This is a genomic window from Micromonospora sp. WMMD998 (assembly GCF_029581235.1).
Classification (GTDB): Bacteria; Actinomycetota; Actinomycetes; order Mycobacteriales; family Micromonosporaceae; genus Micromonospora.
Map to the genome: position 1 here is coordinate 3038506 of NZ_CP120740.1, position 56750 is coordinate 3095255.

Annotated in this window: 52 protein-coding genes (2 of these 52 only partly in view); 26 read left to right on the top strand and 26 right to left on the bottom strand. The window is 73.3% G+C overall.

From position 1 onward, the window contains the following. Positions 1-753: the 3' portion of a glycosyltransferase family 4 protein gene (locus tag O7619_RS14135; RefSeq protein ID WP_282288250.1), read on the top strand. The gene continues 450 nt to the left of window position 1, outside the view; 753 of the gene's 1203 nt are visible here — the last part of the coding sequence; its start codon lies off the left edge, out of view; its stop codon occupies positions 751-753. Positions 754-758: 5 nt separating this feature from the next. Beyond that, a complete protein-coding gene (locus O7619_RS14140) occupies positions 759-2024 on the top strand; it encodes a glycosyltransferase (RefSeq protein WP_282288251.1) in 1266 nt (421 codons plus the stop codon). Between the two features lie 60 nt (positions 2025-2084). Here the strand turns inward: O7619_RS14140 and O7619_RS14145 are convergent, their stop codons facing one another. Genes O7619_RS14145 through O7619_RS14155 form a run of 3 tightly spaced genes read right to left on the bottom strand, consistent with a single transcriptional unit; the run spans position 2085 to position 5630 of the window. Further along, on the bottom strand, positions 2085-3533 hold the full coding sequence (locus O7619_RS14145; RefSeq protein WP_282288253.1) for an O-antigen ligase family protein: 1449 nt from the start codon (positions 3531-3533) through the stop codon (positions 2085-2087). 55 nt (positions 3534-3588) lie between these two features. Further along, complete coding sequence (locus O7619_RS14150; protein WP_282288255.1) at positions 3589-4590, bottom strand: SDR family oxidoreductase; 1002 nt, start codon at positions 4588-4590, stop codon at positions 3589-3591. Next, the gene (locus O7619_RS14155; RefSeq protein WP_282288256.1) at positions 4587-5630 is read right to left on the bottom strand and encodes a polysaccharide biosynthesis protein; all 1044 of its coding nucleotides are present in this window, start codon (positions 5628-5630) and stop codon (positions 4587-4589) included. Before O7619_RS14155 ends, O7619_RS14150 begins: the two co-directional genes overlap by 4 nt. 199 nt (positions 5631-5829) lie before the next feature. Between O7619_RS14155 and O7619_RS14160 the strand changes: the two genes are divergently transcribed. The 3 genes from O7619_RS14160 to O7619_RS14170 are packed head-to-tail and all read left to right on the top strand — an operon-like array spanning position 5830 to position 8755. Further along, complete coding sequence (locus O7619_RS14160) at positions 5830-6567, top strand: sugar transferase (protein ID WP_282288257.1); 738 nt, start codon at positions 5830-5832, stop codon at positions 6565-6567. Continuing rightward, positions 6564-7490, top strand: coding sequence for an NAD-dependent epimerase/dehydratase family protein (locus O7619_RS14165; protein WP_282288829.1), 927 nt, complete (start codon positions 6564-6566; stop codon positions 7488-7490). Before O7619_RS14160 ends, O7619_RS14165 begins: the two co-directional genes overlap by 4 nt. Positions 7491-7495: 5 nt before the next feature. After that, complete coding sequence (locus O7619_RS14170) at positions 7496-8755, top strand: glycosyltransferase family 4 protein (RefSeq protein ID WP_282288258.1); 1260 nt, start codon at positions 7496-7498, stop codon at positions 8753-8755. On the opposite strand, the gene O7619_RS14175 is transcribed toward O7619_RS14170, so the two are convergent. Both O7619_RS14175 and O7619_RS14180 read right to left on the bottom strand, forming a co-directional pair. Beyond that, on the bottom strand, positions 8730-9164 hold the full coding sequence (locus O7619_RS14175; protein ID WP_282288260.1) for a hypothetical protein: 435 nt from the start codon (positions 9162-9164) through the stop codon (positions 8730-8732). The genes O7619_RS14170 and O7619_RS14175 overlap by 26 nt on opposite strands. A 57-nt stretch (positions 9165-9221) precedes the next feature. Continuing rightward, complete coding sequence (locus O7619_RS14180) at positions 9222-11633, bottom strand: Tex family protein (RefSeq protein WP_282288262.1); 2412 nt, start codon at positions 11631-11633, stop codon at positions 9222-9224. 154 nt (positions 11634-11787) lie between these two features. Here O7619_RS14180 and O7619_RS14185 point away from each other — a divergent pair, with 154 nt between their 5' ends. Both O7619_RS14185 and dgt read left to right on the top strand, forming a co-directional pair. Continuing rightward, a complete protein-coding gene (locus tag O7619_RS14185; RefSeq protein ID WP_348774380.1) occupies positions 11788-13065 on the top strand; it encodes a nucleotide sugar dehydrogenase in 1278 nt (425 codons plus the stop codon). Positions 13066-13110: 45 nt separating this feature from the next. Further along, positions 13111-14622, top strand: coding sequence for a dGTP triphosphohydrolase (dgt, locus tag O7619_RS14190; RefSeq protein WP_282288267.1), 1512 nt, complete (start codon positions 13111-13113; stop codon positions 14620-14622). Between the two features lie 24 nt (positions 14623-14646). Here the strand turns inward: dgt and O7619_RS14195 are convergent, their stop codons facing one another. The 6 genes from O7619_RS14195 to O7619_RS14220 all read right to left on the bottom strand — a co-directional run bounded on the left by O7619_RS14195 (position 14647) and on the right by O7619_RS14220 (position 22017). Next, complete coding sequence (locus O7619_RS14195; RefSeq protein ID WP_282288268.1) at positions 14647-15792, bottom strand: MBL fold metallo-hydrolase; 1146 nt, start codon at positions 15790-15792, stop codon at positions 14647-14649. A 108-nt stretch (positions 15793-15900) separates the two neighbouring features. Further along, positions 15901-16878, bottom strand: a complete 978-nt coding sequence (locus tag O7619_RS14200) for an SDR family NAD(P)-dependent oxidoreductase (RefSeq protein ID WP_282288269.1) — start codon at positions 16876-16878, stop codon at positions 15901-15903. Next, positions 16875-18059 (bottom strand): zinc-dependent alcohol dehydrogenase, encoded by a 1185-nt coding sequence (locus O7619_RS14205; RefSeq protein ID WP_282288271.1) that lies wholly within the window; start codon positions 18057-18059, stop codon positions 16875-16877. The genes O7619_RS14200 and O7619_RS14205 overlap by 4 nt, the downstream gene beginning before the upstream one ends. 532 nt (positions 18060-18591) lie before the next feature. After that, positions 18592-19353, bottom strand: coding sequence for a succinate dehydrogenase/fumarate reductase iron-sulfur subunit (locus O7619_RS14210; protein ID WP_282288273.1), 762 nt, complete (start codon positions 19351-19353; stop codon positions 18592-18594). Next, positions 19350-21284: a fumarate reductase/succinate dehydrogenase flavoprotein subunit gene (locus tag O7619_RS14215; protein WP_282288276.1), complete on the bottom strand. Its 1935-nt coding sequence runs from the start codon at positions 21282-21284 to the stop codon at positions 19350-19352. Before O7619_RS14215 ends, O7619_RS14210 begins: the two co-directional genes overlap by 4 nt. A 1-nt stretch (position 21285) precedes the next feature. Further along, positions 21286-22017 carry a succinate dehydrogenase cytochrome b subunit gene (locus tag O7619_RS14220; RefSeq protein WP_282288278.1) on the bottom strand — a complete coding sequence of 244 codons (732 nt, stop codon included), beginning with the start codon at positions 22015-22017 and terminating at the stop codon, positions 21286-21288. 35 nt (positions 22018-22052) lie between these two features. Here O7619_RS14220 and O7619_RS14225 point away from each other — a divergent pair, with 35 nt between their 5' ends. Both O7619_RS14225 and O7619_RS14230 read left to right on the top strand, forming a co-directional pair. Next, a complete protein-coding gene (locus tag O7619_RS14225; RefSeq protein WP_282288281.1) occupies positions 22053-22985 on the top strand; it encodes a LysR family transcriptional regulator in 933 nt (310 codons plus the stop codon). Positions 22986-23108: 123 nt separating this feature from the next. Then, complete coding sequence (locus tag O7619_RS14230; RefSeq protein WP_282288282.1) at positions 23109-24122, top strand: potassium channel family protein; 1014 nt, start codon at positions 23109-23111, stop codon at positions 24120-24122. A gap of 19 nt (positions 24123-24141) precedes the next feature. Here O7619_RS14230 and hrpA read toward each other — a convergent pair whose 3' ends face one another. Further along, entirely contained in the window at positions 24142-28137 is a 3996-nt protein-coding gene (gene hrpA, locus O7619_RS14235; protein WP_282288283.1) for an ATP-dependent RNA helicase HrpA, read from the bottom strand. Between the two features lie 132 nt (positions 28138-28269). On the opposite strand from hrpA, the gene O7619_RS14240 reads away from it, so the two are divergent. Further along, positions 28270-28737, top strand: a complete 468-nt coding sequence (locus tag O7619_RS14240; protein ID WP_282288285.1) for a cytidine deaminase — start codon at positions 28270-28272, stop codon at positions 28735-28737. A gap of 35 nt (positions 28738-28772) precedes the next feature. On the opposite strand, the gene O7619_RS14245 is transcribed toward O7619_RS14240, so the two are convergent. Further along, positions 28773-29705, bottom strand: coding sequence for a MerR family transcriptional regulator (locus O7619_RS14245; RefSeq protein ID WP_282288286.1), 933 nt, complete (start codon positions 29703-29705; stop codon positions 28773-28775). A gap of 116 nt (positions 29706-29821) precedes the next feature. Here O7619_RS14245 and O7619_RS14250 point away from each other — a divergent pair, with 116 nt between their 5' ends. From O7619_RS14250 to O7619_RS14265, 4 genes are all read left to right on the top strand, one after another. Next, entirely contained in the window at positions 29822-30868 is a 1047-nt protein-coding gene (locus O7619_RS14250; protein WP_282288288.1) for an iron ABC transporter permease, read from the top strand. 113 nt (positions 30869-30981) lie between these two features. Beyond that, a complete protein-coding gene (locus O7619_RS14255; RefSeq protein WP_282288290.1) occupies positions 30982-32010 on the top strand; it encodes an iron ABC transporter permease in 1029 nt (342 codons plus the stop codon). After that, a complete protein-coding gene (locus O7619_RS14260; protein ID WP_282288292.1) occupies positions 32007-32879 on the top strand; it encodes an ABC transporter ATP-binding protein in 873 nt (290 codons plus the stop codon). Before O7619_RS14255 ends, O7619_RS14260 begins: the two co-directional genes overlap by 4 nt. Positions 32880-32923: 44 nt before the next feature. Beyond that, a complete protein-coding gene (locus O7619_RS14265) occupies positions 32924-33868 on the top strand; it encodes an iron-siderophore ABC transporter substrate-binding protein (RefSeq protein WP_282288294.1) in 945 nt (314 codons plus the stop codon). 264 nt (positions 33869-34132) lie between these two features. On the opposite strand, the gene O7619_RS14270 is transcribed toward O7619_RS14265, so the two are convergent. The 4 genes from O7619_RS14270 to trmB all read right to left on the bottom strand — a co-directional run bounded on the left by O7619_RS14270 (position 34133) and on the right by trmB (position 39142). Beyond that, positions 34133-35032, bottom strand: a complete 900-nt coding sequence (locus O7619_RS14270) for a hypothetical protein (protein WP_282288296.1) — start codon at positions 35030-35032, stop codon at positions 34133-34135. A 130-nt stretch (positions 35033-35162) separates the two neighbouring features. Continuing rightward, entirely contained in the window at positions 35163-35810 is a 648-nt protein-coding gene (locus O7619_RS14275) for a hypothetical protein (RefSeq protein WP_282288298.1), read from the bottom strand. 119 nt (positions 35811-35929) lie between these two features. Then, a complete protein-coding gene (locus O7619_RS14280; RefSeq protein WP_282288300.1) occupies positions 35930-38434 on the bottom strand; it encodes a DEAD/DEAH box helicase in 2505 nt (834 codons plus the stop codon). Positions 38435-38515: 81 nt separating this feature from the next. Next, a complete protein-coding gene (gene trmB / locus O7619_RS14285; protein WP_282288830.1) occupies positions 38516-39142 on the bottom strand; it encodes a tRNA (guanosine(46)-N7)-methyltransferase TrmB in 627 nt (208 codons plus the stop codon). Positions 39143-39291: 149 nt separating this feature from the next. Here trmB and O7619_RS14290 point away from each other — a divergent pair, with 149 nt between their 5' ends. Both O7619_RS14290 and O7619_RS14295 read left to right on the top strand, forming a co-directional pair. After that, a complete protein-coding gene (locus O7619_RS14290; protein WP_282288302.1) occupies positions 39292-39879 on the top strand; it encodes a hypothetical protein in 588 nt (195 codons plus the stop codon). Between the two features lie 605 nt (positions 39880-40484). Continuing rightward, a complete protein-coding gene (locus O7619_RS14295) occupies positions 40485-41090 on the top strand; it encodes a class F sortase (RefSeq protein ID WP_282288303.1) in 606 nt (201 codons plus the stop codon). A 177-nt stretch (positions 41091-41267) separates the two neighbouring features. Here O7619_RS14295 and O7619_RS14300 read toward each other — a convergent pair whose 3' ends face one another. From O7619_RS14300 to O7619_RS14310, 3 genes are read right to left on the bottom strand one after another with little or no spacing between them, the layout of a single operon-like run. Then, positions 41268-41579, bottom strand: a complete 312-nt coding sequence (locus O7619_RS14300; RefSeq protein WP_282288304.1) for an antibiotic biosynthesis monooxygenase — start codon at positions 41577-41579, stop codon at positions 41268-41270. A gap of 20 nt (positions 41580-41599) precedes the next feature. Next, positions 41600-42397 carry an exodeoxyribonuclease III gene (locus O7619_RS14305; protein WP_282288306.1) on the bottom strand — a complete coding sequence of 266 codons (798 nt, stop codon included), beginning with the start codon at positions 42395-42397 and terminating at the stop codon, positions 41600-41602. A 44-nt stretch (positions 42398-42441) separates the two neighbouring features. After that, positions 42442-43362, bottom strand: a complete 921-nt coding sequence (locus tag O7619_RS14310; protein ID WP_282288307.1) for a PAC2 family protein — start codon at positions 43360-43362, stop codon at positions 42442-42444. Between the two features lie 548 nt (positions 43363-43910). Here O7619_RS14310 and O7619_RS14315 point away from each other — a divergent pair. The 3 genes from O7619_RS14315 (at position 43911) to O7619_RS14325 (ending at position 45648) form a co-directional block, all read left to right on the top strand. Beyond that, entirely contained in the window at positions 43911-44630 is a 720-nt protein-coding gene (locus O7619_RS14315) for a peptidase M23 (RefSeq protein ID WP_282288831.1), read from the top strand. A 93-nt stretch (positions 44631-44723) separates the two neighbouring features. Beyond that, complete coding sequence (locus O7619_RS14320) at positions 44724-44873, top strand: hypothetical protein (RefSeq protein ID WP_282288309.1); 150 nt, start codon at positions 44724-44726, stop codon at positions 44871-44873. 34 nt (positions 44874-44907) lie between these two features. Then, positions 44908-45648: an EcsC family protein gene (locus O7619_RS14325; RefSeq protein WP_282288311.1), complete on the top strand. Its 741-nt coding sequence runs from the start codon at positions 44908-44910 to the stop codon at positions 45646-45648. 6 nt (positions 45649-45654) lie between these two features. On the opposite strand, the gene O7619_RS14330 is transcribed toward O7619_RS14325, so the two are convergent. Further along, positions 45655-46500, bottom strand: a complete 846-nt coding sequence (locus O7619_RS14330; RefSeq protein ID WP_282288314.1) for a GDSL-type esterase/lipase family protein — start codon at positions 46498-46500, stop codon at positions 45655-45657. Between the two features lie 185 nt (positions 46501-46685). Here O7619_RS14330 and O7619_RS14335 point away from each other — a divergent pair, with 185 nt between their 5' ends. The 5 genes from O7619_RS14335 to O7619_RS14355 all read left to right on the top strand — a co-directional run bounded on the left by O7619_RS14335 (position 46686) and on the right by O7619_RS14355 (position 51305). Next, positions 46686-46949 (top strand): DUF6343 family protein, encoded by a 264-nt coding sequence (locus O7619_RS14335; RefSeq protein ID WP_282288316.1) that lies wholly within the window; start codon positions 46686-46688, stop codon positions 46947-46949. Positions 46950-46961: 12 nt separating this feature from the next. Further along, entirely contained in the window at positions 46962-48374 is a 1413-nt protein-coding gene (locus O7619_RS14340; RefSeq protein ID WP_282288317.1) for an NADP-dependent succinic semialdehyde dehydrogenase, read from the top strand. Positions 48375-48467: 93 nt separating this feature from the next. Further along, the gene (locus O7619_RS14345; RefSeq protein ID WP_282288318.1) at positions 48468-49433 is read left to right on the top strand and encodes a TIGR03885 family FMN-dependent LLM class oxidoreductase; all 966 of its coding nucleotides are present in this window, start codon (positions 48468-48470) and stop codon (positions 49431-49433) included. Between the two features lie 37 nt (positions 49434-49470). After that, the gene (locus O7619_RS14350; protein WP_282288319.1) at positions 49471-51051 is read left to right on the top strand and encodes a Na+/H+ antiporter; all 1581 of its coding nucleotides are present in this window, start codon (positions 49471-49473) and stop codon (positions 51049-51051) included. Then, entirely contained in the window at positions 51048-51305 is a 258-nt protein-coding gene (locus O7619_RS14355; RefSeq protein ID WP_282288320.1) for a UBP-type zinc finger domain-containing protein, read from the top strand. Before O7619_RS14350 ends, O7619_RS14355 begins: the two co-directional genes overlap by 4 nt. A 12-nt stretch (positions 51306-51317) precedes the next feature. Here O7619_RS14355 and O7619_RS14360 read toward each other — a convergent pair whose 3' ends face one another. From O7619_RS14360 to O7619_RS14370, 3 genes are all read right to left on the bottom strand, one after another. After that, complete coding sequence (locus O7619_RS14360; RefSeq protein ID WP_282288322.1) at positions 51318-51851, bottom strand: GNAT family N-acetyltransferase; 534 nt, start codon at positions 51849-51851, stop codon at positions 51318-51320. A 108-nt stretch (positions 51852-51959) separates the two neighbouring features. Beyond that, positions 51960-52106, bottom strand: a complete 147-nt coding sequence (locus O7619_RS14365) for a hypothetical protein (protein WP_282288324.1) — start codon at positions 52104-52106, stop codon at positions 51960-51962. Between the two features lie 402 nt (positions 52107-52508). After that, on the bottom strand, positions 52509-53111 hold the full coding sequence (locus O7619_RS14370) for an HAD family phosphatase (RefSeq protein WP_282288325.1): 603 nt from the start codon (positions 53109-53111) through the stop codon (positions 52509-52511). Between the two features lie 61 nt (positions 53112-53172). Here O7619_RS14370 and O7619_RS14375 point away from each other — a divergent pair, with 61 nt between their 5' ends. Then, positions 53173-53685, top strand: a complete 513-nt coding sequence (locus O7619_RS14375) for a GNAT family N-acetyltransferase (protein ID WP_282288327.1) — start codon at positions 53173-53175, stop codon at positions 53683-53685. Positions 53686-53925: 240 nt separating this feature from the next. Beyond that, positions 53926-54453 (top strand): DinB family protein, encoded by a 528-nt coding sequence (locus O7619_RS14380; RefSeq protein WP_282288329.1) that lies wholly within the window; start codon positions 53926-53928, stop codon positions 54451-54453. Here O7619_RS14380 and O7619_RS14385 read toward each other — a convergent pair. Then, positions 54431-54751 carry a multidrug efflux SMR transporter gene (locus O7619_RS14385; RefSeq protein ID WP_282288331.1) on the bottom strand — a complete coding sequence of 107 codons (321 nt, stop codon included), beginning with the start codon at positions 54749-54751 and terminating at the stop codon, positions 54431-54433. The genes O7619_RS14380 and O7619_RS14385 overlap by 23 nt on opposite strands. 73 nt (positions 54752-54824) lie before the next feature. Further along, on the bottom strand, positions 54825-56750 hold the 3' portion of the coding sequence (locus tag O7619_RS14390; protein ID WP_282288332.1) for a glycoside hydrolase family 9 protein. The gene runs 684 nt beyond the window's last position; only the last 1926 of its 2610 coding nucleotides appear in the window; its start codon lies beyond the right edge, outside the window; the stop codon is at positions 54825-54827.

Sequence of the window (56750 nt, forward strand, 5' to 3'; positions counted from 1 at the left end):
GTCTCGCCCAGCTCGTTGACGTTCGGCTTCCACCCGGGCTGGCGCGACGACCCCCGCTGCCAGGTGGTGCTCAACGGACTCGACCTCGACCGGCTCCACCGGCCCAGCCCTGACGACCTGCGGGCGCTGATCGGCGCGTCGGCGGCGGACCTGGTCTGCGTCACCGTCGGGCGGGCCTCGCCGGAGAAGCGCCGCTGGCTCCTGCCACCGATCCTGGCCGCGCTCCGGGACCGGGGCGTGTCGGCGCACGCCGTGCTCGTCGGCCCGGGCGACCGGGCGGACGACGAGCGCGTCCGGGCGGCGGCGGCTGCCGCCGGTGTCGGCGACCGGGTGCACCTGCTGGGCCCGCGCGAGGACGTGGGCGGGCTGCTGCGGCAGGCCGACGTCGTCGTCCACCCGTCCTGCCTGGAGGGGCTGCCCGGGGGAGTGCTGGAACCCGTCGCGTTGGGCGTCGGCACCGTGGCCGCTGACCTGCCGGGCGTGCGCTTCATCGGTGAGCGGCTCCCCGGGGTGACCATCGTCGACGTTGACGCCGCGCCGCAGGTGTGGGCGCGGGCGGTGGACGAGGCGGCGGCGCACACCGCGTCGACCACCGCCGGGGTGGCCGCGGCGCGTTTCGCGGACAGCGTCTTCGCCATCGACCGGGCCGCCGCCATCCACCTGGAGATCTACCGACGGTCGGCGTCGGCCCGTCCGGGGTGGGGCCCGGTGTCACGAGAGAGCAGCCGGCCACCGGTCGGCTCGGGACGGTGAGTGAGATGACCGATCAGACCATTGTCGTCGGCCGGGAGCCGGGCCGGAAGCCGCGGCCGGACGGCGGATCGACCGGGCGGCCCGATCGACCCCGTCCGCTGCTCGTCGGCGCGTACGCCTTCCCGCACGGGGACGCCACCTCCAACCGCCTGCTGCAACTCGCCCGGTCCGCCGCCGCCGAGGGCAGCCGCACGCTTGTCGTCAACGACTGGCCCTGCGAGGTCGCCTTCCCGGCCCGGACACCCGGCGCGGCCGGCATCGACCTGGTCACCTTGCGGATCCGCGGTCGGCACCGGCTCGCCCGGATGTCGGCCCGGCTGGCCCGCCCGGTCCGGGTGCTGCGGGCCGTCCGCCGGCGGGGGATACGCCGTGGCGACGTGAGCGTGGTGCTGCTGCCGATGGCGTTGATGACCCTCGGCAACTGGACGGTGCTGCGCCTCGCGCTGCGCTGCCCGGTGGTGGTGGACGCCAGCGAGCGCCACGACCGGCGGCAGTTCCGGCGCGGCTGGCTCACCCCGTACTTCGTCCGGCACCGATGGTCGACCTTTCTGGCCACCCGGCTCGTCGGTCGCGCCACGGCGGTCTCCACCACGCTTGCCGGTTATCTCGCGGCGCACGGGTTGGACGTGCTCGTGGTGCCGCCGCAGGTGGACTGCGACGACTTCCGGGCCGCGCAGCCGCCCGCGCTCTCCACCGGGCTGCGCCTGCTGTACGCCGGCACCCCCGGTCGCAAGGACATGCTGGACGTGATCGTGCGCGGGATCAGCCGGCTCAGCCCGGACCAGCAGCGACGGGTCAGCCTCACCATCGCCGGGGTCACCCGGGAGGACGCCGACGCCCACTCGGATCTGGACGTCTCGGTGCTCGACGGGCTCCGCGCCGACGTGCGGTTCCTCGGTCGGGTCCCCCGCGCCACCGTGCTGACGCTGCTCTCGGAGTCGCACTTCTCGATGCTGGTCCGCCCCACCGGCGGGTACGCCGCGAACGGCTTCCCGTCCAAGGTGCCGGAGAGTCTCGCCGCCGGCTGCCCGGTGCTGCTCAACCACACCAGCGACCTGGCCGCCCATGTGCACGACGGCGTCGAGGGGCTGGTGCTCGACGGCAACGGGCCGGACGACGTGCGGGCGGCGATCGAGCGTGCGCTGCGGTTGCGCGACGAGGAGTGGGCGGCGATGAGCCGGGCCGCCCGGTCGAGGGCACGGGAGTCGTTCGACCACCGGGCCTGGCGGGACCGGGTCAGCGCCTTCGTGGCGGCCGACGACCGGCGCTGAGCCGGACACGATCACCAGGCGGTGGGCGTCCCGACCGGGACGCCCACCCGTGGGATGACCTCAGGGCAGCACCGGCGCCGGCCGGCGCGGCCCGGCGCCCACCGGGCCGTGCACCCGTGGCGGGTGTGCGGCCGAGGGGGACGGCGCGGCCCGGTCCGGGTCGGCCCGGTGGCCGGGCAGGTGCCGCAGCACACCGGCGGTCACGAGCCAGAACACGTACGGGTAGGTCTGCCCGGTGCCGAAGATGGCCGACTCGGTGATCTGGATCAGCAGGCCGGTGACGACGAGCCAGACCAGACCCGAATCGGCGCGGCGCACCGGTGCCCGCAGCGCGACCCGCCCGACGGCCAGCAGCAGCAGCGCCAGCGGCGCCACGGCGGCGAGCCCCAACTCCAGCAGCAGTTGCAGATAGCTGTTGTGCACCACGCTCACCCCGGTCCCCAGGGACTCGTCGATGCTGGCGAGGGTGATCAGGTGGGTCCGGGACGCGTATCCGAAGCCCAGGGCGGGGCGGTTCTGCCACCACAGGTCGATCGTCGCCTGCCACATCTCGGTGCGGCCGTTGGACAGGTCACCGCCGGTGGGGTCGGTGAAGCGCAGCTCGAGCTGCCGCATCCAGGGGTTCGCGAAGAGGACCGGCAGCAGGTTGACCAGGTAGGCGACCAGCAGCCCGGCGGCCAGCCCGGCGGTGAGCCGGACCACCCGGCTCAGCCCCTGACGCAGCACGACCCAGAGGGCGCCGACGAGCAGGGCGATCAGCCCGGTGCGGGACTGGGAGAGCAGCAGGCACACGGCGGCCGGCGCCATGCCGAGCAGTTCCACCCACCGCCGGGACCGCCGGTAGAACGTCCAGCCCAACGGGATGGTCAGGGCGCAGACGATGCTGAGCATGTTGGGGTTGTTGTAGAGGCCCTCGAACCGGGCGTACGACAGCGCGGCGACGAGCGTGCCGTCGGCGAGCCCGATGCCGAGGCTGATCAGGGCGGATCCACTGAGGACCAGGTAGACCACGCGCAGGTCGGCCAGCACCGTGGCCCGGTCCGACCACCGGAATCGGATCAGGACGTGCACCAGCGCGGCCAGCAGGAGCAGCGCGACACCGCGTTGGAGGGTCTCCAACGGCACCACCGACCAGGTGAAGCTCAGCGTGGCGAGACCACCCATCGCCCAGAGCGCGCCGAGGAGCAGGCGGGTCCACGGGTCGATCCGGGTCACCGTCCGCTCCGGTGTGTGCAGGGCCCAGACGATCAGGGCGGCGACCGCGGCGTACCGGGGATAGAAGCTGGCCTCGGTCAGGGCCGGCAGCTTGGACGAGGCGCCGACCAGGAGCGCCATGGTCAGGGCCAGCAGCCACCGCCAGCCCTCCATCCGCTGCGCGAACAGCGCGAGCAGCAGCAACGCCACCGCGCCGACCGCGACCAGCGGGACGTTGATGCTGGCGACGGTGGTGGCCACGACGACAACAACCGCCCCGACGATCAGGCACAGTTGACCCACTCGGTTCCCCACGTGATGTCCTTTGACTCCGGCAGGCCGGCCGTACCGGCGGTGGTCGTTTGTTCCGTCAGAGCGGCGCGCCCGCCAGGCCCGGCCGGGCCCGGTCGAGCGCCCAGCGGGCCCGGGCGGCGTGCATCGCCGCGATCATGTCCGGCCAACTCGGCGGACGGTAGCCGGTGACCTGGGCGAGGGCGTCCGCGCGCATCGACCGGTCGCAGGCGAACTCGTCGTCCGGCACCAGTTCACCGGACCAGCCGTACACCTCGGCGATCAGTCGGAGCAGCTCGTACTTCGAGATCGGCGCGGCGGCGACGTGGTACAGGCCGGTCAGCTCGGCCCGGGGCAGCACCGTCGTGCGCAACAGCCGGGCGAACTCCACGGTCGTCACCCCGCTGTAGACGGCCCTGGTGAAGCCGCGTACCCGGCCCCGTTGGGAGAGGAACCAGTCCGCCAGGGAACGGTTCGTGGTCAGCTCGTGCCCGACGATCGAGGTACGCAGGGTGAGCGCCGAGCCCTTCGTCGCCTCGCCCAGCAGCTTCGACCGACCGTAGAGGTCGGGCGGGTCGGGCAGGTCGTCCTCGAGGTAGCCGCCCCGGCGGCCGGAGAACACGCAGTCGGTGCTGACGTGCACGAGCCGACTGCCGACCTGCGCGCAGGCGTCGGCCAGCAGGTGGGGGAAGAGGGCGTTGAGGGTGACGGTGAGCACCGCGTCCTGCACGTCCGGCCGCTGCTTGATGACGCCGACGCAGTTGACGACGACGTCCGGCCGCAGCTCTTCCACGAGTTGCCGGACGTGGTCGAACCGGGTCACGTCGACGGCCGGGACGATGCGGGCGAGCAGGTGCGGGGGGAACAACCCGGCGCGGCCGTCGAGGTCGCGGGCCAGCCCGTGGACGTCGAGATCGGGATCGCCGCCGAGTTCGCGCAGCACGGCGTGGCCGAGCATGCCGGTGACGCCGACGACGAGAACCCGCCGTGCCGGGCGTCGGTCCCCCCGGGGTTCGGCCCGCGCGTCGCTGCGCCGCCGGGGCACCCGGTCGGTCCGGTCGACGTCGGTGGCCGTGCTCATGTCGTCTCCACGGCCACCGTGGCGGCCTGGACCTGCGCGCGTACCTCGGGCAGCGTCATCAGCAACGATTCGATCTCCGGTACGGACAGCCGGCGGGCGTTGTGCGAGTGGAAGTCGGCGAGGCCGCCGTGTTCGACGTCGCCCTCCTCGAAGTAGAGGGAGTAGTTCAGGTCACGACTGTCCACCGGCACCCGGAGGAATTCGCCGAGGTCCTCGGCGAACGCCAGTTCCTCCCGGCTGGCCAGGGTCTCGTAGAGCTTCTCCCCGTGCCGGATGCCGAGGACGTTGAACTTCGCCGGCACCCCGAACAGGTTGCACAGCGCCGTGGCCAGGTCGCCGATGGTGCAGGCGTCGGCCTTGCGGATGAAGACGTCCCCCGGCTGGCCGAACGCGAACGCGTGTTCCACCAGTTCCACCGACTCCGGCAGTGACATCAGGAAACGGGTCATCGTCGGATCGGTGACCGTCGGCAGACCGCCGCGGAGAATTTGGTCGATGAACAGTGGAATGACCGAGCCGCGGGAGTACATCACATTGCCGTAGCGCACACAGCAGACCCGGGTCCGGGCCGCCGGGTTGTTGCGGGAGTGCGCCTGCGCCACCTTTTCCATCAGCGCCTTGGTCATGCCCATCGCGTTGACCGGATAGACGGCCTTGTCGGTGCTCAGCAGGACCAGCGTCTCCACCCCGACCCGCTCGCAGACGTCCACCACGTTCGCGCTGCCGAGCACATTGGTGCGGACCGCCTCGAGCGGGAAGAACTCGCAGGACGGCACCTGTTTGAGGGCCGCGGCGTGGAAGACGAACTCCATGCCCCGGGCGGCCTTGAGCACGCTGTCGTAGTCCCGGACGTCGCCGACGTAGTAGCGAACCCGGTCATTGCCGAGGCGGTGCCGCATCGCGTCCTGTTTCGACTCGTCACGACTGAGGACACGCACCTCGGCGGCACCGGCGTCGAGCAGTCGGGAGACCATTGTCTGACCGAACGACCCGGTGCCCCCGGTGATGAGGAAGCGCCTGTCCGAAAGCGAGGAAAGCATATCTCCTCCTGCCTGTTTCCCGGCGGACCATCCTCGGGAATAGCGATCTCGTCAACGGCGACCATACTGTCGCGATAACACGACCGGGCACGCTTCCGGAAAAGGGAGGAACGCTCATCTCTCATGTTCGTGTTCCGCAGGATCCGGCGGCGAACGTGAAAGCGCGAAACGGCCGCCGCAAAGGTGGTAGGTCTGTTTCATGCCCAAAGTTGCTGTCCATTCGGCGCAGCCGCGCGCCGGCTCCGGCCCGGCGGCCGGACGGGGAGCCGCCCCGGCGACCCGGCGACCGTACGACCGCTGGAAGCGGGTTCTCGACGTGCTCGGCGCGCTTGTCGTCCTGACCGTCGGCGCGCCCCTGCTGGCCCTCGTCGCCCTGGTGGTGCTGGTGACGCACGGGCGGCCGGTGCTGTTCCGCCACACCCGGCCCGGCCGGCACGGCGAGTTGTTCGAGGTGGTGAAGTTCCGCACCATGCGCCACCCCGATCCGGCGCGGGGGCTGGTGACCGACGCCCAGCGCCTCACCCGGGCGGGACGCTGGCTGCGGGCGAGCAGCCTCGACGAGCTGCCGGAGTTCTGGAACGTGCTGCGCGGCGAGATGAGCGTGGTCGGCCCCCGCCCGCACCTGGTGCGGTACCTCGACCTCTACAACGCCGAGCAGGCCCGCCGGCACGAGGTGCGGCCGGGCATCACCGGGCTCGCCCAGGTGCGTGGCCGCAACGAGTTGAGCTGGGACGCGAAGTTCCGCTACGACGTGGAGTACGTCGACCGGCGGTCCTTCCGGCTGGACCTGAGGATCCTCCTGGACACCGTCCGGGTGGTGCTCAGCCGGCAGGGGATCTCCGCCCCCGGCGCGGCCACCTGGCACGAGTTCACCGGCAACGACGAGCCGCCCGAGCCGTCACCAGCCGGCGGCCAGGGGGCCGCGTGCCGCCGATGAAGCGGGTGCTGCTGCTGGGCGGCGGCGGCTTCCTGGGCCGCCACATCGGCGCCGCGTTGGCCGGGCACACCGCCCTGCGGTCACCCGGCCGCGCGCAGTGCGACCTGGTCCGGGCGGAGTTGCCCGAGGTGACCGCGCTGATCGCCCGGGAACGACCGGACGTGGTGGTGAGCGCGGCGGGCCGGATCGTCGGTTCCGGGTACGACTTCGTGCGCGCGCACGTCGTCACGACCGCGAAACTGATCGAGGCGATGGCGGTCGCCGCACCCGGGGCACGGCTGATCCGGATCGGCTCGGCGGCGGAGTACGGCGTCGTGCCGCACGGCCTCGCCGTCGGCGAGGACCACCCGGGCGCGCCCGTGAGCGAGTACGGGCTCAGCCACCTGGCCGCGACCCGCCTGGCGGAGTTGGCGGGCGACGCCGGCCGCCTCGACACGATCGTGTTGCGGGTCTTCAACCCGGTCGGGCCGGGGATGCCGGCGGGCAACATGCTGTCCCGGGTGACCGCGATGGTCGGCGCGGCCATCGCCGGCGGGGCGGGTGACATCGCCCTGGGCCTGCACGACACCTACCGGGATCTCGTCGACGTGCGGGACGTGGCGGCGGCGGTGCTGGCCGCGACGCGGTGCGCGCCGGGCGCGGAGCGGGTGGTCAACGTGGGCAGCGGGCGCGCGGTGGCGACCCGGGACGTCGTCCGGCTGCTCGCCGACGTGGCCGGTTTCCACGGTGCGATCCGGCACGGCACCTTCCCGCCCGACGCCACCCGCTCGGCCGCGGTGCCCTGGATGTGCGCCGACATCGACCGCGCCCGCCGGGTGCTCGGCTGGGCCCCGGCCCACGACCTGAGCGAATCGCTGCGCACTCTGTGGCGGGCCGACGGCGCACGCCCCGCCCGCCCGGTGGCCGGCGTGGCGGCGGGGTGAGGGCGATGCGGATCGGCCTGCTCACCCAGTGGTTCGACCCGGAACCGGGCCCGGCGGCCCTGCCCGGGATGCTGGCCCGGGCCCTCGCCGACCGGGGGCACGACGTCCAGGTGCTCACCGGCTTCCCGAACTACCCGACCGGCCGGCTGGCGCCCGGCTACCGGCTGGCCCGCCGCCTCGACGAGACCGACGGGTCGGTCCGGATCCGCCGGGTGGCCCTCTATCCCAGCCACGACCGTTCCGCGCCGCGTCGGGTGGCGAACTACGGGTCCTTCGCCGTCTCCGCGCTTGTCTCCGGCACCGCGGCACTGCGGGGCCTGGACGCCCTCTGGGTCGGCAACTCACCGATAAGCGTCGCCCTGCCGATGTGGTTCACCAGGTACGTGCACCGGGTCCCGGTGCTGCTGCACGTGCTGGACCTGTGGCCGGACAGCGTGCTGGCGAGCGGCTTCCTCGGCACGGGGCGGATGTCGCGGACGGTCGAGCGGGGGATGGCCGCCTGGTGCGGCGCGATGTACCGCAGCGCGGCCCGGGTCGCGCACGTCTCACCCGGCGCCGCGGACCTCCTCGCCGACCGGGGGGTGCCCGCGGAGAAGCTCGTGCACATCCCGGTGTGGGCGGACGAGAGGCTGGACGGACGCGCCGGCGACCTGCGTGCCGAGTTCGGTCTCCGGGCGGACCAGGTGGTGCTCGTCTACGCCGGCGCGCTCGGCGAGGCCCAGGGCCTCGACTCGCTCATCGACGCCTGCGCCCGTACCGGTGATCCCCGGTTGGTCTGTCTGATCGCCGGCTCCGGCACCACGGAGGAGCGGCTGCGCCGTCGGGCCGGGGCGGTGGGAGCGACGAACGTGCGCTTCCTCGGGCAGGTGCCCCGGGACCGGATGCCCGCGCTGATGGCCACCGGGGACGTGCACTACGTCAGCCTGCGCCGGGGCGGCATGTCCGCGTACACGATGCCGAGCAAGGTGCAGGCGACGCTGGCCGCCGGGCGCGCGCTGCTCGTCGCCGCGGAGGGGGACGCCGCCGCCGTGGCGCGGGACAGCGGCGCGGGGATCACCGCCCGGCCCGGCGACCCGGACTCGATCGCGGACGCCCTGCGGGAGGTCTGCGAACTGGGCCGGGAGAAGCTGGAACTGCTCGGTCGGGCCGGCCGGGCGCACTACGACCGGGTCTTCTCCGTCGCCGCCGGCGCCGACCGGGTCGAGCGCACCCTGCACGAGATGGTGGCCGGTGGTCGGGTCAGGGCCAGTCGTCGCCCGCGTTGAGCCGGCGGCGCAACAGCGCCTCCAGCGGTAGCGACTCGCCGTCGCGACCACCACGGCCGACCACCAGCGGTGGCGGGGACGGCTCGGGCGTGGCGCCGAACAGCAGCGCGCGCAGGCTGGCCGGCACGGTCAGCAGGTGGAACCGCCCCGCCACGTCGACCGCCCGGTGCCGGGCCCGGTCGACGTACCAACCGCGCAGCCCGGTCCGGTACCGGTGCCGCCCGTCGTGGGACACGGCGACGAGGCGGGTGGTGGCGAGACCCCGCTGTCGTGCCTCGGCGACGAACACGGCGACCAGCTTCGCCGCCTCCGCCTGTTCCGCCGCACGCCGCCGCTCGTCGGCGGCGGCGTGCGCCCGCACCGCGTGCCGTCGCGTCTCACGCCAGTCCGCGCCGTCGTCCGTGACCATCACCCGACCGTACGCCGGCCGCCACCGCCACCGCCGTTGCGGGCCACGCCGGCCGGATCAGAGCAGGCCGGCCCGCCGGAGGGCGTCGGCCATCGCGCTGTCGGCGGGCGGCCTCGCGCCGTCGCGCCCCTGGCGTCCCTGCCCGCCGCGTCCCTGCCCGGGCTGGCCCTGCCCGCGTCGACCGTCCTGGCCCTGGCCGCCCCGGCCCTGGCCGGTTCGAGCGCGGTCGCCGCGGTGCTGCCGGTCGGCGTCGGCCCGGCCGCCGCCCCGCCCGGCTCCGGGCTCCGCCTCGTCGTCCAACCGCAGGGTCAACGAGATCCGCTTGCGCGGCACGTCCACGTCGAGCACCCGCACCTTCACCACGTCGCCGGACTTCACCACGTCGCGCGGGTCCTTGACGAACGTGTACGACATCGCCGAGACGTGCACCAGCCCGTCCTGGTGCACCCCGACGTCGACGAACGCGCCGAACGCGGCCACGTTGGTGACCACGCCCTCCAGCACCATCCCGGGGGTGAGGTCGCTGATCTTCTCGACGCCCTCGACGAACGTCGCGGTGCGGAACTCCGGTCGCGGGTCCCGACCGGGCTTCTCCAACTCGGCCAGGATGTCGGTGACCGTGGGCAGGCCGAACGTGCCGTCGACGAAGTCGGTGGCCCGCAGGCCGCGCAGGATCGCGGATTTCCCGATCAGCGCGCGCAGGTCCTGCCCGGTGCTGGCGAGGATGCGCCGGACCACCGGGTACGCCTCGGGGTGCACGCTGGAGGAGTCGAGCGGGTCGTCGCCGCCGGGGATGCGCAGGAAGCCGGCGCACTGCTCGAACGCCTTCGGCCCGAGCCGCGCCACCTTCTTCAGCTCGCCCCGGGTGCGGAACGGCCCGTTGGCGTCCCGGTGCAGGACGATGTTCTCCGCCAGGCCGGCGCCGATGCCGGAGACCCGGGTCAGCAGGGGAGCGGAGGCGGTGTTGACGTCGACGCCGACGGCGTTGACGCAGTCCTCGACCACGGCGTCGAGGGAGCGGGACAGCTTCACCTCGGACAGGTCGTGCTGATACTGCCCGACGCCGATCGAGCGCGGGTCGATCTTCACCAGCTCGGCGAGCGGATCCTGGAGGCGGCGGGCGATCGAGACCGCGCCGCGCAGCGACACGTCAAGCGTGGGCAGCTCCTGCGAGGCGTACGCGGAGGCCGAGTAGACCGACGCGCCGGCCTCGGAGACCATCACCTTCGTCAGGCCGAGCTGCGGATGCCGCGTGATCAGTTCACCGGCGAGCTTGTCGGTCTCCCGGCTGGCGGTGCCGTTGCCGATCGCGACCAGCTCGACGCCGTGCGCCGCGGCCAGCGTCGCGAGCGTGTGCAGCGAGGCGTCCCACTGCCGGCGCGGCTCGTGCGGATAGATCGTGTCGGTGGCGACCACCTTGCCGGTGGCGTCCACCACCGCCACCTTCACCCCGGTCCGCAGGCCCGGGTCGAGACCCATGGTGGCGCGGCTGCCGGCGGGGGCGGCGAGCAGCAGGTCGCGCAGGTTGGTGGCGAAGACCCGGACGGCCTCCTCCTCGGCCGCCTGCCACAACCGCATCCGCAGGTCCGCGCCGAGGTGGATGAGGATCCGGGTACGCCAGGCCCAGCGCACCGTGTCGGCCAGCCACCGGTCGGCGGGCCGCTGTCGGTCGGTGATGCCGAACCGGCCGGCCACGGCGGCCTCGTACCGGCTGGGCCCGGTGGCCGCGTCGGCGTCGTCGTCGGCCTCCGGGGCCATGGTCAGCTCCAGCACGCCTTCCTTCTCGCCCCGGAACATGGCGAGGATCCGGTGCGAGGGAAGCTTCGGGTACGGCTCGGCGAAGTCGAAGTAGTCGGCGAACTTCGCGCCGGCGGACTCCTGGCCCTCGCGTACCCGGGAGACCAGGCGGCCCCGCGACCACATCTGCTCGCGCAGCGTGCCGATCAGGTCGGCGTCCTCGGCGAAGCGCTCGATCAGGATGGCCCGGGCCCCGTCCAGCGCGGCGGTCGCGTCGGCCACCCCCCGGTCCGCGTCGACGAAGCCGGCGGCGACCGTCTTCGGGTCCTGGGCCGGGTCGGCGAGCAGCGTGTCGGCGAGCGGCTCCAGCCCGGCCTCGCGGGCGATCTGCGCCCGGGTCCGCCGCTTCGGCTTGTAGGGCAGGTAGATGTCCTCCAGCCGGGACTTCGAGTCCGCGGCGAGGATCTGCGCCTCCAACGCCTCGTCGAGCTTGCCCTGGCCGCGGATCGACTCCAGCACCGCGGCGCGTCGCTCGTCCAGCTCGCGCAGGTAGCGCAGCCGCTCCTCGAGCGTGCGCAGTTGCGCGTCGTCGAGCAGGCCGGTGGCCTCCTTGCGGTAGCGGGCGATGAACGGCACGGTGGCGCCGCCGTCGAGCAGCTCGACGGCCGCCCGCACCTGGCGCTCGGCGACGCCGAGTTCCTCGGCGATCCGCTGGTGCACAGACTGAGTCACGATCCTGATCCGCCTTCTCGGGTGGGTTCGTCGAGCATTCTGCCCGCTCGGGTCGGACGCCGCGCACCGCGGCGCTCCCGCCGGCGACCGATATCCCGAAAACGGACTTCCGGTCTCAGAAACCCCTCTAGCCTCCAACCAGGTGTTTTCCTACGTGTCGGGAGTCCGGGTGAACGCTGAGAAGGTAGTCGTCATCGGCCAGGGGTACGTCGGCCTTCCGCTGGCCATGCGGGCCGTCGAGGCCGGCTTCGAGGTGGTCGGCCTGGACGTCGACGCCGACCGGGTCAAGCGGCTCGCCTCCGGCGAGTCGTTCGTGGAGGACATCCCCACCGACCGCCTCGGCCGCGCGCTCAGCAGCGGTCGCTACCGCCCGACCACGGAGTACGCCGACGCCGAGGGCTTCGACGTCTGTGTGATCACGGTGCCGACGCCGCTGCGCGACGGCACCCCGGACCTGAGCTACGTGGAGCAGGCCGGCATCCACGTCGGCCCGTACGTGCGACCGGGCGCCACGGTGGTGCTGGAGTCGACGACCTACCCGGGCACGACCGAGGAACTGCTCCGTCCGCTCCTGGAGACGGCCAGCGGGTTGCGCGCCCCGGGCGACTTCCACCTCGGCTACAGCCCCGAACGCATCGACCCCGGCAACCCGACCTGGCGGCTGGAGAACACGCCGAAGGTGGTCTCCGGCGTGGACGCCGACGCGCTGGAGCGGGTGGACGGGTTCTACCGCCGGATCGTGGCCCGGACCGTGCCGGTGTCCTCCACCCGGGTCGCGGAGCTGACCAAGCTGATCGAGAACACGTTCCGCCAGGTGAACCTGGGCCTGATCAACGAACTCACCATGCTCTCCCACGGCCTGGGCATCGACGTCTGGCAGGCGATCGACGCGGCCGAGACGAAACCGTTCGGGTTCATGCCGTTCCGGCCCGGCCCCGGCGTCGGGGGCCACTGCCTGCCGATCGACCCGTGCTATCTGTCCTGGCAGGTCAAGCGGCGGCTGGGCCGGCAGTTCCGGTTCATCGAGCTGGCGAACGACGTCAACCACGAGATGCCCGAGCACGTCACGCGACGGATCATGGCCGGGCTCAACCGCAGCGGTCGCGCCATCAGCGGCGCCCGGCTGCTGCTGCTCGGCCTCGCGTACAAGAAGAACACCGGCGACATGCGCGACTCGCCCGCCGCGGACGTCGCCCGGCGGCTGTGCGCCCTCGGCGCGGACGTCCGGGCCGCCGAGCCGTACGCGGAGGAGCACCACATCCCGGCCGGCGTGCTCGTCGTGCCGCTCACCGAGCGGGAGGTCGACGCCGCCGACGCGGTGGTCGTCACGACCGACCACGACGTCTTCGACTACGACATGGTGTCCCGCCGGGCCCGCTACGTCTTCGACGCCCGTAACCGGTGCGCCGGCCCGGCCGTCGAGCGTCTCTAGGAGCACCCTGCCCCGGCCGTCGCCACCTGCGCTAGCGTGGCGATCATGGAGGCACCTGCGGACCCCCGGGCCCGGCGGCTCTTCGGGGGCAGCGCCCGGGCGCTCGGCGACCTGGCCGCGAGCCCGTTCCGGGCCGACCGGGACCGGATCGTCTCGTCGCCGTTCTTCGCCCGGCTCAACGGCGTCACCCAGGTGATCAGTCCCGGCGGCTCCGGACTGCTGGTGCACAACCGGCTCACCCACAGCCTGAAGGTGGCCCAGGTGGCCCGCGCGATCGCCGAGCGGCTGACCGCCGACCCGGCCCACCGGGACCTGCTGGAGAAGCTGGGCGGGTGCGACCCGGAGGTGGTGGAGGCCGCCGCGCTCGCCCACGACCTCGGGCACCCGCCGTTCGGGCACCTGGGGGAGCGGGTCCTGGACCGGCTGGCCCGGCAGCGGCTCGGGCTGACCGACGGTTTCGAGGGCAACGCCCAGTCGTACCGGATCGTCACCAGCACCGAGATCCGCGGCGCGGCGACCACCGGGCTGGACCTCACCGCCGCGGTCCGGGCGGCGATGCTCAAATATCCGTGGACCCGGCTGGACCACCCCGACCCGCACCCGCGGCACCTCGACCCGGCGCCCCGGGGGGCCGCGCCGCCCCCGGACGACCCGGAGAGCGGGTCGCTGAAGTTCGGCGCGTACCGGACCGAGCTGGACGACCTGCGGGCGGCCCGGGAGCCGTTCGCCGGGCGCATCCCGGACTGGCAGCAGACCCCGGAGGCGTCCGTGATGGACACCGCCGACGACATCGCGTACGCCATCCACGACGTGGAGGACTTCTATCGCGTCGGGGTGCTCCAGCAGGGCGCGGTGGCCGCCGAGCTGATGGCCTGGCAGCGCGAGTGCGGGCACCTGCGGTCGATCACCGCCTCGGCGCTCGACACCGCCGGCCGGCGACCCGGCGCGGCGATCGAGCGGCTCCGCCGCCACCTGCACCGCAAGGACGGCTGGATCGCCGACGACGAGGCGTTCGCCGCGGCGGTCGAGCACGTCCGCGAGGAGCTGGTGGAGGGGTTGCTGGCGCTGCCCTTCGACGGCTCGATCGAGGCGGAGCAGTACGTCGCCCGGTTCTCCGCCCGCTGGTCCACCCGCTTCGTGGACGCCATCACGGTCACCGCCGAGCCGGACGTCCGGTCCGGGTACGTGCTGCTCGGCAGGGCGCAGTGGCACGAGGTGCAGGTGCTCAAGTTCGTCCACCACCGGTTCGTGCTGGCCCGGCCCGACCTGGCCCTGCACCAGCGCGGCCAGGCGCGGCTGCTGGACACGCTCGTCGAGGCGCTCTGGGAGTGGCTGCTCGACCCGGAGGAGGAGTCCCGGCTGCCCCGCCGGCTGCACGACCTGGTGGAGCTGGCCGAGGCGGAGCTGCACCCGCGTACCCCGGACCGGATCGGCCGGGCCCGGGGCCGGGCCATCGTCGACTTCGTCGCGCAGCTCACCGACGGCCAGGCCGTCGCGATGCTCGACGCCCTGTCCGGCCGGTCCGGCGCGCTGTGGACCGACGCCTTCGTGCTCTGAGCCGCCCCGGGCGGCCACGCCCGGTCAGGCGACCGCCTGCCACCAGCCGTCCACCGCCGGCGGCTCGTCGACCACCACCCGCTCGCCGGGGCGCGGCACGGCCAGCCGGACGTCCCGGGCCTTCGACTCGGCCCAGAGCCGGTCCACCGGCTCCGACCAGTCGTGCAGGGCCAGGTTGAACGTGCCCCAGTGCACCGGCACCAGCAGCTCGCCGCGCACGTCGAGGTGGGCGGCGACCGCCTCCTCCGGGAACATGTGGATGTTCGGCCAGGCCCGGTCGTACGCGCCGATCTGCATCAGCGTCACGTCGAACGGGCCGTGCTCGGCGCCGATGCCGGCGTAGCCGTCGAAGTAGCCGGAGTCGCCGGTGTAGAAGACCTTCCGCTGTGCGCCGGCCACCACCCAGGAACTCCAGAGCGTGCCGTCGCGGCGCAGACCGCGACCGGAGAAGTGCTGCGCGGCGGTGGCGGTGAGGGTCAGCCCGCCGACCCGGTGGCTCTCCGCCCAGTCCAGCTCGACGACGCGGTCCGCCGGCACCCCCCAGCGGTCCAGGTGCGCGCCGACGCCGAGTGGCACCACGAACGGCGCGGACTGGTCGGCGAGGAGCCCCCGGACCGTCGCCATGTCCAGGTGGTCGTAGTGGTCGTGCGAGATGAGGATGGCGTCGAGGCGGGGCAGCTCGTCCAGGCGGACCGGCGGCTCGTGGATGCGCCGCGGGCCGACCAGGGCCGACGGCGAGCACCTGTCGCTCCACACCGGGTCGAGCAGCACCCGGTGGCCCTCGATCTCCACCAGCGTGGAGGCGTGGCCGTACCAGACAACGTTCAGCTCGCGGGCCGGGTCGGCCGGCGCGGTGTCGGCGGGGCGCAGCACCGGCACGGCGCTGCCGGGCCGACGCTTCTGCTTGCCGAAGATTAGCTCCCGGACCAGGTTGCGGCCCGGGTCGGCGACCATCGCCGAGGTGGTCCCGGTGGGGTTGTGGAACGTGCCGTCGCGGAACCTCGGGGACCGGGCCGCCCGCTCCGCCCGCGCCCCGCTGAGCCGCCCGCCGAGTTGGGCCGGCACGTCCCGTGCCGCCCACGCCAGCCCGGCGACCGCGGCCAGCCCGGCGATCCGCCACCCCCGCCCGCCGCCGGCCCGCTCGATGTCCCGCTCCGCCCGTTCCCGCATCGCTTCCGCCCCTCCGCCGTGTTCCGCGCTCTACACGGTAGTCACGCATCCCGCCACCCGCCCACGCGAATCCCGCCGTCACCGCCGCGCGGGATTCGCACGGACGGGTCACGTCCCGGTGGATCCGGAGCGGACCGGTGGGAGCGACCGACGTACCCGGCGCCGGACGATCGAGCCCGCCGAACTGCCGATCGATCGGGCCAACCCGGCCAGGTCGGGCAGCCACCCGCCCCGCACCGCCTCGCCGGCCGGATTCGGCGCGAACACGACACCCGCGTTCGGGGGCGTCGGCCGGTTCGTCAACCCGCCGACCCGCATCAACGGCCCGACCAGCACGTCGTAGACGGCCGGCAGCGCGGTGAAACCGACCCGCATCAGCAGGTTCACCCGCCCCACCGAGATCTCCCGGCGGGGCCGGTCGGCGCAGTGCGCGATGGCCCGGGCCACCCGCTCCGGCGTGGTGATCGGCAGCGGCGGTCGCCCGATCCGCCCCAGGTAGTTCGCCGCCTGCTGATAGACCGGGGTGTCCACGCTGCCCGGTGTGACCAGGCAGACATTCACCCCGGCCAGGTCCCGCGACTCCTGCTGCAACGCCCGCGCCAGGCCGTGCAGCCCCCACTTGCTCGTCACGTATCCGCTCACGTAGGGCGCGGTGATGTGGCCCAGCACCGACCCGGTGAGGATCAGCGTGCCCCCACCGGCCCGCTTGAAGTGCCGCAACGCCACCCGCGCCACCCCGGCGGCGGCCAGCAGGTCGGTCCGGACCACCTGGTCGAAGACCTCCGCCGGGATCTCCTCGAAGCGCCCGTACGCCATCACGGCCGCGGTGTGCACCCACACGTCGATCCGGCCGGACCCGGCGACCGCGGTGGCCGCCAGCGCGTCGAGCGCGCCCGGATCGGTGACGTCGGTGGGCGCGACGCGCACGTCCGCCGCGCCGGCGTCGGCGCACTCCCGGCGTACCCGCTCCAGGGTTTGGGGGGAGCGGGCCGCGAGGACCAGACGGTCCCCGCGGCCCGCGAACTCCCGGGCCGCCGCCCGGCCGATCCCGCTGGTCGCGCCGGTGACGACCACCGTCCGGGTCACGGTGCGAGCACGACCTTGACGCAGCCGTCCTCCTTCTTCTGGAACATCTCGTACGCCTGCGGCGCCTGCGCCAGCGGCAGCCGGTGGGTCCGCAGGTCCTCCACGCCCAGCGGGTCGTCGTCGCGTTCCAGCAGCGGGATGATCTCGTCCACCCAGCGCCGCACGTGGCACTGTCCCATGCGTAGCTGGATGCCCCGGTCGAACATCTCCATCATCGGCATCGGGTCCTGCTCGCCGCCGTACACCCCGGAGATCGAGACGGTGCCGCCGCGCCGGACCGCCTTGACCGCGGCGTGCAGCACCACGAGCCGGTCCACCCCGGCCGCGTCGATCATCGGCTGGGCCAGCCTGTCCGGGAGCAGACCGGCGGCGGCCTGGGCGATCTTGCCGGCCGGCGCGCCGTGCGCCTCCATGCCGACCGCGTCGATCACCGCGTCCGGCCCGCGCCCGTCGACCAGGTCGACGAGCGCGCCCGGCACGTCGTCGAGTTGGCTGACGTCGAGCACCTCGATGCCGTGCCGGCGGGCCATGTCCAGCCGCTCCGGCACCAGGTCCAGGCCGATCACCCGGCCGGCGCCCAGGTGGCGGCCGATCCGGGCGCAGAACTGCCCGACCGGGCCGAGGCCGAACACGGCGAGCGTGCCGCCGGGCGGGGTGTCCGCGTACCTCACCGCCTGCCAGGCGGTGGGCAGGATGTCGGACAGGTAGAGCCACCGCTCGTCCGGCCCGGTCTCGGGGATCTTGATCGGGCCGAACTGGGCCTGCGGCACCCGCAGGTACTCGGCCTGGCCGCCCGGGACCGAGCCGTAGAGCGAGGTGTAGCCGAACAGCGACGCGCCCTTGCCCTCGGCGGTCACCTGGGTGGTCTCGCACTGCGCGTAGAGCTGCCGCTCGCACATCCAGCAGTGCCCGCAGGAGATGTTGAACGGGACGACCACCCGGTCGCCCTTCTTCAGCCGGGTCACTCCGGAGCCGACCTCCTCGACGATCCCCATCGGCTCGTGCCCGAGCACGTCACCCGGCTTCAGGTACGGCCCGAGCACCTCGTAGAGGTGCAGGTCGGAACCGCAGATGGCGGTCGAGGTGATCCGGACGATCGCGTCGGTCGGCGCTTCGATCCGGGGGTCCGGGACGTCCTCGACCCGGACGTCACGCTTGCCTTGCCAGGTCAGTGCCTTCATGCCTGAATGTCCCCTCCTCGGTGCCGTCCATCGGACTGCTACCCGCGAGGAGTGACTTGAACCGGAGGCGTCGCCCCGGGACGCGGCGGGTCGGCGCGGGTGCGCCGCGAGTGCCGCCGGTGCTGGCGGGAGCCCGTGGCTCCTCCGATGATCCACACCAGTTCGGTGAGGTGGCGGTATCCCCGCCTGTCCGACACCACCACTCCGCCGGAGTGGTGTGGATCAAGCCTGGGAGTCCACCACTTCGCCGAGCTGGTGCACAACCTGCTGCTCCGGTCTCCGCCCACGGTGTCCCGGACCTTTGCGCCGCCCGCCTGATGCATCTGCGTCATCAAGTTTGTAGCGGCCGAGGAGCTTACTTTCCGGACAGCACCACGCGCGCTCTACGCGCCGGCCCGCGCCGCGCGGGACCGCGCCGCGCCGGGTCGGCTCAGGCGGGATGACTGCCGGGGTTGGCGTACCTCGGGAGAACGGCGACCGCCGCGCCTTGTGGTGCGGGGCGCGGCGGTCGGGTGGGTGTGACGTTGGGAGGTCAGGAGCCGGGGGTGCCGGCGCGCTTGGTGGTGGCCTTCAGGTAGTCGCGGTTGAGTCGGCCGATGGTGTTCAGCGGGATGCCCTTCGGGCAGGCCGTGGCGCACTCGCCGACGTTGGTGCAGCCACCGAAGCCGGCCTCGTCGTGCGCGTCGACCATGCCGATCACCCGGGTGTAGCGCTCCGGCTGGCCCTGGGGCAGCAGCGAGAGTTGGGTGACCTTGGCGGCGGTGAACAGCATGCCGGAGCCGTTCGGGCAGGCCGCCACGCACGCCCCGCAGCCGATGCAGGCGGCCGATTCGAACGCGGCGTCCGCGTCGTCCTTGGCCACCGGAGTGGAGTGCGCCTCCGGGGCGCTGCCGGTCGGGGCGGTGACGTACCCGCCGGCGGCGATGATCTTGTCGAAGGCGTTCCGGTTCACCACCAGGTCCTTGACGACCGGGAAGGCGCGGGCCCGCCAGGGCTCGATGTCGATCGTCTCGCCGTCGGAGAACTGCCGCATGTGCAGTTGGCAGGCGGTGGTGCCGCGCTGCGGTCCGTGCGCCTCACCGTTGATCATGAGACTGCACGTGCCGCAGATGCCCTCGCGGCAGTCGTGGTCGAACGCCACCGGCTCCTCGCCGTCGAGGATCAGCCGCTCGTTGAGGACGTCGAGCATTTCCAGGAAGGACATGTCGGGGGACACGTCCGGCACCGGGTAGGTCACCATCCGACCCTTGTCCTCGGGGCCGGACTGGCGCCAGATGCGCAGGGTCAGGTTCACTTGTAGCTCCGCTGCGAGGGGTGGACGTATTCGAAGGTCAGGTCTTCCTTGTGCAGCACCGGTTCGCCGCCGCCGGCGTACTCCCAGGCCGCCACGTACGCGAACCGGTCGTCGTCGCGTTGCGCCTCGCCGTCCGGGGTCTGGTACTCGGCCCGGAAGTGGCCCCCGCAGGACTCCTCCCGGTGCAGGGCGTCGATGCACATCAGCTCCGCCAGCTCGAAGAAGTCGGCCACCCGGCCGGCCTTCTCCAGCGACTGGTTCAGCCCCTCGCCGTCGCCGGGCACGCGGACCCGCTGCCAGAACTGCTCCCGCAGGGCGCGGATCTCGTCGATCGCCTTGCGCAGCCCGGCCTCGGAGCGCTCCATGCCGCAGTGCTCCCACATGATCTGGCCCAGCTCCCGGTGGAACGAGTCCACCGTGCGGTCGCCGTCGACCGCGAGCAGCCGCCTGATCCGGTCCTCGACATCGATACGCGCCGCGACCGCCTCCGGGTGGCTGGCATCGACCTTCTCCAGCGGGCCGGAGGCCAGGTAGTTCGCGAGCGTGCTCGGCAGCACGAAGTAGCCGTCGGCCAGGCCCTGCATCAGCGCCGAGGCGCCGAGCCGGTTCGCGCCGTGGTCGGAGAAGTTGGCCTCGCCGATCACGAACAGGCCCGGGATGGTGGACTGGAGGTCGTAGTCGACCCAGAGGCCGCCCATCGTGTAGTGCACGGCCGGGTAGATCCGCATCGGCACCCGGTACGGGTCCTCGCCGGTGATCCGCTCGTACATCTCGAAGAGGTTGCCGTACTTGGCCTCGATGGCCGTGCGCCCGAGCCGGTCGATGGCGTCGGCGAAGTCGAGGTAGACGCCGAGGCCGGTCGGGCCGACGCCGCGCCCCTCGTCGCAGACGTTCTTCGCGGCACGGGAGGCGATGTCGCGGGGGACCAGGTTGCCGAAGGACGGGTAGATCCGCTCCAGGTAGTAGTCCCGCTCGTCCTCGGGGATCTCCCGCGGGCCGCGGTCGTCGCCCTTGGCCTTCGGCACCCACACCCGGCCGTCGTTGCGCAGCGACTCGCTCATCAGGGTCAGCTTCGACTGGTGGTCGCCGGAGACCGGGATGCAGGTCGGGTGGATCTGGGTGTAGCAGGGGTTGGCGAAGTACGCGCCCTTGCGGTGTGCCCGCCAGGAGGCGGTGACGTTGCAGCCCTTGGCGTTGGTGGAGAGGTAGAAGACGTTGCCGTAGCCGCCGGAGGCGAGCACCACCGCGTCCGCCATCTCGGTGCTGATCTCGCCGGTGACCATGTCCCGGACCACGATGCCGCGGGCCCGGCCGTCGACGACGACCAGTTCGAGCATCTCGTGGCGGGCGTTCATCTCCACGTTGCCCAGGCCGATCTGCCGTTCCAGGGCCTGGTACGCGCCGAGCAGGAGCTGCTGGCCGGTCTGCCCCCGGGCGTAGAAGGTGCGCTGCACCTGCGCGCCGCCGAAGGAACGGGTGTCGAGCAGGCCGCCGTACTCGCGGGCGAACGGGACGCCCTGGGCGACGCACTGGTCGATGATGTTGACGGAGACCTCGGCGAGCCGGTGCACGTTCGACTCCCGGGACCGGAAGTCGCCGCCCTTGACCGTGTCGTAGAAGAGCCGGTGCACGGAGTCGCCGTCGTTGCGGTAGTTCTTGGCGGCGTTGATGCCGCCCTGGGCCGCGATCGAGTGGGCCCGGCGCGGGCTGTCCTGGTAGCAGTAGGACTTCACGTGGTAGCCCTGCTCGGCGAGCGTCGCCGCGGCGGAGCCGCCGGCCAGGCCGGTGCCGACCACGATCACCGTCATCTTGCGACGGTTGGCCGGGTTGACCAGCTTCATGTCGAAGCGGTGCCGGTCCCACCGGGTCTCGATCGGGCCGTCCGGGGCCCGGGTGTCGGCGATCGGGTCGCCGTCGGTGTAGAGGTCCATGTCAGGCCACCAATCCGGTGAGTACGGCGAACGGGACCACCAGGTAGCCGGCGCAGAGCACGACGGCGAAGACCAACGCGGCGGCACGGGCCCGGCGCTCGCCCCTGGGCGTCTGCTGGCCGAGGCTGCGGAACGCGCTGAACGCGCCGTGCCGCAGGTGGAAGCCGAGGGTCACGATGGCGAGCGTGTAGAAGAGGGTGACGTACCAGCGTTCCGGGGCGAAGTCGGCGACCACGTTGCCGTACGGGTTGGCCGGGTCGCCCTGCGGGTTGAGGTGACCGGTGGTCAGGTCCAGGATGTGGTAGATCACGAAGAGCAGGGTGATCACCCCACCCCAGCGCATGGTGCGGGCCGCGTAGTTCACGTGGATCTTCCGGCGGTGCGCGTACGCCACCGGGCGGGCGGCGCGGGCCCGCATGGCGAGCACGACGGCCGCGCCGATGTGGGCGAGCACCGCCACGGTGAGGACGGTGCGCTGGATCCACAGGTACCAGGTGGCCGGCAGCAGCGGCGTGCCGATGTCCCGCAGCCAGTGCGCGTAGTGGTCGAACGAGGTCTCGCCGGTGAAGACCTTCAGGTTGCCGAGCATGTGCGCGATCAGGAACAGCACCAGGACGATGCCCGTCACCGCCATGACGACCTTCAGGCCGACGTTCGAGCGGATGGGCGACCGAGTTTTCGTGATTACCACATGACCGACGCTAGGAGCCGTACGATCAGGCGTCCAATGCATCGAAATCGCAGTGTTGATAGCCGTAAGCTATGTAGATGCAGCTCCATCAGCTCCGGTACTTCGTCGCGGTCGCAGAAGTACGACATTTCACCCAAGCTGCCGATGTCGTCGGCATAACCCAGCCGTCGTTGAGTAAGCAAATTCACGCCCTGGAGGCCGACCTGGGCGCCCCGCTCTTCGAGCGGGTAAGGGGCAACATCACGCTCACCACGGCCGGCGAGGTGCTGCTGCCGCTGGCCAAGCGGATCCTCGCCGACGTGGACACCGCCACCCGCGAGGTGCAGGAGCTGGTCGGGCTGCGCCGGGGGCGGGTCCGGCTCGGCGCCACGCCCAGCCTGGCCACCTCGCTCGCGCCCCCGGTGCTGCGCCGGTTCCGCGACGCCCATCCCACCGTCGACCTCCGGGTCGAGGAGGGCGGCTCCCAGGACCTCGTCCGCGACCTGCTCCGCGGCGACCTCGACCTGGCGCTGGTCATCATGCCGTCGGCCGGCGCCGACCCCGGGTTGCGCGTCGACCCGATCCTGCGCGAGAGCCTCGTGGTCGCCTCGGTGGATCCGTTGCCGGCCGCCCCGGCCGGCGGCGAGCTGCGCATCACCGACCTGCGCGACCAGCCCCTGGTCATGTTCCGCGAGGGCTACGACCTGCGCGACGCCACCCTCCAGGCGTGCCGGGCGGCCGGCTTCGAGCCGACCCTGTCGGTGGACGGCGGCGAGATGGACGCCGTGCTCAGCTTCGTCGAGGCCGGGCTCGGCGTCGCGCTGGTCCCCGGCATCGTGGTGGCCCGCCGGCCGGGCATCCGGGTCACCCGGCTCGTCCCGCCCGGCGTCCGCCGGACCATCGCGGTGGCCCGCCGCCGCGACGTGGTGCCCACCCACGCCGGGCGCGAGCTGCGCCGCATTCTCCTGGAGTACGTCCACGACGCCACCGCCGCCGACCAGCTCCCGGCCGGCGTGGAACCGCTCACCTGAACGCGGCCGGCGGTGGCCCTCGGGTTGCGGCGGCGGTCGCCGTACCCGACGTTGGCAGGTGGACGCCGCCGCGCGTCCGCGGAGGGTGACGCCGGGAGACGGAGAGGGAAGAACGTGGCGGGAGTGCTGCTGGTCGTCGTGGGGACGCTTGCCGTCGCGGCGGTCGTGGTGGACACCACGCTGACCACCCTGTCGCTGACCGGTGGGGCGGGCCCGCTGACCGGTCGACTCGGGCAGGGTATGTGGCGGGTGCTGTGCCGGCTGGCCGGGAAGGGGCCGCGCCGGCACCGGGTGCTGCGGTGGACGGGCCCGCTGGTGCTCCTGACGACCTTCCTGGCCTGGATCGCCGGGCTGTGGCTGGGCTGGTTCCTGGTCTTCACCGCCTACCCCGACGCGGTGCTCGACCCGCTGAACCGGCCGGCCGGGGCGTGGTCGCGGCTCTACTTCGCCGGCTTCTCGATCTTCACGCTCGGTGTCGGCGACTACGTGCCGGGCACCACCGTCGCGCAGATATGCACCAGCCTGGCGGTGCTCAGCGGGCTGTTCCTGGTCACCCTCGGCATCACGTACCTGATGCAGGTGGTGGCGGCGGTGGTGGACAAGCGGACGATCGCCGGCCACATCGCCGCCCTCGGCGACGACCCGGTCGACATCCTGCGGCGCGCGTGGACCGGGCAGCGGTTCTCCTCCATGTTCGAGCAGCACCTGACGAGCCTGACCCCGGAGGTGGTCCGGACCGGGGAGCGGCACCTGGCGTTTCCCGTGCTGCACTACTTCCACGTCGGCGTCGCCGCCAAGTCCGCGCCGGTCGCTGTCTCGGTGCTCGACGGGGCCGTGCTGCTGCTGCGTCACGGCGTGCGGGCGGAAGACCGGCCGGACCCGGGCGCGGTGGGGCCGCTGTCGCGGGCCCTCCAGGAGCTGGTGCACACGCTGGAGGACACCTTCATCCCGCCGGTGGAGAGCCCGCTGCCCGCGCCGGAGCTGACCGCCCTCGCCCACACCGGGATCCCGGTCGGTGACGAGCAGACGTACGCGCAAGCCGTCGCGCGGGCGCAGCGGCACCGGCGCAGGCTGCGCGGCTGGTGCGCCAGCGACGGCTGGGACGAGCGGGAACTGCGCCTCGCCGGGACCGACTGACGCGGCCCGCCGGACGCTCTCAGCGGCCCTCGGCGTCGTCCATGGCCCGGTAGATGCGCTGCTCCGACACCGGGTACGGGGTGCCCAGAGCCTGGGCGAACACGTTCACCCGCAGCTCCTCGATCATCCAGCGGATCTGCCGGGCCGCCGTCGAGCCCCGCCGGGCCGGCGGCAACGCGGCCAGCATGTCCTGGTATTCCTTCTGCACCACGGCGACGCGGTCCTGTTGCTGTTTGTCCCGCTGCGGGTTTCCGGGCAGCCGGTCCAGCCGCCGTTCGATCGCGGTCAGGTAGCGCAACAGGTCGGGCAGGCGGGCGTAACCGGCCTCGGTGACGAAGCCGGCGTGCACCAGCCCGCCGAGCTGCGCGCGGACGTCGGCAAGGGCCGCCACCACGGCCAGGTTCCGGGTCGCGCCCAGCCGCTGTTCCACCGCGTACGCGGCGGCCAGCACCTGCCGGACCCGGCCCATCACCTCGACCACGGTGTCGACCAGGTCGGCGCGGACCCGTTCGCGCAGCGCCGCGAAGCCCTCGGCGTCCCAGGCCGGGCCGCCCGCGTCCGCCATGAGCTTGTCGATGGCGGCCCCGGTGGCGTCCTCGATCAGCGCCGGCACCCCGCCGTGCGGGTTGCGGGACAGCGCCAGCTTCGCCTCGTTGCTCAGCCGCCCCTGGAGGAACCGCGCCGGTGACGGCAGCGTCAGCCGCAGCAGCTTCCGGGTGCCGGCCCAGTGCGCGGCCTCCTGCTCACCGGCGGAGTCGAACACCTTCACGCCGACGGTGGCGCCCTCGTCCACGAGCGCCGGGTACGCGGTCACCGCGAAACCGGCGCGGACCTGCTCGATGGTGCGCGGCAGCGCGCCGATCGACCACTCGGTCAGCCCGCCGCGGGCCACGTCGGGCGCGGCGGCGGCGACGACCTGGCGTACCTCCTGACGCAGTTGGCGTTGCAGCGCCGGCAGGTCCTTGCCCTCGGCGACCGGCTTGTCGTCGTCGCCGAGCACCCGGAACGTGACCCGCAGGTGCGGTGGCAGCCGGCCCAGGTCCCACGCCTCCGGCGGCACGGTCACGCCGGTCATCCGGCGCAACTGCCGGGTCAGCGCGGCCAGCAGCGGCTCCTCGCCCGGCGTGATCGCGGCCAGCGCCGCCCGCGCGTAGTCGGGCACCGGGACGAAGTTGCGCCGCACCGGCTTGGGCAGCGACCGGATCAACGCGATCACCAGGTCCTCGCGCAGCCCCGGCACCTGCCAGTCGAAGCTCTCCGCCGGCACCTGGTTGAGCAGCGGCAGCGGGATGTCCACGGTGACGCCGTCGGTGGGCGCGGTCGGGTCGAACGTGTATGTCAGCGGCAGCGTCACGCCGTCGGCCCGCCACTCGTCCGGGTAGTCCTCCTCGTCCAGGCCGCCCCGGCCGGCGTTGACGAGCAGCTCGCGGGTGAACGTGAGCAGGTCCGGCCGTTCCCGGCGGGTCTTCTTCCACCAGGTGTCGAAGTGCCGGCCGGAGACCACGTCGGCGGGGATCCGCTGGTCGTAGAAGCCGAAGATGGTCTCGTCGTCGACCAGGATGTCCCGCCGCCGGGCCCGGTTCTCCAACTCCTCGATCTCGGTCAGGAGCTTCTGGTTGTCCCGCCAGAACTGGTGGTGGGTCTGCCAGTCGCCCTCCACCAGGGCGTGCCGGATGAACAGCTCCCGGCTCAACCCCGGGTCGATCCGCCCGAAGGTGACCTTGCGCGAGGTGACGAGCGGGATGCCGTACAGCGTGACCTTCTCGTAGGCCATCACCGCCGCCTGTTTCTTCTCCCAGTGCGGCTCGCTGTAGCTGCGCTTGACCAGGTGCTGCGCGAGGGGCTCGACCCATTCTGGCTCGACCCGCCCGGCCACCCGCCCCCACAGCCGGGACGTCTCCACCAGCTCGGCGGCCATCACCCAGCGCGGTGGCTTCTTGAACAGCGCCGATCCGGGGAAGACGGCGAACTTCGCGCCGCGCGCGCCGAGGTATTCGTGCTTCTGCGCGTCCTTGAGCCCGAGGTGCGACAGCAGGCCGGGCAGCAGCGACTGGTGCACCTTCGGGGTGTCGATCTCCTCGGGCAGGTCGGCGCCGGCGCCACGCCGGCCCTCACCCTTGTCCGAGGTACGCAGGACCTGGCGCAACTGGCCGACGATGTCCTGCCACTCGCGTACCCGCAGGTAGTTGAGGTATTCGGCCTTGCACATCCGGCGGAAGGCGCTGGACGACAACTCCCGCTGCTTCTCCCGCAGGTAGCGCCAGAGATTGAGGTACGCGACGAAGTCCGACTCGGAGTCGGCGAACCGGGCGTGCGCCTGGTCGGCCTGGGCCTGCTTGTCGGCCGGGCGTTCGCGCGGATCCTGGATGGACAGCGCGGCGGCGATCACCACCACCTCGGTCGCGCAGCCGTTGCGCTCACCTTCGAGGACCATCCGGGCCAGCCGGGGGTCGACCGGGAGCTGGGCCAGCCGCCGGCCCAACGGGGTGAGCCGCTTCGCCGGGTCCGTCTCGGCCGGGTCGAGCGCGCCCAGCTCGTGCAGCAGGTTGACGCCGTCGGTGACGTTGCGCCGGTCCGGCGGGTCGATGAACGGGAACGCGGCGACGTCGCCGAGCCCGATCGACGTCATCTGGAGGATGACCGAGGCCAGGTTGGTGCGCAGGATCTCCGGGTCGGTGAACTCGGGGCGGGAGTCGAAGTCCGCCTCGTCGTAGAGGCGGATGCAGATGCCGTCGGAGGTACGCCCGCAGCGGCCCTTGCGCTGGTTGGCGCTGGCCTGGGAGACCGGCTCGATCGGCAGCCGCTGCACCTTCAGCCGGCTGGAGTAGCGGGAGATCCGGGCGGTGCCCGGGTCCACCACGTACGTGATGCCGGGCACGGTCAGCGAGGTCTCCGCGACGTTGGTGGCCAGCACCACCCGCCGGTTGGAGTGCGCGGCGAAGACCCGGTGCTGCTCGGCGGTGGAGAGCCGGGCGTACAGCGGCAGGATCTCGGTGCCGAGCAGCGACCGCTTGTTCTGCACCAGCTTGCCCAGCGCGTCGGCGGTGTCCCGGATCTCCCGCTCCCCGCTGAGGAACACCAGGATGTCGCCGGGTCCCTCGGCGGCCAGCTCCTCGACCGCGTCGCCGATGGCCTGGATCTGGTCCCGGACGTTCTCCTCGTCCGCCTCGTCCTCCTCCTCGGCCTCGGTGACCTCGACCAGCGGCCGGTAGCGGACCTCCACCGGGTAGGTGCGCCCGGACACCTCGACCACCGGCGCCGGGTTGCCGTCCGCGTCGGCGAAATGCTTCGCGAACCGGTCGGTCTCGATGGTCGCGGAGGTGATGACCACCTTGAGGTCGGGCCGGCGGGGCAGCAACTGCCGCAGGTAGCCGAGGATGAAGTCGATGTTGAGGCTGCGCTCGTGCGCCTCATCGATGATCAGCGTGTCGTACTGCCGGAGCATCCGGTCGGTCTGCAACTCGGCCAGCAGGATGCCGTCGGTCATCAGCTTGACCAGGCTGGTGTCGCCCACCTGGTCGGCGAAGCGCACCTTGTAGCCGACCACGCCGCCCAGCTCGGTGCCGAGCTCCTCGGCGATCCGGTCGGCGACCGTGCGGGCCGCCAGGCGGCGGGGCTGGGTGTGCCCGATCAGGCCGGTGACGCCGCGCCCCAGCTCCAGGCAGATCTTGGGTAGCTGGGTGGTCTTGCCGGAGCCGGTCTCGCCGGCCACGATCACCACCTGGTGGTCGCGGATCGCGGCGGCGATGTCGTCCCTGCGCTCGCTGACCGGCAACTGCGGCGGATAGGTGATCGCCGGGACGGCCGCGCGGCGGGACGCCAGTCGCGCCTCGGCGCGGGTCACCTCGGCCGTGATCTCGGCCAGCGCCGCCTCCCGCCGCTGCGGGTCCCGCAGCTTGCGCACGCCGTCGAGCCGCCGCTGGAGCCGGCGCTGGTCGCGGAACATCAGGGGGGCGAGGCGGCGGTGCAGGTCGCGGGCGGTCTCGGCGGCGGCGGGTACGGCTGGATTCGGCATGTCGTCGCCAAGGATAGGCAGCCGCGCGGCGTACCGCCCCCGGGTTACCGGCGGTGGGCGTGCCATCGCTGGTCAGAGCGTCCGCCCGGATAAAGTTGCCGCCGACGAGGTCGACGAGGGACGGGGATGATCATGCGGGACACGGACCGGGCGCTCGTGCAGGCCGCGACCGCCGTCGCCAAGCTCCGCTGCCGCAGCGACAACCACACCGTGGCGGCTGCCGTGCGCAGCGCCGACGGCCGGGTGTTCAGCGGGGTGAACGTCTACCACTTCACCGGCGGGCCGTGCGCCGAGGTGGTGGCCCTGGGCGCCGCCGCCACCCAGGGCGCCGGCGAGCTGGAGACGATCGTCGCGGTGGGGGACCGGGGGCGGGGCGTCCTGCCGCCGTGCGGACGCTGCCGGCAGGTGCTGCTCGACTACTTCCCGGCGATCCGGGTGATCGTCGGGCCGCCGGACGGCCTGCGCGCGGTGCCGGTGTCCGACCTGCTGCCCGAGACGTACGTCTGGTCGGACCACCAGGCCGAGGTGCCGGCCGGCCCGCGTACCGGGGTGTGGCCGCTGCCGGTGGTGCCCGGTAGTCGCCAGTCCGCGGAGGATTGACGGCCGGGGGATGGGCGCGGAGTGGACCAGCCGCGTCAGCCGCCGAGCGGCCGGCCGCGTAACGCCCGGATCGCCCAGTCCAGCACCGGCGCCAGGCTCTCGGCCGGTGGCCACCCGTTCACCACGCCGAGCAGGTGCTCGTACCGCTCCCGCCGAGGATCATGCGCGGCCTCCAGCCGGTCGAGCAGCCGCCGCCGCAGCCCGGCGTCGTCCGGCCGGCCGCACAGCGCGGCGTAGCGGGCCGTGACCCGGGCCAGGACCGGATCGGCGCGGGGTGAGACCGGGTCCACGCCGGCGGCCAGCGCCGGGGCCATCTCCGCCCGGACCAGGGCGACCGCGTCCCGGCGTACGCCCGCGACGCCCTCCCGATCGGCCGCGTGCAGCTCGGCCAGCCGGCGTAGGCCGGCCCGGAAGCCCGGGTCCAGGGCCAGTTCGGCCAGCTCCACCCACGCCTCGACCTGCTGGTCGTCGGCGTCCTCGGGCAGCTCCGGGGTGAGGGACCGGCGGATGCCCGCGAACCCGGGGTCGGCCAGGCCGGTGAAGGTGGCGGCGAGGAGTTCGTCGACCAGCCGGCGGCGCTCCCGCGCGGCCAGCCCGGCCAGGCGGCGCAGCAGATCGGCCTGGGGCGGGGTGGACCCGCGCCGGGCGATCACGGTCAGCGCCGCGCGGCGCGACCGCAGCACCCGGATCTGGGCGGCCAGCGCGTCGGCGTGCGCCGCGGCCACCTCCGGCAGCGTCACCTCCAGGTCCACCACCCGGCGCACCGTGGCCAGGTCCACACCCAGCTCGCGCAGCGTCCGCACCAGGTCGACCCGGGTCACTGCCTGCGGCGTCCAACGGCGGTGACCGGTCGGGCCCCGGTCGGTGGGTGGCACGATCCCCCGGTCGGCCCAGAATCGGATGGTCTTCACCGGTACGCCGGTCCGCCGGGCCAACTCGCCGATCTCGTAACGCTCGCCACCGTTCATGCGCCCACCCTCGCGCCTCCCCCCGGTGGAGGCGCAAGCCCATCGACAACGTCGAGTTAGGTTCGCCTTACCTGGTCAGTTAAGGTAAGGCGAACCTAACGGAAGGCAACACCCCCGTGACCACCGTCGCCGTCCGGCCCGTCCGGGCCGACGCCCCCGCCCGCGGCGGCGCGCCCCGCCGCGTGGCGGTCACCGTGGCGGCGGCGCTCCTGCTCGTGCTCGTGCTGCTGTCCAGCCTGGCGCTCGGCAGCCGGCCCCTCCCGGTCGACCAGGTATGGCTCGCCCTGGTGGCCCCGGACGCCGGCGACGCCACCACGGTGGTCCGCGAGCTGCGGGTGCCGCGTACCGCCCTCGGTCTGGTCGTCGGTCTCGCGCTGGCGCTGGCCGGGGTGCTGTTCCAGGCGGTCACCCGCAACCCGCTGGCCGAGCCGCGCATCCTCGGCGTCAGCGCCGGCGCGTCCTTCGGCGTGGTGCTGGCCATCGCCGTGTTCGGCGTGAGCACGCTCGCCGGGTACGTCTGGTTCGGCATCGCCGGGGCGCTGTTCGCCGGGCTGCTGGTCTTCGCCGTCGCCAACCGCACCCGCGACGGTGCCAGCCCGGTCACCCTCGCGCTGGTCGGCGCGGCCCTCGACGCCGGTCTCGGCGCGGTCGTGTACGCGCTGCTCAGCATCGACGCCCGCACGTTCGAGGAGTACCGCTTCTGGGTGGTCGGCGGGCTCACCGGGCGGGACGTGGGCGTGGCCGGGCAGGTGCTCCCGTTCGTGCTGGCCGGGGTGCTGCTCGCCGCGCTGGCCGCCCGTGGGCTGGACGCGCTCGCCCTCGGCGACGACGTCGCCCGTGGGCTGGGGCACCGGGTCGCCCTGGTCCGGCTGGCCGCCGGCGGGGGTGGGGTGCTGCTCACCGGCGCCGCGGTGGCCGCCGCCGGCCCGATCGCGTTCGTCGGGCTGGCCGTGCCGCACCTGGCCCGGGCGCTGGTCGGCGCCGACCACCGGTGGACGCTGCTGGTCGCCGCGCTGCTCGGTCCCGCCCTGGTGCTGGCCGCCGACGTGACCGGTCGCCTGGTCTCCCCGCCCGGCGAGATCCCCGCCGGCATCATCACCGCCCTCCTGGGCGCCCCCCTGCTGGCGATCCTGGTCCGTCGCGCCAAGGCCGTGACCGCATGACCGCCCCCCGCTCCCGTTCCCCTCTCCGCGATCGTGCGGTTGCTGCCCCGGCAGAGCAGGCGAATCGCCCGTTCGAGGGGCCGCACGTGCCAGATCGCCGGGGGTGGGGTGGGGTGCCCGCGGGGAAGGCGCTGCTGCGGGTGGGGCCGGTGGCGGTGCCGTTCCGGTGGCGGCCCCTGGTCGTGGCGGGGGTGCTTCTCGTGCTGCTCGGCGGTGCGGTGGTGCTGAGCCTGTCGCTGGGGACGCCGTACGTGGCGCCGGGCGACGTGGTCCGCTCGCTGTCCGGGGCGGGTACCCCGTACGACCTCGTGGTGCGCGACCTGCGGCTGCCCCGCGCGGTGCTGGCGGCGCTGGCCGGCGCGGCGTTCGGCGTGGCCGGCACCCTGATCCAGAGCGTGGCCCGCAACCCGCTGGCCAGCCCCGACGTCATCGGCGTCACCCAGGGCGCCGGGCTGGCCGCCACCGTGGCGCTGACCAGCGGGGCGGCGGCGGTCCTGGTGGCCCCGGCGGCGCTGGTCGGCGGGCTGGCCGCGGCCGTCCTGGTGTTCGCGCTCGGCGCCCGGCACGGCCTGGCCGCCCAGCGGTTCGTGCTGGCCGGCGTGGCGGTGGCGTTCGCGTTCCGGGCGCTCACCGAGGTGGTGATGCTCACCGCCGACCCGATCGACGGCCTGCGCGCCCAGCTCTGGCTGATCGGCACCCTGGCCGGCAAGGGCTGGACCGAGGCCGGCTGGATCGCCGGCACCCTCCTGGCGCTGCTGCCGGTGTTGCTCTGGGCCGGCTGGGCGCTGCGCAGCTCGGCCCTGGACGACGACACCGCGCGGGGGATCGGGCTGCGCCCGGTGGCCCGCCGGATCGGGCTGGCCGGCACCGGCGTGCTGGCCGCCGCCGCGGTCACCGCCCAGGTCGGCGCCGTGGACTTCGTGGCGCTGGTCGCCCCGCAGGTGGCCCGCCGGCTGGTCCGCGCCGAACGCCCGCCGCTGGTCTGCGCCGCCCTGCTGGGCGCGCTGCTGCTGGTGCTCGCCGACCTGGCCGGGCGCCGGCTGTTCGCGCCCACCCAACTGCCGGCCGGTGTGCTGACCGCCGCCATCGGCGGCCCGTACCTGATCTTCGTGCTGCTGCGCACCCGAGGGAGGCGGTCGTGACCGCGTTGCTGTCCACCCGCGACCTGGTCGTCGGCTACGAGGGCCGGACCGTGCTGGACGGGTTGGAACTCGACCTGCCGGCCGACGCGTTCACGGTGATCGTCGGCCCGAACGCCTGCGGCAAGTCGACCCTGCTGCGCACCATGGCCCGGCTGCTCACCCCGCGCCGGGGAGCGGTGCTGCTCGACGGCGCGGCGATCCGCGACCTGCCCACCCGGGACGTGGCCCGGCGGCTGGGCGTGCTGCCGCAGAGCCCGCTGGTGCCCGAGGGGATCACCGTGGCCGACCTGGTCGGGCGCGGCCGGCAGCCCTACCAGCGGTGGTGGCGGCAGTGGTCGGCCGAGGACGGCCGGGCCGTCGACGAGGCCATGCGGCTGGCCGACGTGACCGGGCTGGCCGACCGCGCGGTGGACACGCTCTCCGGCGGGCAGCGCCAGCGGGTCTGGATCGCCATGACCCTCGCCCAGGACACCGACGCGCTGCTGCTCGACGAGCCCACCACCTTCCTCGACCTGGCCCACCAGGTGGAGGTGCTGGACCTGCTGCACCGGCTGCGCGCCGAGCGGGGCCGGACCGTGGTGGCGGTGCTGCACGACCTCAACCAGGCCGCCCGCTACGCCGACCACCTGGTCGCCATGCGCGACGGCGCGGTGGTGGCCGCCGGCCCGCCACGCGAGATCCTCACCGCCGACCTGGTCCGCGACGTCTTCGGGCTCGACTGCGTGGTCGTGCCCTGCCCGGTCACCGGCGCCCCGCTCGTGGTGCCCGCCCGCACCCAGACCTCGGCCGCCCCGCCCGCACGCACCCACTCCCCGGCCGCTCCGGCCGGCACGCCGGCCCCGGTCGGCGCCCCCGTCGGCGACGCCTGAGCGCGCCGGCCCGCACCCGCACTCGCACCACGGAAAGGAACCTGATGCGTCGCCTCGCCGCCGTACTCACCACCGCCCTCGCCCTCGGCGTCGGCCTCACCGCCTGCGGGGAGAGCGACCCGGTCGCCGGCGCCGGCGCCGGGGAGACCCGGGACATCACCCACGCCATGGGCGCCACCAAGGTGCCCGTCGAGCCCAAGCGCGTGGTGGTGCTCGACACCGACAAGATCGACACTGCGCTGTCGCTGGGCGTCACCCCGGTCGGCGCGGCCACCGCCGGCGAGGCGAAGAGCTGGCCCACCTACTTCGGCGCGGAGAAGCTCACCGGCATCACCGAGGTCGGCGTGCTCACCGAGCCCGACCTGGAGGCGATCAACGCGCTCAAGCCGGACCTGATCCTCGGCAGCAAGTTCCGCCAGGAGAAGTTCTACGACGAGCTGTCCGCCATCGCGCCGACCGTGTTCACCGAGAAGGTCGGCGTCACCTGGAAGGAGAACTTCCTCCTCGACGGCGCGGCGCTCGGCAGGGAGCAGCAGGCCAAGGACCTACTGGCCGCGTACGAGAAGCGGGCGACGGACTTCGGCGCGAAGCTCGGCGACGCGGACGCGCGCAAGATCTCCATCGTGCGTTTCATCCCGGGCAACATCCGGGTGTACGGCCCGGACTCGTTCTCCGGCATCGTGGTCGGCGACACCGGCCTGGGCCGCCCGGAGCGGCAGCGCCTGGAGGGCAAGGAGGACAGGCGCTTCGACCTGGTCAGTGCCGAGCGGGTCAACGAGGTCGACGGCGACGTGGTGTTCGTGACCGCGTACGGCGAGAAGGCCGCCGCCGAGCAGGCGAGGGTCACCACCGGGAGCCTCTGGAAGGGCCTGTCCGCGGTGAAGGCCGGCAAGGCGCACGTGGTCTCCGACGAGACCTGGATGACCGGCATCGGCGTCACCGCCGCCAACAAGATCCTCGACGACCTGGAGAAGTACCTGGCTGCCTGACCCCCTCCCTCCACCCCCACGCCCTTCAGCGCGCAAATTCACGGAAAGTGTGGCTATCCGGCGCCGGATAGCCACACTTTCCGTGAAAGCGCGCGGGTGGGGCGCGGGTGGGGCGCGGGTGGGGCGCGGGTGGGGCGCGGGTGGGGCGCGGGTGGGGCGCGGGTGGGGCGCGGGTGGGGCGCGGGTGGGGCGCGGGTGGGGCGCGGGTGGGGCGCGGGTGGGGCGCGGGTGGGGCGCGGGGGCGCCGGTGTGGGTGGGGTGGGGTCAGCGGGGGCGTCGGCGGGTGGTCAGGGCGGCGCGGATTTCGGCGAGGACGCCGTCGAAGTCCTCGGCCATGCGTCTGCTGGTGACGTGCAGGACGATCCAGTCGTCACGCAGGATCTGGTTGAGGCGGCGGCGGTCGCGGTGGAACTGCTCGGCGTCGTGGTGCCAGAGCCCGTCATACTCCACCGCCACCTTGAGGTCCGGCCATGCGAGATCGACCCTCGCCACGAAACGACCCTGCCGGGTGATCACGTGTTGAGTCACCGGCCGGGGCAGGCCGGCGCGGATCAGCCGGACCCGTAGCCGTGACTCCGGCAGTGATTCCGCGCCGCCATCGGCGAGCCCCAGTGCCTCGGCGAATCGACGGGCGCCACGTTCTCCGGCCCGCCGTCCCAGGTACGCCATCAGTTCGGCGCGATCGGTGGCCTGCCGGTGCAGCAGCGCGTCGATGTGTGCGACCGCCTCCACGCCGTCCAGCCAGCAGGCGAGGTCCCAGCACGTGCGCGCCGGTGTGGTGACCGGTGCCCGGTCGACGCGGAGCACCTCGCCTTCCTGCCAGTTCGCCACGTGGATGCGGAGCCCGGCTACCGGTCCGAAGCGCGCCGACGGCTCCACCAGCACCTCGACGGGTTCCTCGGGGCGCGGCTGTGGTCCGCCGAGCAACGCGACCGCCGATCGGCCGGCGATGGCGCAGCCCGGAGGGAACAGCCAGGACGCCGCCGCGCGGCAGCGCGTGGCGTGGGAGATCTCCAGGCGGGCATCGGCGTAGACGTTGTGGAACAGTTGCCGCCAGGCGCTGCTGCGCAGCTCGTTGCGGGTGAGCAGCCCACGATGAACCGCTTCCCGCGCGAAGAACACCTTGCCGACGAGTTCGGCCGGCCGACGAGGACAACGAGGCACCCCACAACCTTGCCGCCCCCGCTGACTCCCCGAAACCCCCTGTGGACAACCCACGCCGCCACCTCGCGCTTTCACGGAAAGTGTGGCTATCCGGCGCCGGATAGCCACACTTTCCGTGAATCTGCGCGCGTCAGGCGGCGGTGGACCAGATCGCGCGGAACGCGGCGGCCTCGCCGGCCAGCCACTGCTCGATCTGCTCGGGCTTGGCGTCGGCGGGCATCCGGTGCGCCTCGCCTCGCCGCACGTCGACGAGGACCGGCTCGGCGTGCGGCAGCACGGCGTCCATGTGCCGGGCCATCAGGTGCAGGGTCGCCAGGGTGGCCTCCTCGCTCGGCGGCGCCTCGTCGAAGTGCAGCCGGATCGCCTCGGCCCGGCCGTCGGCGAAGCGTACGCCGAACTGGGGGTTGATCTTCACGGGCAGGTCGCCCAGCATCGCCAGCGCGTCGCGGGCCTGCGCCAGGTCGACACCGGTCGGGTCGCCGAGCGAGTGCAGCCACCGGGTCGCGCCGGGCGTGAGCGCCTCGTAGAGCGGGCGCCACCGTGGCTTGACCACGTCGGCCACCTGGGCCAGGTGGGTGCCGCCGGTGTGGAACGCCACGTCGGCCTTGAGCGCCTTGACGAACTGGCCGTGCGGGTTGAAGCCGTGCCGGCTGGCCCGCTGGCGGCGCAGACCGCCGACGAACGTGGCCTTGGTGGGGCCGGTGCGGTCCACGTAGCGGGTGAACCCGAGCAGGGTGGCGTAGGGGGTGACAGGGGCGGCGGAGGTGGGCGCAGTCACGAGCATCCTCCCAGGTCAACAGCTCGTTTAGTACATACATTCTAATCGACGGGTCTGACATTGCCCAGGGTGTGAAAAGGGCCGCCCGGACATCCCGGGCGGCCCTTTTTCGCGTAGTCCTAGAGCTGGCCGACGTCGGTGACCCGGATGACCGCCGCGCCCACCTCGTCCGAGGCCGCGAGGTCCACCTCGGCGCTGATGCCCCAGTCGTGGTCGCCCTCCGGGTCGTCCAGGATCTGGCGTACGGTCCACCGCTCGCGGCCCTGCTCGATCATCAGCAGCGCCGGCCCGCGCGCGTCCGGCCCCACCCCGATCGAGTCGTACGCCTCGAAGTACGGCTCCAGCGCGTCCGCCCACGCGTCGGCGTGCCAGCCGTCGCCGGCGTCCAGCTCGCCGAGCAGGTCCCAGCGGCGCAGCGCGGCCAGCTCGACCCGGCGGAACAGCGCGTTGCGCACCAGCACCCGGAACGCCCGCGCGTTGCGGGTGACCGCCGGCGGCCGGTCGTCCAGCGAGGCGGCCACCTCGGCCACGTCGGACGGGTTGCGCAGCCGCTCCCACTCGTCGATCAGGCTGGAGTCGACCTGGCGGACCAGCTCGCCCAGCCACTCGATGAGGTCGACCAGTTCCTCGGTCTTGGCGTCCTCCGGCACGGTCTGCCGCAGCGTCTTGTACGCGTCCGCGAGGTAGCGCAGGACCAGGCCCTCGGAGCGGGACAGCCCGTAGAACTGGACGTACTCCGGGAACGTCATGGCCCGCTCGTACATGTCCCGGACCACGGACTTCGGGGCCAGCTCGTGGTCGGCGACCCACGGGTGGCCCTGCCGGTACATCTCGTACGCGCCGGTCAGCAGCTCCGCCAGGGGCTTGGGCCAGGTCACCTCGTCGAGCAGTTCGAGGCGGGCCTCGTACTCGATGCCGTCGGCCTTCATCGCGGCGACCGCCTCGCCGCGGGCCTTGAACTGCTGCGCGGAGAGGATCTGCCGCGGGTTGTCCAGGATTGCCTCGATCACGCTGAGCACGTCCAGCGCGTACGACGGGGACTCCCGGTCGAGCAGCTCGATGGCGGCCAGCGCCAGCGGCGACAGCGGCTGGTTGAGCGCGAAGTCGAGCTGGAGGTCGACGGTGAGGCGCACCCGCCGGCCGGTCTCGTCCGGCTCGGGCAGCTCCTCGACCACGCCGCCGGCGCGCAGCGCCCGGTAGATGGCGACGGCCCGGCGGATGTGCCGGCGCTGGGCGGCCGGGTCCTCGTGGTTGTCGGTGAGCAGGTGGCGCATCGAGGCGAACGCGTCGCCGGGCCGGCCGATCACGTTGAGCAGCATCGAGTGGCTGACCTGGAAGCTGGACGTGAGCGGCTCCGGCTCGGCCTCGACGAGGCGTTGGAACGTCGGCTCGCCCCAGCCGATGGAGCCCTCCGGCGGCTTCTTCTTCACCACCTTGCGGCGCTTCTTCGGGTCGTCGCCCGCCTTGGCGAGCGCCTTCTCGTTCTCGATCACGTGCTCGGGGGCCTGCACCACCACCCGGCCGATGGTGTCGAACCCGGCCCGCCCGGCCCGGCCGGCGATCTGGTGGAACTCGCGGGCCTTGAGCAGGCGCGTCCGCACCCCGTCGTACTTCGAGAGGCCGGTGAAGAGCACCGTGCGGATGGGCACGTTGATGCCGACGCCGAGCGTGTCCGTGCCGCAGATGACCTTGAGGAGGCCGGCCTGGGCGAGCGTCTCCACCAGGCGGCGGTATTTCGGGAGCATGCCGGCGTGGTGCACGCCGATGCCGTGCCGGACCAGCCGGGACAGCGTCTTGCCGAAGCCGGAGGTGAACCGGAAGTTGCCGATCGCCTGAGCGATCATGTCCTTCTCGGCGCGGGTGCAGACGTTGACGCTCATCAGCGCCTGCGCCCGTTCCAGCGCGGCGGCCTGGGTGAAGTGCACCACGTACACCGGGGCCTGCTTGGTCTGCAGCAGTTCCTCGAGCGTCTCGTGCAGCGGCGTGGTCGCGTACGAGAAGAGGAGCGGGACCGGCCGCTCGGCCGAGCGGACGACGGCGGTCGGCCGCCCGGTGCGCCGGGTCAGGTCGTCGACGAAGCGGGTGGTGTCGCCGAGCGTGGCGGACATCAGCACGAACTGGGCCTGCGGCAGCTCGATGATCGGCACCTGCCAGGCCCAGCCGCGGTCCGGCTCGGCATAGAAGTGGAACTCGTCCATGACCACCTGGCCGACGTCGGCCCGGCGGCCCTCCCGCAACGCCAGGTTGGCCAGGATCTCGGCGGTGCAGCAGATGATCGGGGCGTCCGCGTTGACGCTGGCGTCACCGGTGAGCATGCCGACGTTCTCCGCGCCGAAGACCTCGCAGAGCGCGAAGAACTTCTCCGACACCAGCGCCTTGATCGGCGCGGTGTAGAAGCTCGTCCGGTCGTCGGCGAGCGCGGCGAAGTGCGCCGCGATCGCCACCAGGCTCTTGCCCGAACCGGTCGGCGTATTCATGATCACGTTCGCGCCGGAGACGATCTCGATGACCGCCTCCTCCTGGTGGGGATAGAGGTCGAGGCCGCGCTCGGACGCCCAGGAGGCGAACGCGTCGTAGAGGGTGTCCGGGTCGGCGGTCTTCGGCAGCGCGGCGGTGAGAGTCATGGCGGCTCCCATCGTGCCTGGACGGCACCCCGCCGCGCCAACCGGGTTCCGCGCCCCGGCTCCGCTTTCCGGGCTCCGGTTTCAGCGCCGCCGGTGGATCAGGTCGAAGACCTCCCGGCCGGCGGTCAGCGCGCGCCGCTCGAACTTCGTCACCGGCCGGTGCGCCGGGCGGGGCGCGTACCCGCCGTGCACGTCGACCAGCTCCGGGTCGGCGGTGAGCGTCGCCCGCATCGACTCCGCGTACTCGGCCCAGTCGGTGGCGCAGTGCAGCGTGCCGCCGGACGCCAGCCGGGACCGCAGCAGCGCCACGTGCGCCGGCGCGATGATCCGCCGCTTGTGGTGGCGGGTCTTCGGCCACGGGTCGGGGAAGTAGACGTGCACCGCGTCCAGGCACCCCTCCGGCATGGCCCGGACCAGGTCCAGCGCGTCCCCCTCGGCCACCCGGACGTTGCCCAACCGGTGCCGCTCCACCAGCTCCAGCAGGTTGGCGATTCCCGGCGTGTGCACCTCGACCGCCAGATAGTGTCGGCTCGGGTCGGCCGCCGCCATGGCGGCGGTGGCGTCGCCCATGCCGGAGCCGATCTCCAGCACCAGCGGCGCCCGCCCGTCGAACAGCACCGCCGGATCGCACGGCCCGTCGAGGGCGGCGATCCGGAGGCCGTACGCGGGCCAGAGCCGCGCCAGCGCGTCGTGTTGCCGGTCACTCATCCGCCCGCGACGCGGATGGAAGGTGCGGATGCGGGCGGCGGGGGCGTCGGTGGAGGTCACAGCGACCCGAGCCTACGCGACCGCCGCGTCGATCGGATGTGCGGTGCGGCCGGGGGTGAGAGGATTCATCCCGTACGCCGGGAGGGGTCATGGGATCGGTCAGGGGACGGGTGGCGCTGCTGGTCGCGGCCGTGGCGTGCGCGGCCCCGCTGCTCGGCGCGACGCCCACCCGGGCCGCGCCACGTGTCGCCGAGCCGGGGCCGGAACAGCCGGGCGCGGGCGACGTGATCTTCGTGGAGGTCACCCCGGGCACGGTGGAGCCGGGCTACCTGGTCGGCGTCCGGGCGAGCTGCCGGGACAACTCGGTGCCGGCGATCGTCGCCTCCGACGCCTTCGGCCGGATCCAGGTGCAGCCGCAACGCGGGCTGCTCACCGCGTCGCCGATGGTCTACGAGCGCACCCGGCCCGGCAACTACCGGATCAAGCTCGAATGCCCGGGCGGCGAGACCGCGTCCACCATGCTCCAGGTGGTCAAGCAGGCGCAGCCCACCCGGCCGCCGACCCACCCGCCCAGCCACTTCCCGAGCCACTTCCCGAGCCGCGGCCCGGCGACCGGCTTCGGCGGCACCGCCGGCCCCGGTCTCGGCGGCTTGCTGGTGCCGGTCGGGCTGGCGCTGACCATGGTCGGCGCCGGGCTCGGGGTGGCCGCCTCCCGCCGGCACGCCGCACGGCGCTGAGTCCCGCCATGGCCGACCACTACGCTCCGCCGCCCGCCGGCCCCCGGCGCTTCGGGTGGCCGTTCGCCGCCCTGCCTCCGCCAGCCGCCCCGCCCGCCGGTCCTCGTACCGACGGCCGGCCGTCCGTCGGCACTCGTGCCGGCGCCGTCCCGCCCACTGGCCCGCGTGCCGGCGCTGTCCCGCCCACTGGCCGGCGTGCCGGCGCTGTCCCGCCCGTTGGTCCTGCTGCCGACGATGCGGCGCCTGCGGGATCCGGGCCACCCTCCGGTCCACGGTCGTGGAGTCCGCCGCCTGCCGATCCACCACCTGTTGACGCGGACACCCGGTCCCGTCCGGCGCACGTCCCGCCGTCCGCGTCGCGGCCCTGGATGCCACCGCCTGCCGCATCCCGTCCCTGGAGTCCGCCCCCGGCCGGTCCGCTGTCCGAGCGATCCCGGTCCGCCGGTCCGCCGCCCGCTGGTCCGGCGCGGGCCGGGTCGCCGCCCGCTGGGTCGCCGCCCGCTGGGTCGCCGCCCGCTGGGTCGTCGCCCGCTGGGTCGTCGCCCGCCGGGTCGCCGGAGGAGCGGGATCGGAGGCGGAGCCCCTGGTCGAAACCGCTTGCCGTCGTGCTGGTGCTGGTCGGCGTGTTCGCCGTCGGGGCGGGGCTCGGCCGTACCGCCGGGCCGTTCGACTGGGCCGAGGCGTCGGCCGGGTCGAGTGCGGCGGTAGCGTCCGGGTCGGCCCCGGCCCCGGCGCCGGTCCGGAAGCCGGCCAGCCTCCCGGTCCGCCTGTCCGTGCCGGCGATCAAGGTCACCGCGCCGGTCACCCCGGTCGGTCAGGCGCGCGACGGGTCGGTGGACGTGCCGCCGCTTACCGAGACCGACCAGACCGGCTGGTACGACCGGGGTGCGGTACCGGGCGAACCCGGCCGGGCAATCATCGTCGGTCACGTCGACAGCAAGAGCGGGCCGGCCGTGTTCTACCGGTTGCGCCAGCTCAAGCCGGGCGCCCGGATCCAGGTGACCCGCGCCGACCGCAGCGTGGTGACGTTCACGGTCGACAGCGTGGAGTATTTCGACAAGGCGAAACTGCCCGCCTCCCGGGTCTACGGCGACTCCGGCCCGGCGGAACTGCGCCTGATCACGTGTGGCGGCACCTGGCTCGGCGGACGCACCGGCTACGAGGACAACGTGATCGTCTTCGCCTCTCTGCTCACCACACGTCCGCGCTGACCCGTCCCTGGGAGATCTTGGTACGGAACGGCCCCTCTGGGGGCGGATTCGTACCAAGATCTGGCCGGTCTCATGATCGATCCCGTGATGCTGAACGCCTGTCTCGAATGGCGGGAGCTTCGCCCACTATGCGTCGATCATGCTCCAGAAGCCCTGACCGGAGCCGTGGCCGGGCGCTCAGGGGGTGGGGACCTGGAGGGCCACCTCGAACTCCAGGAGGGTGGCCCCGGTGGCCACCGGCTTGCGGGGCTCGCCGTTGCCGGCATGGGCCTCTCGGGACGGGCCCTGCGCCCACGCCTGGTACGCCTCCTCGGTCTCCCACCTCGTGTAGACGAAGTAGCGGGTCTCGCCGGCGACCGGGCGGAGCAGCTCGAAACCGAGGAAGCCGGGGGAGTTCTCCACCGCGCCGGCCCGGGCCGCGAACCGCTTCTCCAGCTCCTCGCCGGCGCCGGGCGGAACATCGATCGCGTTGATCTTCACGACTGCCATGCCGTCCACCCTACGGCGACTCAGAGCGCCTCGACGGCGGGCACCAGGTCGGCGTCGACCACGATCGGGGCGTGGTCGGAGGGGCCCCTGCCCTTGCGGGCCTCCCGATCCACGTACGCGGAGCGGACCGCGTCCGCGAACGGCGCGGTGGCGTACACCAGGTCGATCCGCATGCCCTTGTTCTGGTGGAACATGCCGGCGCGGTAGTCCCAGTAGGTGTAGGGGTGCGGTCCCTTCATCGGGGTGGGCACCACGTCGGTCAGGCCCAGGTCGCGCAGCGCGGCCAGGGCGGCCCGTTCGGCCGGTGTGACGTGGGTGGAGGTGGCGAACAGCGCCGGGTCCCAGACGTCGGCGTCGGTGGGCGCGACGTTGAAGTCGCCGCAGACGGCGAGCGGAATGGCGGCGGCGACCTCCGGTGCCAGCGCGTCGCGCAGCGCCGCGAACCAGGCCAGCTTGTACGTGTAGTGCGGGTCGTCCGGGGCGCGGCCGTTCGGCACGTACACCGACCAGACCCGCAGGCCGTCGCAGGTGGCCGCGATGGCGCGGGCCTCCGGCTCGGGGAACCCGGGCTCGCCGGTGAACCCGACCGTGACGTCGGCCAGCCCGACCCGGGACAGCACGGCCACGCCGTTCCACCGTCCGTCGCTGTGGCTGGCCACCTCGTATCCCAGCTCGCCCACCTCGGCGACGGGGAACGCCCCGTCCGGGCACTTCGTCTCCTGGAGACAGACGACGTCGGGCTTCGTCGTGCCCAGCCAGTCGAGCAGCCGGGGGAGACGGGCCTTCACCGAGTTGACGTTCCAGGTCGCCAGGCGCATGCCCCCAGCCTGCCGCATCCCGGCCCGGCGCGCCCGGCCCGCCGTCAGCGTTCCGGGGTGTCGCCCGGGCGGGTCTGCTCGGCGAGGAAGCGTTCCAGCTCGGCGCCGAGCTCGTCGGCGGTGGGTAGCGGACCGGTCTCCGTGGCGAGCAGGCTCTTCTCACCGCGACCCCGGGCGAACGTGTCGTACTGCTCTTCGAGTGCCGCGACGAGTGTGGCCGCCTCCTCGGTCTGGGCCACCTGGCGGTCGATCTCCACCCGGATCGCCTCGGCCGCGCTGCGCAGGCCGTCGCTCGGCAGCAGCAGGCCGGTGCTCCGGGACACGGCGGCGAGCAGCGCCTCCGCGGCGGCCGGGTATTCGGTCTGCGCGACGTAGTGCGGCACGTGGGCGGCGAAGCCGAGCGCGTCGCGTCCCTGCTCGCCGAGCCGGTATTCGAGCAGGTGCCCCACGCTTGCCGGCACCTGCACCTTCTGGAGCCACGGCTCGTGGCCGGCGATCAGCTCCGGCCGGGTGGCGTGCGCGGTGACGCCGCTGGGTCGGGTGTGCGGCACCGCCATCGGGATCGAGTTGAGCCCGACGGTGAGCCGGACGTCGAGACGGGCCGACAGCCCGGCGACGGCGGCCACGAACCGCTCCCACTGCACGTCCGGCTCGGGGCCGGTGAGCAGGAGGAACGGCGTCTCGTCGTCGTCGTTCAGCAGGTGCAGTTCGAGGGTCGGGGCGTCGTAGTCGGCCCAGTGGTCCTCGACGAAGGTCATCACCGGCCGGCGGGAGCGGTAGTCGAAGATCTGGTCGATGTCGAAGCGGGCGATCGTCCGGGCGTCCAGCGCGGTGAGGAGTTGCTCCCGGGCCAGTCGGGTGGCGCTGCCGGCGTCGACGAAGCCGGTGAGCGCCTGGATCAGCACCGGCTGGCCGAGGTCGGGCAGCTCGTCGGTGAGTTCGTAGAGCTCGTGTGGGTCGAGCACCGGTGGGTCCTCCCTGTCGAACCGTACGGAAGCGCCGCGCGTGCGGGGCGTTCCCGATTCGGCAAACGTACCGGGGTACGTGGTCCATTCCGTTACGGACCCGTCCGGAGCCCGGATGGTGATCACGATTCGGCCACGCCCCCGGTCCGGCGGCCCATCCCGGATCGGCTGAAAGGACGAGTTTGTCGATCATCAGTGGGGAGGTGGGCGGCTGCGATGTTCCTGCCTCGACCGGCCGGCTTCGTGGCGGACCGGAGGTTCGACCGTTCGACGATGTTGACGCCGCACTGGGCGAGATTCCACACGGATGTCCGAATGATCTTGAAGATAGTGTGGCGGGGGTCACCTTATGGGTCTGGGTGATCCCGGTTTGCCCTGTCTAGCCTCGTCGGATGCGTGACGACGGCACCCCTGAACAGACGAACGGCCCCGGCCGCCCGGCTGACCGTTTGGACGATACCCCCTCGAACGACCGGACAACCGCTTCCTTGCCACCCGACGACGGGCCGCCGGACGACGGCACTCGGCGTACCCGCTTGCGGCGGGTGATGAACCACCGCGCCCGGCTGGTGGTCGCCACCGGCGCGGCCTGCTGCCTCGGCCTGGTCGGCGTCAGCCAGGTCGATTTCCGCGCGGCCGACCGGACGACGAAGCCGGCCCCCACGGCGGAGATCGCCGAGCGGGCCGCGCTCGGCGCCGCCTCGCGTGGCCTGGCCCGCTCGACCACCGCCGCCCCGAGCCCCACCGCAGCCACCCCCGACGCCAGTCCCTCGGCGACCGCCAAGCCGAAGCCGAAGGCCACGGTCACGCGCAAGCCGAAGCCGCGCCGGATCGTCCCGGTCGCCGGGCTGAACCGCACCCAGATGGACAACGCCACGAAGATCGTCCGCGCCGGCCGGGAGATGGGCGTGCCGCGCCGCGGTCTGGTCATCGCGGTGGCCACCGCGATGCAGGAGAGCACCCTGCTCAACTACGCCAGCGGCGTGCTGCCCGAATCCCAGAACTACCCGCACCAGGCCATCGGCTGGGACCACGACTCGGTCGGGCTGTTCCAGCAGCGGCCCAGCAGCGGCTGGGGCACCGTCGCCGAGCTGATGGATCCCGAGTACGCGACCAGGGCGTTCCTGTCCGCGTTGCAGGAGATCCCCGGCTGGCAGGACCTCCCGCTGTCCGTCGCCGCCCAGGCGGTGCAGATCTCCGCGTTCCCCGACGCGTACGCGCAGCACGAGTGGAACGCGGGCACGGTGGTGGCGGCGATCCTCGGCTGACCGGACTGGACGGTTGCCGGAGCGCCGGTGCGGGTACGAGAGGGCTTGCCGGTTCCCGGTACACATGAGGGGGACCGCGGACGGGAGGACACCATGTCGCTGATGCACCGGATCACCACCTTCCTGCGGTCCCCGCGCGGCCAGCAACTGGTCGACCGGGGGCGGCGCGAGATGGCCAAGCCGCAGAACCAGGAGCGGCTGCGGCAGCTCGCCACCCGCCTCTCCTCGACCCGGCGCCGCTGACCGACCACCCCCACGACGAGCCCCGGAGCGTCCCGTGACCGACCCCGCCCCCGGCGACGGGGAGCCGACCGCCGTCCCCGCCGTCCCGGTCCCACCGGTGGAAGCGCCCGACGCGCCCCCGGCCACCCTCTGGGACCGGATGCGCGAGGACCCGCAGTACGCGCCGGAGCACCTGGCCCTGGAAGCGGTGCGCCGGCTGGGGCCGGAGGCGGCGCAGTGGGCCGCCCGGGAACGGGCGCAGCGGCCGGACGCGCCACCCGAGCAGTTGGCCGACCTGGCGGTCCGCAAGTTCGTCAACCACGCCCGGCTCTCCGGCGCGGTCTCCGGGGCCGCCGGGCTGCCCGGCGCGGTGATCGACGTCGGCGTGCTCGCCTGGACCCAGGCCCGGCTGGTGCTGCACGTGGCCGCCGCCTACGGCGCCGACCCGACGAACTCCGACCGGGCCACCGACCTGCTGGTGCTCCAGCGGGTGCACAAGGCCGCCGAGACCGCCCGGCTGGCGCTGGGCGTGGCCGCCGGCCGGGAACGGGCCGGCGCGCTGTTCGGGTCCGCCGGCGACCGGGCGCTGGGCCGGGTGATGCTGCAACTCGGTGTCCGGCTGGCCCGGATGGCCGGGGTACGCGCCGCCAAGCGGATGTTCGCCAAGGTGATCCCCGGTGCCGCGATCATCCTCGGCACCTGGGCCAACTCCTCGGCCACCAAGGAACTCGCGGACCGGGCCCGCGCGCTCTACCGCGGCACCGGCCGGCAGATCCCCGGCCCGCGCCGGCCCTGAGCGGGTTCAGTCGCGGGCCCAGCCGGAGGCGTTCCAGGCCACCTCGGCCAACCGGCCCTGACCGGCCGCGTTCGGGTGGAACCAGTCGAGCGCGTTCACCTGGTCCAGGGTGAACCGGAGGCGGTGCACCGCGCCGCCGTCCCACCGGCAGCGCGACCCGTACGCCCGGCAGGCGGCGCGGAGCTGCTCGTCGTACGCCTCGATCCGGTCCCGGACCCGGGCCCGGCGGGCCGTCGCGGCGGGCGCGGTGGACGTGGCGTCGGCCAGCAGCGCCGGGCAGACGCCGCGCGACCAGGCCCGGACGGCCCGCTCCTCGGTGTGCCCGATCGCCCAGAGGCGGTACAGGTCGGGAATGCTCACCACAAGCACCCGGGCCTTCGGCCGACCCTTGCGCAGCACGGCCAGCGCCGTGTCGACCTGCTCCCGGAACGTGCCGGTCGGCGTCATCGCGTCGACGTCGCCGCGGCAGACGTCGTTCGCCCCGATCAGCACGGTGACCAGGTCGGCCTTGTCGCGTACGGCGGATCGGGCCTGGTCGGCGAGCCCGGCGGCGCGGGCGCCGGGCACCGCCCGGTTGTGCGCGCGCAGCTCCGGCACGTCCCCGCGCAGCCGCCGGAAGAGGCTCTCCACCCGGAGGCTGTCCCCGGTCGACCAGGAGTTGCGTTCGCAGCTCACCAGCACCAGGCAGGAGCCGAAGCCGGTGGTGACCGAGTCGCCGAGCGCGGTCAGCACCCGGGGGTCGCCGGGGCGGGTCGATCCGGACGGGCGCGGCGACGCCTCACCCGAGCCGTCGCAGGCCAGCGCGACGAGCGCCGCGAGGCAGGCGAGCGCGGCGATCCAACGTCGAGGCATCCGGTCCTCCGTCCGGCGGCACGCCAGCGGCGTGTCGACCCTATGCCCCTGGTCGGTCCGTACGGGCGGTCTGTCGCCTTTCTTGCATCGACCCCTGTCGTTCACATGAGCATGCTGCGACGGGTGTTCGGCTCCGGTCACGGTCCCGCCGGTTAGCCCCGGCCGTGCCCGGGTAGCCGGGAGGAATGACCCGATCACAGCCCCGCCGTGCCCGTGGCACGGTCGGCCACGCGAACAGCGCGCTGAACCTGCGCCTCGTCCTGGCACTGTTCGGTCTGGTCGTGATGACCGTCCTCGCGGTGTTCGCGTTCGTCGCCGGGCTGGCCTGGCTGGGGGTCGTCTGCGCGATCCTCGCCGTGGTGGCCGTGGTCGATATGGTCGTCATCCAGCGCCGCCGCGCCGCACGCCGCCGGGAGGAGCCGGGCGTGCGGCACTCGCTGTTCGAGTGACAGGAGTACGAGATGCCCATCGCCACCACCAATCCCGCCACCGGACAGGTGCTCAAGACGTACGACGCGATGTCGGAGGAGCAGATCGACGCCGCGATCGAACGGGCCGACCTCGCGTTCCGGCAGTTGCGCGGCACCGACGTCGCCCAGCGGGCCCGGTGGCTCACCGCCGCCGCCGACCTGCTCGACGCCGAGCGGGACGAGACCGCCCGGCTGATGACCACCGAGATGGGCAAGACCTACGCCGCGGCGAAGGCGGAGGTCACCAAGTGCGCCACCGCCTGCCGCTTCTACGCCGGGAACGCGCCGCGGATGCTCGCCGACGAGCCCGCCGACGCCGCCGCGGTCAAGGCGACGCGGGCGTACGTCCGCTACCAGCCGATCGGCCCGGTTCTCGCGGTGATGCCGTGGAACTTCCCGCTGTGGCAGGTGATGCGCTTCGCCGCGCCGGCCCTGATGGCCGGCAACACCGGCCTGCTCAAGCACGCCTCGAACGTGCCGCAGACCGCGCTCTACCTGGAGGACCTGTTCCGCCGCGCCGGCTTCCCCGAAGGCGCGTTCACCACGCTGCTTGTCGGCTCCGACGCGGTCGACCGGATCCTCAGCGACCCGCGGGTGCGAGCCGCCACCCTCACCGGCAGCGAACCGGCGGGCCGCTCCATCGCCCAGATCGCCGGCCGGGAGATCAAGAAGACAGTGCTGGAGCTGGGCGGCAGCGACCCGTTCGTGGTGATGCCCTCGGCCGACCTGGACAAGGCCGCCGAGGTCGCCACCACGGCCCGCTGCCAGAACAACGGCCAGTCCTGCATCGCGGCCAAGCGGTTCATCGTGCACACCGACGTCTTCGACGCGTTCGCCGAGAAGTTCGCCGCCCGGATGTCGGCGTTGCGCGTCGGCGACCCGATGGACGACGCCACCGACGTCGGCCCGCTGGCGAGCGAGCGCGGCCGGGACGAGGTGCACGACCAGGTGCGCGACGCCGTCGACCAGGGCGCCACCGTGCTCTGCGGCGGCGAGAAACCGTCCGGGGACGGCTGGTACTACCCGCCGACCGTGGTCACCGACCTGCGGCCGGAGATGCGGATGTGGGGCGAGGAGGTGTTCGGGCCGGTCGCCGGGCTCTACCGGGTCGACTCGTACGACGAGGCGATCGAGGTGGCCAACGGCACCGCGTTCGGCCTCGGCGCGAACGCCTGGACCACCGACCCGGCCGAGCAGGAGCGCTTCGCCACCGACCTGGACGCCGGCAACGTGTTCATCAACGGCATGACCACGTCCTATCCGGAGCTGCCGTTCGGTGGCGTGAAGAACTCCGGGTACGGCCGCGAGCTGTCCGCCGTCGGCATGCGCGAGTTCTGCAACACCAAGACGGTGTGGATCGGCGCGGGGGAGGCCGGGGCGGGCGCCGGCGCGCACGCCGAGTGAGGTGAGGTGTTAAGCGGGGGCCCCTCCTCTACCGCAGGCGTTAAGCGGGGGCCCCTGCTTACATCCCGGGCGGGGTGGGTAGGAGTGCCGGGCATGACGGCGTTCGGCTTCCACGCATCCCATGAGCAGATCCACCCGGCGAAGCTGCTGGAGGCGGTGATCCACGCCGAAACCGCCGGCTTCGACGCCGCCATGTGCTCCGACCACTTCTCCCCGTGGAGCGAGCGGCAGGGTCAGTCCGGCTTCGCCTGGTCCTGGCTCGGCGCCGCCCTCCAGGCCACCAACCTGTCGTTCGGCGTGGTCAACGCGCCCGGCCAGCGCTACCACCCGGCGATCATCGCGCAGGCCATCGGCACGCTCGGCGCGATGTACCCGGGACGGTTCTGGGCGGCGCTGGGCACCGGCGAGGCGAGCAACGAGCACATCACCGGCGACCGCTGGCCCGGCAAGGACGTCCGCAGCGCCCGGCTGCGCGAGTGCGTCGACGTGATCCGGGCGCTGCTGGCCGGCGAGGAGGTCAGCCACGACGGTCTGGTCACCGTGGACCGGGCGAAGCTGTGGACCCGCCCCGAGGAGCCGCCCGCGCTCGTCGGCGCCGCGGTGAGCGTCGCCACCGCCCGCTGGTGCGCCGAGTGGGCCGACGGACTGATCACGGTCAACGCGCCGGTCGACCACCTCCGGCAGATGATCGACGCCTACCGGGACGCCGGCGGGCGCGGGCCGCTGCACCTCCAGGTGCACGTGAGCTGGGCGCCCGAGCAGGCCGAGGCCGAGGCGATCGCGTACGAGCAGTGGCGCAGCAACGTCTTCGCCCCGCCGGTCTGCTGGGACCTGGAGACCGTCGCCCACTTCGACGAGGCCAGCAGGGACCTGCCGGTGTCGAGGGTCACCGACACCGTCAACGTCTCCGCCGACCTGGGCCAGCACGTCGGCTGGCTGGAGGAGTACGTCGACCTGGGCTTCGACCAGATCGCCCTGCACCACGTCGGGCAGGAGCAGGGGGCGTTCCTGGACGCGTTCGGCGCCGAGGTGCTGCCGAAGGTGCGGCCGACCGCGTGAACGCGCGCCACGGTGGCGACGCCTAGGCTCGTACCCCATGGACGCTCTGTTCGAGGTCGTGGTGTTCCTGGCGATCGCCACCTTCGGCGCGGCCCTGGCCCGCCGGCTCGGCCTGCTCGCGCCGATCCTGCTCGTGGTGCTCGGCCTCGTGCTGTCCTACCTGCCGTTCTTCCCGCACGTTCGGCTGGAACCGGACCTGGTGCTCGTCGGCATCCTGCCGCCGCTGCTCTACGTGGCGGCGGTGAACACCTCGGTGCCGGCGTTCCGGCTCAACCTGCGGCCGATCCTCCTGCTCGCCGTCGGGTTGGTGATCTTCACCGCGTTCGTGGTGGGTGCCGTCGTGCACCTGTTCCTGCCCGACCTGCCGTACGCGATCTGCCTGGCGCTCGGCGCGGTGGTCGCGCCGCCGGACGCGGTCGCCGCCACCGCGGTGGCCCGTCGGGTCGGCCTGCCCCGGCGGATCGTCACCATCCTGGAGGGCGAGAGCCTGGTCAACGACGCCACCGCGCTGGTGCTGCTGCGGGTGGCGATCGTCGCCGCCACCGCCAGCGCGGGCGGGGTCAGCTTCGGCTACGTGGCCCGGGAGGTCCTCGTCGCCACCGGCGGTGGCATCATCGTCGGTCTGCTCGGCGTGGTGGTCTTCGGCCACCTGCACAAGCGCGTCACCGACCCGGTGCTGGACAACGCGCTGTCGCTGATCGTGCCGTTCGCGGTGGTGTTCGCCGCCGAGGAGATCCATGCCTCCGGGGTGGTCGCGGTGGTGGTGACCGGGCTCGGCATCGGGCACAAGCTGCCGATGCTCATGTCGGCCGCGTCCCGCCTCCAGGTGACCGCGTTCTGGCGGCTGATCCAGTTCCTGCTGGAGGGGCTGGTGTTCCTGCTCGTCGGCCTGCAACTGCCCGAGGTGCTACGCAACCTCGACGAGCCGTTCGGCTCGCTCGTCGGGATCACCGTCGGAGTGCTGGCCGCCGTCTTCCTGGCCCGGTTCGTCTGGTTGTTCCCGGCCACCTACCTGGCCCGGCTGGTGCCCCGGGTGCGACAGCGCGACCCGTCCCCGCCGGTGCGGATCCCGATCGTCATCGGCTGGGCCGGCATGCGCGGCGTGGTGACGCTCGCCGCCGCGCTGGGCCTGCCGCTCACCCTCGCCGACGACCGGTCGTACCCCCGGGGGCTGCTGATCTGGCTGGCCTTCGCGGTGATCGTGGCCACCCTGGTCGGGCAGGGCGCCACGCTGCCCTGGGTGGCCCGGAAGCTGCGGCTGCCCCCGGACGACCCGGTGCAGGACGCGCTCTCCGCCGCCGGGGTGCAGCAGCGGGCCAGCCGGGCCGCTTTGGAACGGCTCGACGCGATGGCCGACGACGCCCCGCCGGCGGTGGTGGAACGCCTCCGCGGGCTGACCACGTCCCGGTCCAACCTGGCCTGGGAACGTCTCGGCGGCACCGCACGGGAAACCCCCTCCCAGGCGTACGCGCGACTGCGGCAGGAGATGATCGACGCCGAGCGGGAGGTGTTCCGGTCCGCCCGTGACTCCGGCCAGATCCCGGAGGAGGTGCTCACCCGCGCCTATCGTGATCTGGACCTGGAGGAGTCCCTGCTACGACAGGAGGTTGTCGAATGAGCTGCCAGCACCTGGCCGAGGCGGGCGACGCCGAGCCCGCCACCACCACCGAGTGCCCCGACTGCGTGGCGGTCGGCAACCGGGACTGGGTGCACCTGCGTTCCTGCCTGAGCTGCGGGCACGTGGGATGCTGCGACTCGTCGGTCTACCAGCACGCCACGAAGCACTTCGAGTCGAGCGGGCACCCGGTGATGCGCTCCGTCGAGCCGGGCGAGTCGTGGCGCTGGTGCTATGTGGACGAGGAGATCGGCTGACGTCGGCGGCGCTCAGTCGAGCCGGCGGGCCAACACCTGCCCCGGCCACGGCGCCCGGCCCGGCCGCTCGACCGTGAACGGGTCGGTGGCGGTGAAGCCGCACCCCTCGTAGAAGCGCACCAACGCCCGGTCCGGGCTGCGGTAGCAGTCCACCCGCAGCAGGCCCGACCCTCGCTCACGGGCCAGGTCCGCCGCGTGCGCCAGCAACCGTGCCCCGATCCCGAGGCCCGCGTACGCCCGGTCGGTGACCAGCAGGTTGACGTACAGCTCCGGCTCGGTGGCCGGCGGCACGTACTCCGTCGCCGCGCCGACCACGAGCGCGCCGACCTCGGTGCCGTCGATCTCGGCGAACCACAGGCCGTCGCCGCCGGCGTAGGCGTCGGCCTGGGCGATGCGGCGCGGGTCGGTCGAGGCCGCGTCCACGCCCCACTGGTCGGTCCGGCCGCGTTCGGCCAGCCACGCGATGGCGCTGTCGAACAGCCGCAGCACGGCGGGCGCATCCTCCGCCCCGCCCGGCCGGATGGTGATGCTCCGCTGGTCGGTCATGCCGCCATGCTGCTACACGGCCGCCGGCGGGGGTCGGCCCGTTCCGCCGGGCACGGTTCCGTCGGCGGGGGTCGGCCCGTTCCGCCGGGCACGGTTCCGTCGGCGGGGTCAGCCCGTGACGCCCGCCGGCCGCTCGTCGACCGTCGGCGACGGCCGGCTCGCCACCGCGCGCCGGACCAGTGTCGGGGCGGCCAGCCCGACGGCGGCGAACAGAGCACCGAGCACCAGCCAGCCCACCCCGCCCCCGCCCAGCACCAGCAGCGTGAGCAGGCCCCGGCCGAGCGCCTGGGCCAGCCCGGCCAGCAGCCCGTCCGCCCCCTGGTAGGCGCCGATCGCGCCCGGCGGTGCGAGGTCGTAGGCGAGGCCCGCGCCGGCCGCACCGTGCCACAGGTCGCCCGCACCGGAGCCGGATCGACGGTGACGTCTTCGTTGACAGCCATGTCACCGACGCCAGGCGCCACCCGGTCTCGCCAACACCCCACCAGAGGCGACCCCGGTCACACCGCCCTCCGCCTCCTCGAAACAGCCCGCCCTTGGACGGGTGATCATGAAGTTGTTGTCACCCCGCCCGGCGTGTCGTGGCAACAACTTCATGGTCACCGTCGGCGGCCTGGTTCCTGCCGGAGGTCGGCCGCCTGCCGGCGTCCCGCGGCGCGGTTACCGACTGGCCGCCCGCTCCCGGGGGTGCGGCACCCGGACCGACGCCATGCCCGCCGCCGTCGCCGCCTCCACACCGAGGTCGGTGTCCTCGAACACGAGGCAGCCGGCCGGGTCGACGCCGAGCCGGCGCGCGGCCAGCAGGTAGCCCTCCGGGTCGGGCTTGGGCCGCGCACAGTCCTCGGCGCAGACAAGCGTCTCGAAGCGGTCCAGCAGGCCCAGCGCGGTGAGCGACGCGGTCACCGACTCCCGGGTGCTGCCGGAGACGACCGCGAACGGCACCCGCCCGTGCGCGTCCTCGATGTGCGCCAGCACCTCCGGCACGGCGGTCACCCCGGGCAGCAGCCGCTGGAACAGCTCCTCCCGGCGGCGCGTCACCGTATCGACCGGCATGGCCAGCCCGTGCCGCTCGTTGAGGTCGACCACGATGTCGACGACCGGCCGGCCGCCCCAGGCGTAGAACAGGTCCTCCGGCAGCTCGCAGTCCCACTCGGCGAGCGCCGCGTTCCACGCCCGGTGGTGCACCGGCATCGAGTCGACGATCGTGCCGTCGCAGTCGAACAGGTACGCGCGGAAGTCGCCGGCCGGCAGGGGAAGGGTCACCGGTGCAGGGTACGCCGAAATCCGCTCGCCCCGTCCCGTCGGCTCTGCCAGGGTCGGCGCTGTGGAGCGCAGCAGGACGGCCCGGGCCGACGAGCTGACCGAGGTGCAACGGATCGAGGTGGCCTCCGGTGCCCCGTTCCGGGAGATCGGCATGCGCCTGGTGGCCGACATGCCGCCGCCACCCCTCGACACGCTCGCCGCCGCGCAGCGCGCCGGCCGGCTGCGGGTCGCCGTCGACGCGGCCGACCGCCCGGTCGCGTTCGCGCTCGTCGACCTCGTCGACGGCGCCGCGCACGTGCGGCAGCTCAGCGTCGACCCGGCGTACGCCCGGCGCGGCATCGGGCGGGGCCTGCTCGACGACGTGGCGGGGTGGGCGGCGGCGCAGGGACTGCCGGCGTTGACGCTGACCACGTTCCGGTCGGTGCCGTGGAACGCGCCCTACTACGCGCGTTGCGGCTTCCGCGAGTTGACCGGGGCGGAGCTGACGCCGGGCCTGGTCAGGTTGCTCGTGGCCGAGGCGGCGCTCGGACTCGACCCGGCCGACCGGGTCGCGATGCGCCGATCGGTTCAGTGAACCGTCCCCCCGGCGAGACGGCGAGACGGCGAGACGGCGAGACGGCGAGACGGCCGGGCGGCGGCGCTCAGTCGGTCGGCCCCCCACACCCGACGTTCCGCGTCCCCGTCCACGGCCTCACGTTCCCGCACCGGCCCGTGAACGTCCACCGGGTTACGGACGGGGCTCCGGGTGGCGCGGCCTCCGCGCCGGGCCGGGTAATCGATCGCCGGAGTTCCGCTGCCGTGCCACGATCGGCCGGTGACCATCACCGCCCCCGCCCTGCTGCGCTGGCAGTTCGACCTGACCTGGTCGTTGTTCGCGTATCACCTCGACCGGCTGGAACCGGCCGACTTCCTCAGGGAGCCGGTCGCGCTCTGCTGGACGGTGCGACGCGACCCGGACGGCGCCTGGCGGCCCGACTGGGCCGACACCGAGCCGGATCCGGTCCCGGTGCCCACGATCGCGTGGCTCACCTGGCATATCGGCTGGTGGTGGTCGGTCGCCGGTGACCATCTCGTCGGGCGGCCCGCACGACGGCGTGCGGACGTGGTGTGGCCGGGGCCGGGGGAGGAAACCATCACCTGGCTGCGTGGCCTGCGGACGACATGGATCGACGAACTCGACCGCCTGACCGCCGACGACCTGGCGCGGCCCGCCGCCTTCCCGTGGCCGGCAGACGCCGGGCTCACGGTCGCGCACATGGTCGGCTGGGTCAACGCCGAACTGATGAAGAACGCGGCCGAGATCGGTCAGCTTCGGCTGCTCAGTGCGCTCCGCCGAGGTTGAGCACCACCACGCCGGCGATCACCAGACCGGCCCCGACCACCTTCGCCACGCTCAGCGGTTCGCCCAGGAACGCCGCCCCGACCGCCATGATGGCGGCGGTGCCCAGCCCGGACCAGATCGCGTACGCGACCCCGACCGGGACGTCGCGCACCACGAGGGCGAGCAGAGCGAACGCGGCCAGGTAGCACGCCACCAGGCCGACCGTCGGCCAGAGCCGGGTGAAGCCGTCGCTCGTCTTGAGCAGGCTGGTGCCGATCACCTCGGCCGTGATCGCGAGCGCCAGCAACAGATACGCCATGCCGGGACCGTACCCCGGGGTCTTGCCGATCGGCGGTGGTGGCGCAGGACGGGCGCCACCACCGCACGACGGGTCAGGAGATGGTGCAGGCCTTTCCGTTCAGGGTGACCAGGGTGGGGTCGGGGTTCGGGCCGCCGGCGCTGGTGCCGTTCAGGCCGAACGTGGTGGACGTGCCGGGGGACAGTTTCCCGTTCCACGGTAGGTTCTTCGCCGTCACCGTGGCTCCGGTCTGGTCGACCTGCGCCGACCAGGCGTGGCTGACCTTCTGGCCGCCGAGGAAGGCCCACCGCAGGCTCCACCCGTCGATCGCCTTCGTGCCGGTGTTGCGCAGCGTCACCTGGGTGGTGAAGCCGGCCGGCCAGCTCCCGTGGGTGCTGTAGGTGACCGCGCAGGTGGGCGCCGGCACGGCCTTCGCGTCACCCTGGTCGGCCAGGAACGAGGCGAGCCAGGCCAGCGCCGAGTTCCAGTTGATCGCCACCTCGTTCGTCGCGTACGAGTTGATGTTGTCGACGTAGCAGAACATCGGCGCGCAACCGGCGAGCAGGTTCGCCGCGTACGGGTCCTGGAGGGCGGCGTTCGGGCCACCGGCGAGCGAGCCGTCCGGCGGGTTCGGCAGGTCCGGGTTCAACTGGTTGCCGAAGATGCGGCTGTGCTGGTTGTGGGCGTTCTGCTCGCCCCAACCGGTCACGTACGACATGTTCAGGGCGTTGCGGCCGAACAGGTAGTCGGCGGCCTGCAACGCCCCGTCCCGGTACTTCGCGTTCCGGCTCAGGTCGAACGCGGTGGCCAGCACGATCGTGTTGTTCACCATGTTGCTGTTGCTGCCCCAGACGTACGCGTCGGCGGTGCCGGGCAGCGGCAGCCCGTACGCCTGGTCGCGGATCGTGGCCAGGTACTGGTCGGCGGCGGCGGTGACCGAGGCGCGGATCCGGGTCTTCTCCGCGGCGGGCAGCGTGTTCGGCACGGTGGCCAGGTCGAGCCGGCCCAGCGCGGCCACGCTCTGCCAGCCGAACGCGCCGTTGGGCGTGAACACGTCGGCGGTGTGCAGCGGCGAGCCGGTGACGTCGGCCAGGTACGCCTTGTCGCCGGTGGTCAGCCACAGCTCGGCGGCGGCCCAGTAGAACTCGTCGGTGACGTTGGTGTCGTCGTACGCGCCGCCGCCGGTGCCGTCGGTGGCCGAGGCGTAGATCGCCGGGTGCGCCTTCGCCGCCGCGTACGCGGTCTTCGCGGCCTCGCCGCAGCGGGCCGCGAAGGCGGCGTCGTACGGGGCGAAGAGCCGGGCGCACTGGGCGGCGACGGCGGCCAGGTTGAGCGTGGCGGCGGTGGACGGCGGGTGCAGCTCGCGCACCTCCGCGTCGTCCTGCGGGGCGAGCGGCAGGCCGGTCCAGTTCTTGTCGTGGATCTTGTGGTGGACCATCCCGGCCAGCGGCTTGCCGGCCGGCACCTGCATGCGCATCAGGAAGTCCAGCTCCCAGCGGGCCTCGTCGAGGACGTCCGGCACGTCGTTGCCGCGCTCGGGCACCCGCAGCGTGCTGTCGCCGAGCGCCGCGCCGCCGTCGGCGGTCTCCGCGGTCTTGGTCCGCTCGAACGAGTTCAGGAGCTGGTAGGTGGCGATGCCGCCGTTGACCACGTACTTGCCGTGGTCGCCGGCGTCGTACCAGCCGCCGCGCACGTCCAGCGTGTAGTCGCAGACGCCGGGCTGGCAGGGCACGTCGGTGTCACCCTTGTTGGGGGCGACGTCGAGGTGCCCGGCGGGGCGGGCGTACTCGTCGCCGATCAGGTCGCCGTCGATCGCGATGCCGCTGCGCTGGGCGTAGAAGAACTGCATCGAGTCGGCGCGCAGCCGGTCGTAGAGCGTGCCGGAGATGTCGAACGGGTGGCTGGTCTCGCCGTCCACGGTCAGCGTGTAGCCGGTGCCCGGCTTGCGGTACGCGGAGAAGTCGACGGTCTGCACGTTCTGCGCGGACGCCGCGTCCTCCCCGCGCGGGGTGGTCTTGCC

Coding starts and splice junctions, on each gene's coding strand:
- O7619_RS14140 (WP_282288251.1), top strand. CDS start 759: ATGACCGATCAGACCATTGTCGTCGGCCGGGAGCCGGGCCGGAAGCCG.
- O7619_RS14150 (WP_282288255.1), bottom strand. CDS start 4,590: ATGAGCACGGCCACCGACGTCGACCGGACCGACCGGGTGCCCCGGCGG.
- O7619_RS14155 (WP_282288256.1), bottom strand. CDS start 5,630: ATGCTTTCCTCGCTTTCGGACAGGCGCTTCCTCATCACCGGGGGCACC.
- O7619_RS14160 (WP_282288257.1), top strand. CDS start 5,830: ATGCCCAAAGTTGCTGTCCATTCGGCGCAGCCGCGCGCCGGCTCCGGC.
- O7619_RS14165 (WP_282288829.1), top strand. CDS start 6,564: ATGAAGCGGGTGCTGCTGCTGGGCGGCGGCGGCTTCCTGGGCCGCCAC.
- O7619_RS14170 (WP_282288258.1), top strand. CDS start 7,496: ATGCGGATCGGCCTGCTCACCCAGTGGTTCGACCCGGAACCGGGCCCG.
- O7619_RS14175 (WP_282288260.1), bottom strand. CDS start 9,164: ATGGTCACGGACGACGGCGCGGACTGGCGTGAGACGCGACGGCACGCG.
- dgt (WP_282288267.1), top strand. CDS start 13,111: ATGGAGGCACCTGCGGACCCCCGGGCCCGGCGGCTCTTCGGGGGCAGC.
- O7619_RS14195 (WP_282288268.1), bottom strand. CDS start 15,792: ATGCGGGAACGGGCGGAGCGGGACATCGAGCGGGCCGGCGGCGGGCGG.
- O7619_RS14205 (WP_282288271.1), bottom strand. CDS start 18,059: ATGAAGGCACTGACCTGGCAAGGCAAGCGTGACGTCCGGGTCGAGGAC.
- O7619_RS14215 (WP_282288276.1), bottom strand. CDS start 21,284: ATGGACCTCTACACCGACGGCGACCCGATCGCCGACACCCGGGCCCCG.
- O7619_RS14220 (WP_282288278.1), bottom strand. CDS start 22,017: ATGCATTGGACGCCTGATCGTACGGCTCCTAGCGTCGGTCATGTGGTA.
- O7619_RS14225 (WP_282288281.1), top strand. CDS start 22,053: ATGCAGCTCCATCAGCTCCGGTACTTCGTCGCGGTCGCAGAAGTACGA.
- hrpA (WP_282288283.1), bottom strand. CDS start 28,137: ATGCCGAATCCAGCCGTACCCGCCGCCGCCGAGACCGCCCGCGACCTG.
- O7619_RS14240 (WP_282288285.1), top strand. CDS start 28,270: ATGCGGGACACGGACCGGGCGCTCGTGCAGGCCGCGACCGCCGTCGCC.
- O7619_RS14245 (WP_282288286.1), bottom strand. CDS start 29,705: ATGAACGGTGGCGAGCGTTACGAGATCGGCGAGTTGGCCCGGCGGACC.
- O7619_RS14265 (WP_282288294.1), top strand. CDS start 32,924: ATGCGTCGCCTCGCCGCCGTACTCACCACCGCCCTCGCCCTCGGCGTC.
- O7619_RS14280 (WP_282288300.1), bottom strand. CDS start 38,434: ATGACTCTCACCGCCGCGCTGCCGAAGACCGCCGACCCGGACACCCTC.
- trmB (WP_282288830.1), bottom strand. CDS start 39,142: ATGAGTGACCGGCAACACGACGCGCTGGCGCGGCTCTGGCCCGCGTAC.
- O7619_RS14290 (WP_282288302.1), top strand. CDS start 39,292: ATGGGATCGGTCAGGGGACGGGTGGCGCTGCTGGTCGCGGCCGTGGCG.
- O7619_RS14300 (WP_282288304.1), bottom strand. CDS start 41,579: ATGGCAGTCGTGAAGATCAACGCGATCGATGTTCCGCCCGGCGCCGGC.
- O7619_RS14305 (WP_282288306.1), bottom strand. CDS start 42,397: ATGCGCCTGGCGACCTGGAACGTCAACTCGGTGAAGGCCCGTCTCCCC.
- O7619_RS14315 (WP_282288831.1), top strand. CDS start 43,911: ATGAACCACCGCGCCCGGCTGGTGGTCGCCACCGGCGCGGCCTGCTGC.
- O7619_RS14320 (WP_282288309.1), top strand. CDS start 44,724: ATGTCGCTGATGCACCGGATCACCACCTTCCTGCGGTCCCCGCGCGGC.
- O7619_RS14330 (WP_282288314.1), bottom strand. CDS start 46,500: ATGCCTCGACGTTGGATCGCCGCGCTCGCCTGCCTCGCGGCGCTCGTC.
- O7619_RS14335 (WP_282288316.1), top strand. CDS start 46,686: ATGACCCGATCACAGCCCCGCCGTGCCCGTGGCACGGTCGGCCACGCG.
- O7619_RS14340 (WP_282288317.1), top strand. CDS start 46,962: ATGCCCATCGCCACCACCAATCCCGCCACCGGACAGGTGCTCAAGACG.
- O7619_RS14345 (WP_282288318.1), top strand. CDS start 48,468: ATGACGGCGTTCGGCTTCCACGCATCCCATGAGCAGATCCACCCGGCG.
- O7619_RS14350 (WP_282288319.1), top strand. CDS start 49,471: ATGGACGCTCTGTTCGAGGTCGTGGTGTTCCTGGCGATCGCCACCTTC.
- O7619_RS14355 (WP_282288320.1), top strand. CDS start 51,048: ATGAGCTGCCAGCACCTGGCCGAGGCGGGCGACGCCGAGCCCGCCACC.
- O7619_RS14360 (WP_282288322.1), bottom strand. CDS start 51,851: ATGACCGACCAGCGGAGCATCACCATCCGGCCGGGCGGGGCGGAGGAT.
- O7619_RS14385 (WP_282288331.1), bottom strand. CDS start 54,751: ATGGCGTATCTGTTGCTGGCGCTCGCGATCACGGCCGAGGTGATCGGC.